The sequence below is a fragment of the Hornefia butyriciproducens genome, from assembly GCF_009695915.1.
GTDB classification, from domain to species: Bacteria; Bacillota; Clostridia; order Peptostreptococcales; family Anaerovoracaceae; genus Aminicella; species Aminicella butyriciproducens.
The window spans coordinates 57,672-115,342 of the sequence record NZ_VUMZ01000008.1 but is presented as its reverse complement, the minus strand read 5'-3'; the positions used below and the strand labels follow the sequence as shown (position 1 = coordinate 115,342).

At 49.3% G+C, this 57,671-nt stretch carries 55 protein-coding genes, 3 pseudogenes and 1 riboswitch (2 of these 59 cut by a window edge); of the genes and pseudogenes, 20 read left to right on the top strand and 38 right to left on the bottom strand.

What is annotated here, in order from left to right; all coding sequences use genetic code 11:
- From gcvPB to FYJ64_RS09035, 9 genes are all read right to left on the bottom strand, one after another.
- Positions 1 to 514, bottom strand: partial view of an aminomethyl-transferring glycine dehydrogenase subunit GcvPB gene (gcvPB, locus tag FYJ64_RS09075; protein ID WP_154574832.1) — the 5' portion only. 926 nt of this gene lie to the left of the window's left edge; only the first 514 of its 1,440 coding nucleotides appear in the window; the start codon lies at positions 512 to 514; the stop codon falls past the left edge of the window.
- Positions 511 to 1,851, bottom strand: coding sequence for an aminomethyl-transferring glycine dehydrogenase subunit GcvPA (gcvPA, locus tag FYJ64_RS09070; protein WP_154574831.1), 1,341 nt, complete (start codon positions 1,849 to 1,851; stop codon positions 511 to 513). Before gcvPA ends, gcvPB begins: the two co-directional genes overlap by 4 nt.
- A gap of 14 nt (positions 1,852 to 1,865) precedes the next feature.
- A complete protein-coding gene (gcvH, locus tag FYJ64_RS09065; RefSeq protein ID WP_154574830.1) occupies positions 1,866 to 2,240 on the bottom strand; it encodes a glycine cleavage system protein GcvH in 375 nt (124 codons plus the stop codon).
- Between the two features lie 94 nt (positions 2,241 to 2,334).
- Positions 2,335 to 3,435 (bottom strand): glycine cleavage system aminomethyltransferase GcvT, encoded by a 1,101-nt coding sequence (gcvT, locus tag FYJ64_RS09060; RefSeq protein WP_154574829.1) that lies wholly within the window; start codon positions 3,433 to 3,435, stop codon positions 2,335 to 2,337.
- A 145-nt stretch (positions 3,436 to 3,580) separates the two neighbouring features.
- Positions 3,581 to 3,668: riboswitch (glycine riboswitch) on the bottom strand.
- Between the two features lie 221 nt (positions 3,669 to 3,889).
- Complete coding sequence (locus FYJ64_RS09055) at positions 3,890 to 5,890, bottom strand: sigma 54-interacting transcriptional regulator (RefSeq protein ID WP_154574828.1); 2,001 nt, start codon at positions 5,888 to 5,890, stop codon at positions 3,890 to 3,892.
- A gap of 101 nt (positions 5,891 to 5,991) precedes the next feature.
- Entirely contained in the window at positions 5,992 to 6,972 is a 981-nt protein-coding gene (locus tag FYJ64_RS09050) for a serine hydrolase domain-containing protein (protein WP_154574827.1), read from the bottom strand.
- A gap of 3 nt (positions 6,973 to 6,975) precedes the next feature.
- Complete coding sequence (locus FYJ64_RS09045) at positions 6,976 to 8,562, bottom strand: N-acyl-D-amino-acid deacylase family protein (protein ID WP_154574826.1); 1,587 nt, start codon at positions 8,560 to 8,562, stop codon at positions 6,976 to 6,978.
- Between the two features lie 122 nt (positions 8,563 to 8,684).
- Positions 8,685 to 10,043, bottom strand: coding sequence for an APC family permease (locus tag FYJ64_RS09040; RefSeq protein WP_154574825.1), 1,359 nt, complete (start codon positions 10,041 to 10,043; stop codon positions 8,685 to 8,687).
- Positions 10,044 to 10,391: 348 nt separating this feature from the next.
- Positions 10,392 to 11,522, bottom strand: a complete 1,131-nt coding sequence (locus FYJ64_RS09035; RefSeq protein ID WP_154574824.1) for a DmpA family aminopeptidase — start codon at positions 11,520 to 11,522, stop codon at positions 10,392 to 10,394.
- 271 nt (positions 11,523 to 11,793) lie between these two features.
- Between FYJ64_RS09035 and FYJ64_RS09030 the strand changes: the two genes are divergently transcribed.
- The 6 genes from FYJ64_RS09030 (at position 11,794) to FYJ64_RS09005 (ending at position 17,641) form a co-directional block, all read left to right on the top strand.
- Entirely contained in the window at positions 11,794 to 12,543 is a 750-nt protein-coding gene (locus tag FYJ64_RS09030) for an exodeoxyribonuclease III (RefSeq protein WP_154574823.1), read from the top strand.
- Between the two features lie 13 nt (positions 12,544 to 12,556).
- Positions 12,557 to 13,456, top strand: a complete 900-nt coding sequence (locus tag FYJ64_RS09025; protein WP_154574822.1) for a metallophosphoesterase — start codon at positions 12,557 to 12,559, stop codon at positions 13,454 to 13,456.
- Positions 13,457 to 13,809: 353 nt separating this feature from the next.
- Positions 13,810 to 14,370 carry a YdbC family protein gene (locus tag FYJ64_RS09020; protein ID WP_154574821.1) on the top strand — a complete coding sequence of 187 codons (561 nt, stop codon included), beginning with the start codon at positions 13,810 to 13,812 and terminating at the stop codon, positions 14,368 to 14,370.
- 22 nt (positions 14,371 to 14,392) lie between these two features.
- Positions 14,393 to 15,466: a hypothetical protein gene (locus FYJ64_RS09015; protein WP_154574820.1), complete on the top strand. Its 1,074-nt coding sequence runs from the start codon at positions 14,393 to 14,395 to the stop codon at positions 15,464 to 15,466.
- Positions 15,467 to 15,529: 63 nt separating this feature from the next.
- Positions 15,530 to 15,715, top strand: coding sequence for a FeoB-associated Cys-rich membrane protein (locus FYJ64_RS09010; protein ID WP_154574819.1), 186 nt, complete (start codon positions 15,530 to 15,532; stop codon positions 15,713 to 15,715).
- Between the two features lie 267 nt (positions 15,716 to 15,982).
- Positions 15,983 to 17,641 carry a nucleoside kinase gene (locus tag FYJ64_RS09005; protein WP_154574818.1) on the top strand — a complete coding sequence of 553 codons (1,659 nt, stop codon included), beginning with the start codon at positions 15,983 to 15,985 and terminating at the stop codon, positions 17,639 to 17,641.
- A gap of 268 nt (positions 17,642 to 17,909) precedes the next feature.
- On the opposite strand, the gene FYJ64_RS09000 is transcribed toward FYJ64_RS09005, so the two are convergent.
- Entirely contained in the window at positions 17,910 to 18,287 is a 378-nt protein-coding gene (locus FYJ64_RS09000) for a desulfoferrodoxin family protein (protein WP_154574817.1), read from the bottom strand.
- 316 nt (positions 18,288 to 18,603) lie between these two features.
- Between FYJ64_RS09000 and FYJ64_RS08995 the strand changes: the two genes are divergently transcribed.
- On the top strand, positions 18,604 to 19,104 hold the full coding sequence (locus FYJ64_RS08995) for a PH domain-containing protein (RefSeq protein WP_206045621.1): 501 nt from the start codon (positions 18,604 to 18,606) through the stop codon (positions 19,102 to 19,104).
- Positions 19,101 to 20,594, top strand: coding sequence for a PH domain-containing protein (locus tag FYJ64_RS08990; protein WP_154574815.1), 1,494 nt, complete (start codon positions 19,101 to 19,103; stop codon positions 20,592 to 20,594). The genes FYJ64_RS08995 and FYJ64_RS08990 overlap by 4 nt, the downstream gene beginning before the upstream one ends.
- 103 nt (positions 20,595 to 20,697) lie before the next feature.
- Here FYJ64_RS08990 and FYJ64_RS08985 read toward each other — a convergent pair.
- Together FYJ64_RS08985 and FYJ64_RS08980 are read right to left on the bottom strand one after the other, a co-directional pair.
- Positions 20,698 to 20,955 (bottom strand): annotated as a pseudogene (locus tag FYJ64_RS08985) (type II toxin-antitoxin system RelE/ParE family toxin); the annotation flags it as partial.
- Positions 20,956 to 21,019: 64 nt separating this feature from the next.
- Positions 21,020 to 21,325, bottom strand: a complete 306-nt coding sequence (locus FYJ64_RS08980; RefSeq protein ID WP_154574813.1) for a type II toxin-antitoxin system RelB/DinJ family antitoxin — start codon at positions 21,323 to 21,325, stop codon at positions 21,020 to 21,022.
- A gap of 160 nt (positions 21,326 to 21,485) precedes the next feature.
- Between FYJ64_RS08980 and FYJ64_RS08975 the strand changes: the two genes are divergently transcribed.
- Positions 21,486 to 21,743, top strand: coding sequence for a hypothetical protein (locus FYJ64_RS08975; protein WP_154574812.1), 258 nt, complete (start codon positions 21,486 to 21,488; stop codon positions 21,741 to 21,743).
- Between the two features lie 440 nt (positions 21,744 to 22,183).
- On the opposite strand, the gene FYJ64_RS11825 is transcribed toward FYJ64_RS08975, so the two are convergent.
- Positions 22,184 to 22,402 (bottom strand): sigma-70 family RNA polymerase sigma factor, encoded by a 219-nt coding sequence (locus FYJ64_RS11825; RefSeq protein ID WP_206045620.1) that lies wholly within the window; start codon positions 22,400 to 22,402, stop codon positions 22,184 to 22,186.
- Between the two features lie 101 nt (positions 22,403 to 22,503).
- Between FYJ64_RS11825 and FYJ64_RS08965 the strand changes: the two genes are divergently transcribed.
- Positions 22,504 to 23,097: a type IV toxin-antitoxin system AbiEi family antitoxin domain-containing protein gene (locus FYJ64_RS08965; RefSeq protein WP_154574810.1), complete on the top strand. Its 594-nt coding sequence runs from the start codon at positions 22,504 to 22,506 to the stop codon at positions 23,095 to 23,097.
- A pseudogene (locus tag FYJ64_RS11820) lies at positions 23,094 to 23,940 on the top strand (nucleotidyl transferase AbiEii/AbiGii toxin family protein). Before FYJ64_RS08965 ends, FYJ64_RS11820 begins: the two are co-directional and overlap by 4 nt.
- A gap of 700 nt (positions 23,941 to 24,640) precedes the next feature.
- Here FYJ64_RS11820 and FYJ64_RS08955 read toward each other — a convergent pair.
- The 6 genes from FYJ64_RS08955 to FYJ64_RS11815 form a co-directional block, all read right to left on the bottom strand.
- The gene (locus FYJ64_RS08955) at positions 24,641 to 25,837 is read right to left on the bottom strand and encodes a tyrosine-type recombinase/integrase (protein WP_154574809.1); all 1,197 of its coding nucleotides are present in this window, start codon (positions 25,835 to 25,837) and stop codon (positions 24,641 to 24,643) included.
- Positions 25,819 to 27,021 (bottom strand): tyrosine-type recombinase/integrase, encoded by a 1,203-nt coding sequence (locus FYJ64_RS08950; RefSeq protein WP_206045619.1) that lies wholly within the window; start codon positions 27,019 to 27,021, stop codon positions 25,819 to 25,821. Before FYJ64_RS08950 ends, FYJ64_RS08955 begins: the two co-directional genes overlap by 19 nt.
- Positions 27,005 to 27,268, bottom strand: a complete 264-nt coding sequence (locus FYJ64_RS11410) for a MerR family transcriptional regulator (protein WP_206045618.1) — start codon at positions 27,266 to 27,268, stop codon at positions 27,005 to 27,007. Before FYJ64_RS11410 ends, FYJ64_RS08950 begins: the two co-directional genes overlap by 17 nt.
- Before the next feature lie 73 nt (positions 27,269 to 27,341).
- The gene (locus FYJ64_RS08945; protein ID WP_154574807.1) at positions 27,342 to 27,743 is read right to left on the bottom strand and encodes a type II toxin-antitoxin system PemK/MazF family toxin; all 402 of its coding nucleotides are present in this window, start codon (positions 27,741 to 27,743) and stop codon (positions 27,342 to 27,344) included.
- Between the two features lie 9 nt (positions 27,744 to 27,752).
- A complete protein-coding gene (locus FYJ64_RS08940; RefSeq protein ID WP_206045617.1) occupies positions 27,753 to 28,064 on the bottom strand; it encodes a hypothetical protein in 312 nt (103 codons plus the stop codon).
- A 542-nt stretch (positions 28,065 to 28,606) separates the two neighbouring features.
- Positions 28,607 to 28,831 (bottom strand): sigma-70 family RNA polymerase sigma factor, encoded by a 225-nt coding sequence (locus FYJ64_RS11815; RefSeq protein ID WP_154574805.1) that lies wholly within the window; start codon positions 28,829 to 28,831, stop codon positions 28,607 to 28,609.
- A gap of 101 nt (positions 28,832 to 28,932) precedes the next feature.
- On the opposite strand from FYJ64_RS11815, the gene FYJ64_RS08930 reads away from it, so the two are divergent.
- Positions 28,933 to 29,526: a type IV toxin-antitoxin system AbiEi family antitoxin domain-containing protein gene (locus FYJ64_RS08930; RefSeq protein ID WP_154574804.1), complete on the top strand. Its 594-nt coding sequence runs from the start codon at positions 28,933 to 28,935 to the stop codon at positions 29,524 to 29,526.
- Positions 29,523 to 30,368, top strand: a complete 846-nt coding sequence (locus tag FYJ64_RS08925) for a nucleotidyl transferase AbiEii/AbiGii toxin family protein (RefSeq protein WP_154574803.1) — start codon at positions 29,523 to 29,525, stop codon at positions 30,366 to 30,368. Before FYJ64_RS08930 ends, FYJ64_RS08925 begins: the two co-directional genes overlap by 4 nt.
- A 282-nt stretch (positions 30,369 to 30,650) precedes the next feature.
- On the opposite strand, the gene FYJ64_RS08920 is transcribed toward FYJ64_RS08925, so the two are convergent.
- Positions 30,651 to 31,070, bottom strand: coding sequence for an RNA polymerase sigma factor (locus FYJ64_RS08920; RefSeq protein ID WP_206045616.1), 420 nt, complete (start codon positions 31,068 to 31,070; stop codon positions 30,651 to 30,653).
- A gap of 485 nt (positions 31,071 to 31,555) precedes the next feature.
- Positions 31,556 to 32,098 carry a hypothetical protein gene (locus tag FYJ64_RS08915; RefSeq protein WP_154574801.1) on the bottom strand — a complete coding sequence of 181 codons (543 nt, stop codon included), beginning with the start codon at positions 32,096 to 32,098 and terminating at the stop codon, positions 31,556 to 31,558.
- A 792-nt stretch (positions 32,099 to 32,890) separates the two neighbouring features.
- Here FYJ64_RS08915 and FYJ64_RS11810 point away from each other — a divergent pair.
- Both FYJ64_RS11810 and FYJ64_RS08905 read left to right on the top strand, forming a co-directional pair.
- A pseudogene (locus FYJ64_RS11810) lies at positions 32,891 to 34,038 on the top strand (IS256 family transposase).
- Between the two features lie 250 nt (positions 34,039 to 34,288).
- Entirely contained in the window at positions 34,289 to 34,981 is a 693-nt protein-coding gene (locus FYJ64_RS08905) for a hypothetical protein (protein ID WP_154574800.1), read from the top strand.
- Between the two features lie 157 nt (positions 34,982 to 35,138).
- Here the strand turns inward: FYJ64_RS08905 and FYJ64_RS11900 are convergent, their stop codons facing one another.
- Complete coding sequence (locus FYJ64_RS11900) at positions 35,139 to 35,795, bottom strand: transposase (protein ID WP_465250639.1); 657 nt, start codon at positions 35,793 to 35,795, stop codon at positions 35,139 to 35,141.
- 26 nt (positions 35,796 to 35,821) lie between these two features.
- Positions 35,822 to 36,313: an IS110 family transposase gene (locus FYJ64_RS11895; RefSeq protein ID WP_465250638.1), complete on the bottom strand. Its 492-nt coding sequence runs from the start codon at positions 36,311 to 36,313 to the stop codon at positions 35,822 to 35,824.
- A 255-nt stretch (positions 36,314 to 36,568) separates the two neighbouring features.
- Here FYJ64_RS11895 and FYJ64_RS08895 point away from each other — a divergent pair, with 255 nt between their 5' ends.
- Positions 36,569 to 36,850, top strand: a complete 282-nt coding sequence (locus FYJ64_RS08895) for a hypothetical protein (RefSeq protein ID WP_154574799.1) — start codon at positions 36,569 to 36,571, stop codon at positions 36,848 to 36,850.
- Here the strand turns inward: FYJ64_RS08895 and FYJ64_RS11390 are convergent.
- On the bottom strand, positions 36,840 to 37,043 hold the full coding sequence (locus FYJ64_RS11390) for a hypothetical protein (protein WP_206045613.1): 204 nt from the start codon (positions 37,041 to 37,043) through the stop codon (positions 36,840 to 36,842). The genes FYJ64_RS08895 and FYJ64_RS11390 overlap by 11 nt on opposite strands.
- A gap of 602 nt (positions 37,044 to 37,645) precedes the next feature.
- Between FYJ64_RS11390 and istA the strand changes: the two genes are divergently transcribed.
- The 4 genes from istA to FYJ64_RS11385 all read left to right on the top strand — a co-directional run bounded on the left by istA (position 37,646) and on the right by FYJ64_RS11385 (position 41,758).
- Positions 37,646 to 39,010: an IS21 family transposase gene (istA, locus tag FYJ64_RS08885; RefSeq protein WP_465250637.1), complete on the top strand. Its 1,365-nt coding sequence runs from the start codon at positions 37,646 to 37,648 to the stop codon at positions 39,008 to 39,010.
- Positions 39,011 to 39,016: 6 nt separating this feature from the next.
- Positions 39,017 to 39,793 (top strand): ATP-binding protein, encoded by a 777-nt coding sequence (locus FYJ64_RS08880; protein WP_154574797.1) that lies wholly within the window; start codon positions 39,017 to 39,019, stop codon positions 39,791 to 39,793.
- A 205-nt stretch (positions 39,794 to 39,998) separates the two neighbouring features.
- Entirely contained in the window at positions 39,999 to 41,486 is a 1,488-nt protein-coding gene (locus FYJ64_RS08875) for a transposase (protein ID WP_154574796.1), read from the top strand.
- Between the two features lie 131 nt (positions 41,487 to 41,617).
- Positions 41,618 to 41,758 carry a hypothetical protein gene (locus tag FYJ64_RS11385; RefSeq protein WP_206045612.1) on the top strand — a complete coding sequence of 47 codons (141 nt, stop codon included), beginning with the start codon at positions 41,618 to 41,620 and terminating at the stop codon, positions 41,756 to 41,758.
- A 178-nt stretch (positions 41,759 to 41,936) separates the two neighbouring features.
- On the opposite strand, the gene FYJ64_RS08870 is transcribed toward FYJ64_RS11385, so the two are convergent.
- The 14 genes from FYJ64_RS08870 to FYJ64_RS08805 form a co-directional block, all read right to left on the bottom strand.
- Positions 41,937 to 43,526, bottom strand: coding sequence for a putative polysaccharide biosynthesis protein (locus tag FYJ64_RS08870; protein ID WP_154574795.1), 1,590 nt, complete (start codon positions 43,524 to 43,526; stop codon positions 41,937 to 41,939).
- Positions 43,527 to 43,570: 44 nt separating this feature from the next.
- A complete protein-coding gene (locus FYJ64_RS08865) occupies positions 43,571 to 45,766 on the bottom strand; it encodes a peptidase domain-containing ABC transporter (protein ID WP_154574794.1) in 2,196 nt (731 codons plus the stop codon).
- A 212-nt stretch (positions 45,767 to 45,978) separates the two neighbouring features.
- Positions 45,979 to 46,104: an MJ0042-type zinc finger domain-containing protein gene (locus tag FYJ64_RS11805; RefSeq protein WP_407928790.1), complete on the bottom strand. Its 126-nt coding sequence runs from the start codon at positions 46,102 to 46,104 to the stop codon at positions 45,979 to 45,981.
- Positions 46,105 to 46,263: 159 nt separating this feature from the next.
- The gene (locus FYJ64_RS08855) at positions 46,264 to 47,898 is read right to left on the bottom strand and encodes a lysozyme family protein (RefSeq protein ID WP_154574792.1); all 1,635 of its coding nucleotides are present in this window, start codon (positions 47,896 to 47,898) and stop codon (positions 46,264 to 46,266) included.
- A 77-nt stretch (positions 47,899 to 47,975) separates the two neighbouring features.
- Positions 47,976 to 50,483 carry a VirB4-like conjugal transfer ATPase, CD1110 family gene (locus tag FYJ64_RS08850; protein WP_154574791.1) on the bottom strand — a complete coding sequence of 836 codons (2,508 nt, stop codon included), beginning with the start codon at positions 50,481 to 50,483 and terminating at the stop codon, positions 47,976 to 47,978.
- Between the two features lie 22 nt (positions 50,484 to 50,505).
- Positions 50,506 to 50,940: a PrgI family protein gene (locus FYJ64_RS08845; RefSeq protein ID WP_154574790.1), complete on the bottom strand. Its 435-nt coding sequence runs from the start codon at positions 50,938 to 50,940 to the stop codon at positions 50,506 to 50,508.
- Positions 50,941 to 51,897, bottom strand: a complete 957-nt coding sequence (locus FYJ64_RS08840) for a DUF5688 family protein (protein WP_154574789.1) — start codon at positions 51,895 to 51,897, stop codon at positions 50,941 to 50,943. It lies immediately after the preceding gene.
- Between the two features lie 63 nt (positions 51,898 to 51,960).
- Positions 51,961 to 52,797 (bottom strand): VirB6/TrbL-like conjugal transfer protein, CD1112 family, encoded by an 837-nt coding sequence (locus tag FYJ64_RS08835; RefSeq protein ID WP_328597002.1) that lies wholly within the window; start codon positions 52,795 to 52,797, stop codon positions 51,961 to 51,963.
- A gap of 56 nt (positions 52,798 to 52,853) precedes the next feature.
- Positions 52,854 to 53,180, bottom strand: a complete 327-nt coding sequence (locus FYJ64_RS08830) for a glutamyl-tRNA amidotransferase (protein ID WP_154574788.1) — start codon at positions 53,178 to 53,180, stop codon at positions 52,854 to 52,856.
- The gene (locus tag FYJ64_RS08825; RefSeq protein ID WP_154574787.1) at positions 53,173 to 54,981 is read right to left on the bottom strand and encodes a VirD4-like conjugal transfer protein, CD1115 family; all 1,809 of its coding nucleotides are present in this window, start codon (positions 54,979 to 54,981) and stop codon (positions 53,173 to 53,175) included. Before FYJ64_RS08825 ends, FYJ64_RS08830 begins: the two co-directional genes overlap by 8 nt.
- Positions 54,965 to 55,159, bottom strand: coding sequence for a hypothetical protein (locus FYJ64_RS08820; RefSeq protein WP_090164476.1), 195 nt, complete (start codon positions 55,157 to 55,159; stop codon positions 54,965 to 54,967). The genes FYJ64_RS08825 and FYJ64_RS08820 overlap by 17 nt, the downstream gene beginning before the upstream one ends.
- Before the next feature lie 2 nt (positions 55,160 to 55,161).
- A complete protein-coding gene (locus FYJ64_RS08815) occupies positions 55,162 to 55,881 on the bottom strand; it encodes an ArdC-like ssDNA-binding domain-containing protein (protein ID WP_154574786.1) in 720 nt (239 codons plus the stop codon).
- Between the two features lie 5 nt (positions 55,882 to 55,886).
- Entirely contained in the window at positions 55,887 to 56,639 is a 753-nt protein-coding gene (locus FYJ64_RS08810; RefSeq protein ID WP_154574785.1) for a PcfB family protein, read from the bottom strand.
- On the bottom strand, positions 56,636 to 57,671 hold the 3' portion of the coding sequence (locus FYJ64_RS08805; RefSeq protein WP_206045611.1) for a relaxase/mobilization nuclease domain-containing protein. Its footprint extends 317 nt past the window's final position; 1,036 of the gene's 1,353 nt are visible here — the last part of the coding sequence; its start codon lies beyond the right edge, outside the window; its stop codon occupies positions 56,636 to 56,638. Before FYJ64_RS08805 ends, FYJ64_RS08810 begins: the two co-directional genes overlap by 4 nt.

The following is a 57,671-nucleotide window of genomic DNA, read 5'->3' as shown; positions in this document are numbered from 1 at the left end:
CCGCACTAGCGGGGTTGGTGCCGTGAGCGGAGTCCGGAACGATGATCTTGGTGCGCCTGCTGTCATTGTGGTCCGTATGGTATGCTTTGATCAGCAGCAATCCTGTGAACTCACCGTGAGCGCCGGCTGCCGGCTGCATCGTGAAGGCGTCCATTCCGGCAATTTCGCACAGGGAATCGGAAATGGTCTTGATGACTTCCAGGCTGCCCTGTACCGTGTCCTCCCTCTGCAGAGGATGAACCCGGGTGAAGCCCTTCAGTGCGGCGGTTTCCTCGTTGACCTTGGGGTTGTACTTCATCGTACAGGAACCCAGTGGATAGAATCCGTCGTTCACACCGTGTGTACGCTTAGCAAGTTTTGTATAGTGACGGCTGATCTCATTCTCCGAAAGGTGAGGGAGATGAAGCTCGCTTCTGCGTTTCAGTTTCTCCGGAACAGCCGTCTCCGGAACGTCGCATTCCGGAAGAAGGGACAGCTTTCTGCCTTCCGAACCGATTTCGAATATCAGTTTCATGCGTGCGCCTCCTTTCCTTCCATGACGGCCTTCGCGATGGTGACGACGTCGTCCATATCCTTCTTTGTATTCATCTCTGTCGCGCACCAGAGGATCGCGTTCTCCGTGATGGGAAGACCACCCAGAATCCCGTGGTTCTCCAGTGCCTTCATGAGTTTCTGTGATCCGCAGGGGCAGTCCGTGATGAACTCGTTGAAAAAGTCCTGACGGTACAGAGGCCGGAAACCGGCACCTTCCAGCTGTTCTGCCAGATAGTGCGCCTTCGACATACTCTGTGTGGCGACCGCCCGCATGCCGTCCTTACCCATCGCAGCCATATAGACAGAGGCGATGAGCGTGCAGAGATCCTGGTTGGAGCAGATGTTGGAGCTCGCCTTTTCCCGGCGGATGTGCTGCTCTCTGGCCTGTAACGTGAGTACAAAGGCGCGCTCGCCCTTGTCATCAGTCGTCTCACCGACGATACGTCCCGGCAGCTTTCTCATCATCTTCGAATTGGTGGCCATGAATCCCACATATGGTCCGCCGTATGCGATCGGCATACCCAGCGGCTGTCCGTCGCCGACGGCGATGTCTGCACCCGCTTCCGCCGGAGACTGAATGATGGCCAGAGAAATAGGGTTCACTCCCATGACCAGCTTGGCACCGGCCGTGTGAGTGATTTCCGCAATTTTCTCCGCATCCTCAAAATTTCCGTAGAAGTTCGGTTGCTGAATGTAGACGCACGCCGCCGCGGGATCCTCCTTCAGCAGAGTTTCCAGTTCTTCCATGTCCGTCAGGCCGTCCCGCGCCGGAACCTCTACCAGTCTGGTGCCGCTGCCGAAGCAGTAGGTCTTCATCACCTGGATGACTCCGGGGTGTGCGGCCTCGGAGACATAGGCGGTCTTGCGCTTTCTGTCCTGGCACATCGGGATGGATTCCGCAGCAGCCGTCGCACCGTCGTAGTGGGACGCATTGGCCACGTCCATTCCTGTCAGCTCGCAGATCATGGTCTGGAACTCGAAAATCGACTGCAGAATTCCCTGACTGATTTCCGCCTGATACGGCGTGTATGTTGTGACAAATTCTTCTTTTGTGGATACGCTCTTCACGATGGCAGGGATGTAATGATTGTATGCGCCCGCGCCGCGGAAGATGCTCTTGAACACTGTGTTCTTGTCTGCGATTTCCTCCATCTTCCGGAGGACTTCCATTTCGCTGAGTCCGGAGGGGATGTTCAGCGGCCGTTTCAGCCGGTTTTCCTCCGGGATACAGGAGAACATGTCCTCGAAGCCGGAATACCCGGCCTCCTTCAGCATGGCCTCCTGTTCGGCCTTCGTATTCGGTACATATGAACCCATAGTTCTCTCCTTTGTTACTCTTCGCTGAGGGTGCTCACGTATTCTTTGTAAGCGGCCTCATCCATGAGTTCTTCTTTGTCGCTGATGTTCTCCACGCGGATCATCCACGCTTCATAAGGCTCTTCATTGATGTTTCCCGGAGCATCCAGCAGTTCCTCGTTGATTTCCGCCACGGTGCCTGTGACCGGAGAATAGACATCGGAAACCGCCTTGACGGATTCTACGTCTGCAAAGGGTGTGCCCGCCTCGACGTCATCGCCTTCTTCCGGAAGGTTGACAAAGACCAGTTCCCCCAGCTCGCTCTGCGCGTAGTCCGTCAGTCCGACCGTCGCGGTCGTGTCGTCGATCATGTTTACCCATTCGTGTGATTTAGAATAAAGAAGTGCCATTTTAAATACCTCCGATTTTACTTATTAATTCCTGAAATTTCCTGTAACTGATTCGTCTGCGGCTTTACGGGACGGCGAACCGTCCGGCCGTATTTTACTGTTCTCTTTTGTAAAACTGTGATTTCACCATCTTCGCCTTCACCATACGGCCTCTCACATCGACCTCGACCTCTTCGCCGAGCTCCCGTGCGTCCGCATCGATCAGAGCGCAGGCGACAGCCTTTTTAATGTAGGGACACATGGTGCCGGAGGTGGTGACTCCGATTTTCTTTCCGTTGCGGTATACATCCATATGCTCGCGGATAATGCCGCGGCCGACAACCTCCAAACCGACCTTCTTGCGGGTGGGGGGCGTCTTGGCTTCGATGGCGGCCTTGCCGATGAAGTCGGGCTTATCCATCTTTACAAAGATGCTAAGCAGCGCCTCCTTCGGCGTAATCGTATCGTCCATCTCATGACCGTACAAAGGCATACCCGCCTCAAGCCTCAGGGTGTCTCTGGCGCCCAGACCGCAGGGGATGAGTCCTTCGTCTTTTCCGGCTTCCATCAGTGCTTCCCAGATTTCCGGCGCCTTTTCCATCGGCATGTAGATTTCCACTCCGTCCTCACCGGTGTAGCCGGTGGTGGAGATCATCACTTTGGTTCCGCACATGTCCTGATCAAAGGTGCAGGCATAGTATTCCTGCGGAACCGCGTCCCCGGAGACCAGCTTTAGCAGAATTTTTTTTGCGAGGGGGCCCTGCAATGCGATCTGGCCGATCGTGTCGGAAATGTCTTCGAATGTGACATCGCCGGTCTGATGGGCTTTCATCCAGTTGAAGTCTTTGTCCTTATTGGCCGCATTAACGACCATCAGATACTCTTCGTCGTTTTTTTTGTACACGATGAGGTCATCGACAACGCCGCCTTCCTCATTGCACATCGGGCTGTAACGTGCCTGTCCGTCCGCCATTCCGGCATAGTCGTTAGTAAGCAGCATGTTCAGGTTCGCCAGGGCATCCGGACCCTTGCACACGATCTCTCCCATATGAGATACATCGAACATTCCCGCCTTCGTTCTGACCGCCATGTGCTCGCTGATCACACCGGCCTTGTACTGAACCGGCATTTCCCATCCGGCGAACGGCACCATCTTCCCTCCGTATTTGACGTGCGTGTCGTACAGAGAGGTTCTTTTGAGTTTTTCTTCTGACATGTAATACCTCCTATGCTGTCAGCAGTGTCCGTTGGCGTCGCAGTGTGCAGTTATTAAAAAAGACACGCGAACTCACCTGTTCGTGTGCCCTGTCCGTTTACCTGAAAGATTGTCCCTCTTCGGTGCGCTACGCTCTCCAGGGGTCCGTCCGGATACAGTCCTTTTGCCTGAGAGTTTGCCCACGACGCCCCTTCGGCTCTGCCAACTGGTGCAGCATCTCCCGCATCCATCATTCGGAATAATAATCACCTATATTTTAGCATAGACAAAAAACGCGGTCAACAAATCAGCGATAAATAATTATATTTTTCTGATAAGCAAAGAGATGCCTGGTCGGCGTGTCGGCCGTACCGGAAAAGGCTCTGCCGACTCTGTTTCGACGGGCATGCAGGAGGTGTGATCGGCTGGCCTCTGGGTTTCGGCTGCCGCCGACCTCTGGACATCGCGCCGGCACTTACAGGGTCGCGTTCTCTGCAAGGTACTGCAGTCCGGCAGGAGTGATGGTCGCGCCGCGCCGACCCTTGTGGATTTCGATAAAACCGCGCTGTTTCAGGTGCGCCAGCCGCTTGCGCAGTTGGATGTCGCTGACCGTGATGTGGACGGATTCCAGCAGGTACTGAATCCGCGTTCGTCCGATTCCGCGTCCCGCAGCGTTGGAATCGCTGATGATCCGCAGAATGGCGACATCGATCCGAGTCTGGGAGGGGAGTCCCTGAGGAGTTTCCCGGATGCCGGCATCTTCTGAAATTGTTTCCGGAAGAGTGTGGAAGGTTTTGAAATACAGCGCACAGTTTTCCAGCTCCCGGACATTGCCTGGCCAGCTGTGGTGCTGCATTTTTTCATACATTGCCGGAGTAGGCAGTGGATGGCTGTTTTCCAGGAAATAGTCAAACAGCGGGCGAATGTCGGCCTTTCGCTTCCGCAGCGGCGGAATTGTGATCTGCATGACGTTCAGCCGGTAATAAAGGTCGTCACGGAATTCGCCGCTCTGCACCTTCTCCGGAAGGTTGCGGTTAGTCGCGGCCACGACACGGACGTCGATGTCGATTACCTGACTCCCGCCGACTCGCATGATCTGTTTCTCCTGAAGAACCCGCAGCAGAGAGGCCTGCATCTGGGGCCGGATATCGCCGATCTCATCCAGAAAGATGGTTCCGCCCCTGGCCCGCTCAAAAAAACCGGCCCGTCCGTGCTTCCGTGCACCGGTGAACGCCCCCTCCTCATATCCGAAAAGCTCGGATTCCAGCAGGCTCTCCGGAATGGAGGCACAGTTCACGCCCAGAAATGGCCGGTCCTTCCGGCTGGAGGCGTTGTGGATCGCCTGAGCGAAAATTTCTTTGCCCACGCCGCTCTCGCCGAGAATCAGTACGGTGTGGTCTGTGCCTGCGACAATCTGCGCCCGCCGGACGGTACGCTTCATTATTTCGGAGGTGTACATGATATCGCTGAAACGGTACCGCGCCACGAGTCCGCTCTTCTTCAGCGCGTTGGAAAGCACTGTTTCGCTGTTTACAATCGACATTTCGTCCCGCATGTTGACAGTGAATCCGATGCTGCTCTCCGCACTGAGAAAGCTCTTCTTGTCCAGCGTATAATGGGTCTCGTTCAGTGTACATGCGGCCTTCAGGATATTGTCCGTCGAGTACAGCAGTGTCAGCAGATCTTCCGGAATATGCTCCCGGAGCAGAATGCGGCGATCGTGGCTAAAACCGAAAAGGGCTGCGGCCTTCTGGTTGAAGAAGACCACCTCGCCGGAATTGTTGACAGCGAATGTCACATCTTCCGAATAATACAGGTATTCGTCCAGAAGTTTCTCGCGGAGAAACCGGTTCAGATAGTTTGCCGCAGAGGTCCTGGCCGGTTCGATGATTTTCATGCCGTAGTCGACCAGCCTGGAGGTAATCTCCGGATCATCGGCGCCGAGAAGCCGCTCAATCTCCATCATGGTTTCAAAACTGATTTCCCGGTATCCGCAGTCGATGACATGGGGGATATGGGGCGGCACAAGAGCCGGCTCTGCGGGAGTGATGGCGTATCTGACGTCCTCGTGCCCGCCCGGATTTTCCGGGTCGAAGAGAGTGAAGCGCACATGGTCGACGCCCAGTCCGTACAACATGACTGCGGTCTCCTCTGCGGTGTCACGCGTGTCGTTGACAATGAGGACTTCGCTCCCCGGTGGAATCGCCCGTATTTCGCCCAGGCTGCTCCGGAGGATGCTCCGGTCCATGAACACAACGTTGTGCATGGAGACGGCGTGTTCCCTCAGATCGAAAATCAGCCGTCTGTCAGAGAGAAGATAGATGTCCGCATCGACCGGTTCTCTGGGCCTCAGCCGGCTGATATAGATTCCCCGAAGCTCCGCGGAATCGCGGAATACACTGTGGATCACGGCTTCCAGGTGCTGCATCACAAGGCTGTTTTCTTCGTTTCGGTATACAATGCTGATTCGTTTCATGACTGAGTTCTCCTGACAAAAGAAAATACCGGGGTTTTGTTCCCCGGGTATTATTTTATCCTGTTTATATCCTGATTTCAATTACATTTCGCACCGCGGCTTTATTCCGCGGCGGCGACCATTTCGCGAATGCTCCGCATATCAAAGCCGGCGAGCTCCTCTATAAATTCATAGCAGACTTCCAGTCCGTTAAAACTGTTGGTATGAATCACAACGCCGTCTTTTGTCGCCGGATCCAGAATCACAAAGGCTTTGAATCCGTCGTTGTCGCCCCAGTGCCAGAGCGTCTCGCGGCACAGTCCCCAGCCCAGGCCCCAGGAGACGCCCTCCGTAACCGGGTTCCGAAAGGAACGGATGCGCTCGATGGTTTCAGGCTCGCTGAGGAGCTGCAGAGCGAATTTCGTGTAATCGGATATCGTCACGCAGAGGCTGAAGGCCGCGTTGGGCTCGACGGCCACGGTTCTGCGGCAGGAGCTGCGGAGGGGCTCGATGACTCCGTCAGCGTCGAAGGTTCTGGACAGCGTCCGGTTGAGCGGTCCGGTCCAGATCATGGCGGCGTTCTTCATTCCCAGGGGATTGAAAATTTCATCCTGAAGGAGCACATCAATCCGTGAGCCGGTAATCTTCTCGACGACGTTCTGAAGAAATGTATAGGCCTTGCCGGAGTATCCGAAACCCGTTCCCGGTACGAAGCGCAGGGGGAGAGGCGCGTCTCCCCAGTTCGGCAGACCGGTGGCGTGAGTCAGCACATCCCGCGCGGTGACGTCGCGGAATGCGGGATCGTCTGTCGGCAGAGGTTCATCCGAATATTCCCGGAGAGGTCTGTCGAGACGCAGGAGCCCGCGATCCTCCAGCTGCAGAATACAACGGGCGAATACGGTCTTGGTCAGAGAAGCAATTTCAAAATGAGTGGACGCATCCACAGGACGATTCTCCTCCGGATCTGCGACACCGCAGAATCCGGTGTGCGCAAGTTCTCCGCTGCGTATGAGGGCGAACGCCGCACCTGCAACCCGATGCTTTTTCATCGATTCCGCGAGGAACATTTCCGGCGGATTGCCTTTGTCAGATAGTATGTTCAACAGTTATCTCCTCCTTATGATGCGCCCGGCTCTGGCTCCGGTATGAACTCCGTCTGAGGCGCTGAGAACGCCGTTGACAAAGACTGCGCGAATGCCTTCGCAGGGCTGTCCGGGATTGAAGTAGTCCGGCGTGTCCTCGATTTTGTCGTAATCGAAGAGAACCAGATCCGCATGCATCCCTTCTGAGATTTTTCCGCGGTCGGTGAGACCTATTCTTTCGGCGGGCGCTCCTGTCATCTTCCGGACGGCCTGCTCCAGGGAAATCACGCCGCGCTCCCGCACATAACGGGAGATGATCCGCGGGAAGGTACCGTAGATTCTGGGGTGGGGGACGCCGGGAAAATCGAGGGGCTCCGCCTCGCCGTCAGAACCCGTCATTCCGAAATCCTGTGACAGGATGTATTCGATGTCCTCCTCACACATTCCGAAATTCACTTCGTTTGCCTGGAAATCTGAGGAAAGAACGATGTCGAAGCACGCGTCCGCAGGGTCTTTTCCGGTCATCGCCGCGATCTCTGCGATGGAGTGGCCGACAAAGTCTTTGTTCGAGGCACCTTCCGCACGGGAGACAAAGATTTTGTCCCATCTGCCGATGTGGCTTTCGTTGGCCTCATCACGAAGGGCAGCTCTCTCCCGCGGGTCGAGCAGCCGTTCCCGTAGCTTTTCTTTTCCGCCTTCAAAGGCGTGTTCGGGAATATTGGTTTCCAGGCCGGAGGCGGAAGCGGTATAGGGGTACTGATCGAAGGTGATATCTAGTCCGCGGTCTCTCGCATCCGCGATGAGTTTCACCGCTTCCCGTACCGCAGTATGCCAGCACTCCTGCCGGATCTCTTTCAGGTGAGAAATTTCGACCTTCACACCGGTCTTCTCGGCCAGACGGATGACCTCCCGGACAGAATCTGTCAGCTGAAGCCCCTCGTTCCGCATATGTGTCGTGTAGATTCCTCCGTACGACCGGAGGACAGTGCACAGCTCTTCCAGCTCCTCGCTCCGGGCATAGGAACCCGGCGGATAGATGAGACCGGAGGACATTCCGAAGGAGCCGTCCTGAAGGGTCTCCTCCAGCAGGCGTTTCATTACGCTCATTTCCTCCTGCTCCGGTTTTCCTCTGCGAAAGCTCATGGCAGAGAGCCGAAGGTTGCCGTGACCGGTGAGGAAGGCCATGTTTGTACTGTGCTTTTCCTCATCGAGCAGCGACACGAATCCGTTCATATCAGAATACGGCAGCGGATCGTTTTTGTCAACATATTCGCTGAGATAATAACGAAAGTCGTCCTTCCTGTCCCCGCAGATGGGGAAGGCGGACATTCCGCAGTTGCCGCACAGCTCCGTCGTAATTCCCTGGAGGATCCGGCTGTCTGCAGTCGGAACGCGGAGCGCTGTGAGATCGCTGTGGGTGTGGATATCAACAAAACCGGGCGCCAGATAAAGCCCGGTTCCGTCTATGATCCTGCCGGCCCGGAGCTCCCGGCTGCCGCCGGGAACCACGGCCGTGATCAAATCGCCGCTGACGGCCGTGTCGCCGGCAAACGCCGGCGCTCCGGTGCCGTCGATAATAGATGCGTTTTTAATCAGAATATCATATTCCATATAAAACTCCTGTAGATTGCCCGATCCGGGCAGTCCGTCGCGGACTGTCCGCCGTGAATCGTCTGGTCCGGGCGGTCCGACGCGAATCACTTCAACACGGACTGTCCGCCGTGTAAACCCTGCTACGAACGTTTTTCGTCGCGGACTAATTTTTTGTCGAAAATAAACCAGGTGATGACGCCGAGAACGGGAACGATCAGTCCGATCGCTGCGGTTTTCGGGTCTGACATCAGTGTGTTGATCATCAGCGCGAAGAAAATCACCACCGCGAGAATGACGGTAACCGGGTAGCCCCATGCTTTGTACGGGCGCTTCATGTCCGGGAATTTCTTCCGATAGATGATGACCGCGATGATACAGAGCGTGTTGTATACCATGCCGGCGAATACCACAAGCGAAGTGAGCTGGTCGAGGTTCCGCAGCATCACGAGGATGATGGAAATCACGGCCTGCGAAATCAGCGCAACCTGCGGGACGCCTGCTTTGTTCAGTCTGGCGTGGTTCCGGAAGAAGTGCCCGTCTTCCGCCATTTCATAATAGTAGCGGGAGAAGGCGATGATCATTCCGTTCAGTGCGCCGAAGATGGCGATGAGCTGAGTCGCGAGGATCATACCGCCGCCTGCGCCGCCGAAGATGGTTTTCGCGACGGTGGTGCCGAGGTACAGATCGTCATTGTTAATCAGTGAAACGATTTGCTCATGCGGAAGTACCCGGTAAATTGAGAAGTTGAAGAGTGTATACAGGACGGTGATGCTGCCGATGCCGATGATCAGGGCACGGGGCAGATCTCTGCCGGGATTCTTCATTTCCTCAGCCACGGGGTTCAGGTTCGTCCAGCCCTCATAGGCCCACAGTGTTGCGACGGTCGCAAAAGCAATCATTCCGAACATTCCGCCGAAGGATAAGTCCGACCCTGCCGGTACAACGGAGAGATCAGGATGCTGTTTCCCGAGAACCAAACCGGCGAACAGAATTACGACAATCGGGATAAGCTTGGCGATCATGGAAATGTTCTGCAGGATGGAACCGTATTTGATTCCCAGGCAGTTGTATGCGGTGAGGACGATGATGATCACTATGGCGATCAGCTTGATTGTCATCTCCGACATGTGCATAAAGTTATTCAGCGCGGTTACCAGAGCAATGGCCAGCGCCGCGATGGAACCGGAACCGCTTACCAGCCAGCTCGTAAAGCCGAAGGAATAGCCGACGGACGGGTGGTAGGCTTTGTTCAGATAGACAACCATGCCGCCTGATTTGGGATCGCTGGCGCCCAGCTCCGCGAAACACAGTCCGCCGAGAATGGAAACAACGCCGCCGATGATCCAGCACAGCAGAGCCATTCCCATGCTCATGTTCGTCCGCTGCAGGACATAAGAGCCGAGGTAGAAGATGCCGGAACCGATCATGATACCTCCGATGATGCTGATGCCGCCGAAGGTTCCGATCTCTTTCCGGAAACCGTTATTCTGTGTAGTCATAGTGATGACCTCCTTGGATGGTGAAAATTTTTTGACCGCAGTGAAAATTGCGACATTTGCATAAGGAGCAATGATCGTGCCAAACAGAGGTCGCTCTTCATGATGAACAATAGTCCTTTTTCTGCCGCCGTGCATGCTGCAAAGAAATATTCGGACCGGTCATAACCGATTTTTATCCTATTTTTAACCTGATAAAGGATCCGGCTGCCTGACCGGCCCGCGAGGACCGCCGCACCATTCGAGACTGCCCGACCGGCCCACGAGGCTCCCCGTCTCGTCCGAGGCTGCCCGACCGGCCCGCGAGGACCGTCGCACCGTTCGAATTCTGTCCGAATCTGCCCAGGACCGTCAGTCCATATTGAGGAAATCCTTCAGCCCCATATAGCGGCTTCCCCGGACGCCTTCTGTCGTCTTCGCGTGATATAGAGAACTGATCAGAGCTTCTTCAACAGCCTCCACAGATGCCTCGAATACACGGTCAATGTTTTCGTCAAAAAACATTCCGTATTTCAGAATATCCTTCTCGCTGTAATGGGCACATCGGTTAGCCGTCGTGAAGGTGATCGCGATGTCTCCGCTTCCGTTTCCACAGTAAGAGCCTGTTCTGGCGAGGGCGATCATAGCCCGCTTGGAAACCCGGGTGAGCTGCCGCTCTGAAAGAGGAAGATCAGTGGCGATGAGGATGATGACGGAACCCCGGTCCTTGTCTTCACCGCCTGTGCTGACCGCGCCGGTCGTACCGGCGGCGCATCCTGAGCTCTCGCCGGCGCATCCGGAAGTCTCGCCGGCGCATCCGGAAGTCTCGTCGGTGCGTGCGGCGGCCTTTGTTGTGTCATAATGGATTCCGTCGATGACGAGATTACCGGCGGACCCGTAATTGGTCATGACGAGCGCCCCAATCACGTATTCGCCGCCGTCTGCTGTGATTTTCCGGGAAGCGGATCCGATTCCGCCCTTCAGCCCGAGGCAGACCATTCCTGTTCCCGCTCCGACGGCGCCCTCCTCAAAATCATCGGAAGCGCTGTCCAGTGCCTGCCGGACATGCTCCTCCCGGACATGAAGTCCCCGGATATCGTTGAGCCGCCCGTCGTTACATTCTGTAACAAGGCAGTTTACGGTTCCGGTGGATACGCCGATATCTTCATTTTGTTCCAACATATATTTCGTGAGAGCGGTAAACGCAGTTCCGATGCTGAGAGTGTTGGTCATCACGATGGGAGTTTCAATCGTTCCCAGTTCCTGAATCTGCACCAGCCCGATGCTTTTGCCGAACCCGTTGAGGACGGAGCAGCCGGCCATGACTTTGTCCCTGAAAATGTTGCCGCAGTGAGGAAGAACGGCGGTTACGCCGGTGTTGATCTCCCCGTCCTGCAGAGTCACCTGACCGACCCTGACGCCCTGCACGTCTGTGATTTTGTTTCTGTCTCCCCGCTCGAACTTCCTGTGAAGCCGGATGGGGGCGTCCGATGGAATGCCCATAAAAAATCCTCCTTGCTCATAATAATTTTCTGTCTGCAGGTTGTCTGCCAGTGTTTTGTTACCATTTTATCACAGCAAGATGTGTGCCACAAATCTGACTCCTGAATCTACAAATATAAGGTGTTTCAGGATAAAATATTAATTGAACCACAAACGCATCAAACTATGGTATAATGGCAGTAACCAAAGAGACGCCGCTGATGCATCGCCTCATCGCTGAGGATCGGCGGAAGCGGGGTAAATCAGAACGAAAGCGAGAAAAGACATACATATGAAACTGATATCATGGAACGTGAACGGGCTCAGAGCCTGTCTGAAAAAAGGATTTGAGGATGTGGTCCGGGAGCTGGACGCGGATTTTTTCTGTATTCAGGAGACTAAGATGCAGGAGGGGCAGGCGACGCTTGACCTTCCGGAGTATGAGGAGTTTTTCTGCAGTGCGGAGCGCAAGGGCTATTCGGGAACGGCGGTGCTTACAAAGAAAAAGCCGCTGCGTGTGCAGTATAATTTCGGGGAGCACACGGACGAGGGCCGCGGGATCATTCTCGAGTATGAGGATTTTTATCTGGTCAACGTCTATGTGCCTAACAGTCAGAATGAACTCCGGAGGTTGGATTACCGGATGAAATGGGAGGATGATATCCGGAACCTGCTGGTGGAGCTGGACCGGGAAAAGCCCGTGATTCTCTGTGGGGACATGAATGTCGCGCATGAGGAAATCGACCTGAAGAACCCGAAGACAAACCGTGGAAATGCCGGATTTTCTGACGAAGAGCGAGCTAAGATGACGCAGCTTCTGGAGGCCGGGTTCACTGATACCTATCGGTATCTCTATCCGGACACTGAAGGGGTGTACAGCTGGTGGAGCTACCGGTTCAATGCCCGGAAGAACAACGCGGGATGGCGCATTGACTATTTTATCGTCAGCGACCGTCTGCGGGATAAGATTGTGGACGCGAAGATCCACACGGATATCATGGGGAGTGACCATTGTCCGGTGGAACTGGAAATTAGACTTTGAAACGGGGGAGATTATGAAAAAAAGAATGACAGCGCGGCGCACACTGACGGCCGCGGCAGCCGGAACTGTGGCCGGGGTCACTGCGTACGGTCTGTACAGGGGATTGAAATACTGCAACAGGGCGCTGGTCGCAACGGAGTATCGTCTTCGCTCGGAACGTGTGCCTGAAGCTTTCGGCGGATTTCGCATTGCACATATTTCCGACTTGCAGAGTGAGTATTTCGGGGAGGAACAAAGGGAACTGCTGGAGATGGTCCGGAACGGAAATCCTGATATTATTGCGATCACCGGGGATCTTGTGGACCGAAATCACACAGATTTCATGGCGGCACTGAAGGCGGTTTCCGGTCTTCTGAAAATTGCGCCGGTTTATTATGTGAACGGAAATCACGAGCTGCAGATTCGTCAGACCCGGATCCATCCCTTTTATGAGGAACTTAAACTGCTGGGCGTGCATGTCATGTTCGATCGATGCGAGAAGTTTGAAAAGGACGGTTCCCATATCAATATCATGGGTGTCGCAGAAACCAGCGTATACGCCGCTAAGGAGATCGGATGGGAACTGGGGACCGGCTTTGAGTCCGCCGTACTTCTGGAGAAGCTCCGGGATATCTGTGAAGAAAAAGATAGCGCCTTCACAATCATGCTGACTCACGAACCGCAGTATCTGACTGATTACGCGGCAACTAACGCCGACGTCATCCTGTCGGGTCATGCGCACGGCGGCCAGTTCCGTCTTCCGAACGGACAGGGTCTGTATGCTCCGGGCCAGGGCGTGCTCCCGAAAATGACCAGCGGCTTCCATATCGAAGGCCGCTCTGCCATGCTGGTGAGCCGCGGATTGGGAAACAGCGTCTTTCCGTTCCGCCTGAACAACCGTCCCGAAGTGGGTTTCCTTACACTGAAGAGGTAACCGCCGTGTTCGGCGAGTCTGCAGCTGACCTGTGACGATCTGTCGACGACCGCGGCCGGCCTGCAGAGCTTGCAAACTGTCGACGACCGCGGCCGACCTGCGCAGGATTGGCTGCATTGATGACTGCCGCTTCGCGTTGGAACTGACTGCATCGACGATCTGTCAGTAACCGCGGCCGGTCTTTGACTGCCGTGCTCCGCGCCTCTGAAAACATTGGAATCAAGCGGGTAAGAGAAAAGACTTTCTTTTTTCTCCCGCTGTTTTTTGCGTCGATTTAATTGACATATTATACCAATAATGGTAATATCGACCTTACAAAAGGGTTGCTTAGAAGAAGGAAAGGAGAACCTATTATGCCGAATGAATTTACGTTTGAAATCAGAAAACATCTCGGGACTCTGGCGGTCCGGAACAACGGCTGGAGCAAGGAACTGAACATCGTCTGCTGGAATGATCAATCGGTGCCGAAGTTCGACATCCGGGCCTGGGACAGGAATCATACTCATATGTCTCGCGGAATCACACTGTACGCGGATGAAATGCGCCAGCTTGTATCCCTGTACCTGGCATATCAGAACCAGAAGACGGTGGATGAGGCGAAAGCAGATCAGGAGGCTGACCGGATGGAATACCTTGAGTATCGTAAGAAGACGGAGCAGTATCGCACCGTTTCTGCCGCAGCGGAAACAGCTGCGGATGCTCCCAATGGCCGGATCTCACCGGATATCGGTGCTCCCGACCGGAACGCCATGGCAGACGAGCCGCCTGCTTCCATGCCGGAGGACCCGGCGGAGGTTTCGGAGGAATCTGTGCCCGGATCGGAAACGGATGAATATGCTCAGGATGTCTCTTCGGATGTGCCCCTGCAGGTAAATCAGGACTCCGGTGCAGATGCGGCCTGCGCGGCGTTTTAATGAAATTTCGGAGGTGTGAAAAATGCTGAAAGGAAGGATAATGATTGAACGGATTGTGATCTGTCTCATCGGTTTGAGTGTGACACTGACGCAGATCATGCCGGCCTGTGCGGCGGAGTCCTCCGGCGGAGCCGCATCGGCGCGTACAAAGGAAAGCCGGCCCGGGCTGTTTCTTCCGGACGGCGGACGGGAGCAGGCAGAGACGATCGTTCGGATTTCTTACAACAAAAAAGAAATGAAGGAAATCAAAAAGGATCAGAAGGCCGTCGTGAAGGAACTGAAGCAGGAAGATTTTTCAGGGCTGGAGCCGGGTGAGATAGACGATGTAATGGAAAATGTTATGGAAGACTGCTACGATGACGCGTCGCAGATCATGGAGGAGAAGACATCAGAGCAGACCGCCGAGTTTGCAGCGAAACCCGTCAAAGCAGCAACGAGGTTGACAAACCAGTCAACGGGAACTGCCGCAACAGTGGCGAGATCTGTCAGATCAACAACGGAAACTGCCAAAGAAACATCGGAAGCCGCAGGGGCGGGGAACATCGTATCAGTCGATTCCAATATGAAACCGGTGACCTATGTTATCGATAGCAACGTGACGGTGACATTTGATGAAGAGAAAATTGTTCTTGACATTCTGGACACCGGAAGGGAAAAGAGCGCTAGTGCTCCGCGCGGATTTTTTTCCCGACTGACGGCTGCTTTCGCGGAACCGTGTTTTGCCGCCGGAGGAGATAAAACCAGGACGGCTTCGCACCGAACCAGAATTTATGACAGCTGGACAAAGAAAAAGTGCTTTGAGTGTTTTGTGGAAGCGCGTTTCACCTACAACAAAAAAAGTAAGAGATGCACCGTGGAGACTCTGAGCCACTACGCAAAGAAGTTCTCGATCTTTACTTTGTTCTCTACCGTTCACGGCAGAAAATATACAGTAGATGATGACAGCCGTAAATCCCGGACCTGCTGTCAGGAGGGCTACATCCGAACCGGAATCAAGGTGGGGGGACAGCTGGTGGAACTGTCAGATTACTACGCCTGCGCGGCTCTTTCCTGCAACTACAAAGGCAAGATCACCAGAAAGAGCAGAACAGCATGAAACGAACGGCGGGTCAGAGCCGCGACCCGGAGACAAAGCACATGATACACGGAGGTGAGAAAATTGAATGGAACTTTTATGCAGCAGACGCTGCTTCTGGTACTTCTGATTGCTGCAGCGGCGGCCGCAGTTATTTATTTCCTCGTGCGGCTGATCCGGGCACTGGAATCCCGGAGAAATGCGAAATGCGGGAAATGCAGCGAAGACTGCTCCGGATCAAATGATTTAACAGACCAGTCGGTTAAATGACGAATACAGTGTCTGCCCGTTAAATCCCCGTCGGACCTAATGGGGCGCTGCGTAAGCTCTCCGGCAGCGAAGCAGTGCGAACGGAATGAGTCTGCCGGCGGTGTCGCAAAGCATCATCCGATGCCAAGTCCCCGCCGGCGATTGTTGAACTTTCACAATTATATATATTCTCCGTCCCGGTATTTATGGTATAATGTTTGTTCAGAGGAGATTAGACTGCAGTGCATAGCATCAGGTCAAACATGGAACGGCATGGAGGTATGTATCTTGAAAATCAGACTGAAGACGGAACCCCGCGGCGAATTTCGGGATTTTGAGGTGAAAAAGGGAACCCGGATTGAGGAGATTTACAGGCAGATGAGGGATGAACTCCCTTATACTGTCCTGCTGGCGAAGGTGGGCAATGAGTATCAGGACCTTAATTTTGTGATAGAGGAAGAATGCAGTGTGGAACTGCTGGACATGCGGACGCAAGCCGCGAATCTGGTGTATCAGTATGGACTTGTGCTGATCTATCTGACCGCGGTCAAGCACGTGTTGGGCGATACGGAGATGATAATCGACAATTCTCTGAACCAGGGACTGTATGTCTATGCGCTGGAGGGCGCCTCCGGACGGGAAATTCGTCAGATCGAAGATGAGATGCGGCGCCTGGTGGAGGAGGATGTTCCCATCGAACATCATCGCTATTCCGCGGAGGAGGGAATTAAACTCCTGATTGAGATGAAGCGCTATGCCAATTTGCGGGAACTGCAGTTTCTGCCGGAGAAAGAGCATCTGGATTTCTACCAGTTGGAGGATTATCAGGATTATTTTTACGGTAAAATGGTTCCTTCAACCGGCTACATCCGGCACTTTGAATTGCGGTCGTACCGCGGCGGCGTGCTGATCCGTTTCCCGCTCCCGGCGAACCCGGAGGTGATCCCGGAGTACAAAGATCAGGTCAGGCTGGCGGAGGCCTTTGACGAGCAGGGACGCTGGGATCGTCTTCTGGGTGTGGATTATGTCGGTGATCTGAACAAAAAAATCGTCCGTGGTGAGGCGAAGGAGCTGATGATGCTTTCGGAGGCACTGCACGAAAAGAAGATTGCGGAAATCGCGGACATGATAATGAAGCGGAAGAAAAGGATCATTCTGATTGCGGGTCCCTCATCCTCCGGGAAAACCACATTCGCGCGCAGGCTTTGTATTCAGCTGAAGGTCAACGGTATGGACGCACTGTACATGGGAACCGATGATTATTTTGTGGAACGCAGCCAGACGCCCCTGGACGAGCACGGCGAGCCGAATTATGAAGATCTGGACGCCATCGATATCGGGTTGTTCAACCAGAACATGAACGATCTGCTGGCAGGCCGGGAAGTAGATCTGCCGACGTTTAATTTCATTGAAGGCAAGAAAGAATACGGCAAGCGCATCACCAGGCTCAGGCACGGCCAGCCCATTGTAATTGAAGGAATTCACGGTCTGAACGGGAAACTGACGGAGCAGATCCCGGCCGAGGAGAAATTCAAAATCTACATCAGTCCGCTGACCCAGCTGAATATCGACGAGCACGTGCGGATTCCGACGACGGACGAGCGGATGCTCCGGCGTATGGTACGTGACTATCAGTTCCGCGCTCACGATGCCCGGAGCACCATTGCAGACTGGCCCAAGGTTCGCGCCGGCGAGGACAAAAATATTTTCCCCTACAGTGACGAAGCGGATGTGCTGTTCAATTCCTATCACGTCTATGAAATCTCTGTCCTGAAAAAATACGCACAGCCACTGCTGGAGAAGATTCGTCCGGATGAGCCGGAATACGCAGAAGCTCAGCGTATTCTGAAGTTCTTAAACTTCTTCCTGCCCATTGAGGACGATTCCGTGATTGTCAACAATTCGATTCTCAGGGAATTCATCGGCGGCAGTGTTTTCGTCGAATAAACGCCGGGTTCGCTGTTCCCTGCGGGAGCGACTGGAATGTTTTGCCAGGGTAGCACCGCCTAGGGAGAACGTGTATCTTGCACCGTCCACTTCACGCCGCGGGAGCACCGAAGTATTTCACCGCGTGAATACCGGGAGCATTTCACCGCGTGAATACCGGGAGATTCGTTGTAAACAGGAAGCAAGACAGTAAAATACCGTCCGTATGCCCGGACGGTATTTCTGGCATTTTCAATAAACTGTCTGGTGCATCTGCAAATCCTTGAATTTACAGGTCTGCCTTCCACAGGCCGTGGAGTGTGCAGTATTCGTAGACGGCAACCGGTTTCTCTCCGGGAGCGACGGCGAAGACTGCCTCCGGTTTGTCCGTGGGTTTCAGCCATCTGACCTGAAGGCTGTGTTCGGTTTCCAGCAGAATGCTGGCGATATAGTGCTCGTCGGTCATCGGATGCTCCACGCTGCCGACCTTGACACTGACTTTGTCGCCTTCAACGGTCGCGACCGGTACGTGCTTCTCCTGCGCTGCATCGGTGGTGTTTGCCTTCAGGAGCTCCATGGGCTCTCCGCAACATACGATGGGAACTCCCGATTTATGAGCCATGATAACGATATTTCCGCAATGTGCGCATCTGTACATTTCTAACATAATGTTTCCTCCTTGTTAAGAACTTTAAGTTGTATGACCATTATATACCCCGTAGAGTGTAAAGTAAACAACAACAATTGCGGAAAATTCAGACGAGAGGACGGATTATGCGGCAACCGGGGCATGAAGATTTATTGGGAATCCGAACTGAAACGTCGGCTGGAAGCGGCGGGATTTGAATCCGTTGACGATGAACGCTGTTCAGATTCGAAAAAACCCGGATCTGCTTTATTGCCCGGCGGCGGTGAGGATGATTGACGCATCGGTTAGAGAATGGCATAATGGAGGAAAGTCAGAGCAGGGGAGGGAATGCGAGATGAAAGAATACAAAAAGTTAGAGAAGAACGCGTTGAAATACATGTACGTGGTTAACGGGATTGCCATTGCGGTTTATGCGGTGATATTTCTTGGTGTTGCGTCCGATCTCTGGTTCGGATGGATTTTTCCGGGAATTCCGCATCGGCGGATTGCGGCGGTCGTCGTGCTGGCGCTTTATGCGGCGCTTGCTGTGACGAAACTTTTGTCGCCGAAAATACTTTATCACTGGTACAGGTATGCCATTGATGAGGAGGAAATTAATATCCGTTCCGGAGTTTTTGTGAAAAAGACTGAGATCGTTCCTATCGAGCGGGTGCAGAAAATCGAGATGAGCCGGGGCCCTGTCGAGCGGAGGTACGGTCTGGCTTCGGTTTCGGTTGTGACCGCGGGCGGTGACGTGGATGTGCGGTATCTGCCGGCAGCGGAGGCGGAGGAAATATCGGAGTCGCTTAAGCGCAAGGTGGGCAGGATCGCTCGGGGAGGAGATATTCGAGCATGAATGAGAATGAGCGGATTGTTTATCGCAGTCATTTCAGTGTTCTGATTACCAAAGCGACCGGTGTGCTGGCCGCACTGGCTGTAATCATTGTAACAAATCTGCGGGATGCGGAGAGCCTTTTTCGGGAATTGCGAACGACCGGCGGCGTCCCGCCCCGGTACTGCCCGATTCTGCTGGGGCTCCTCGTGATGGTTTTGTTCCTCGCGGCCCTTGCGGTGAGGCGCTGGTGGCGGACGTACATTATCCTTGACGGAACGAATCTGATTGTGCATCGGGCGACCATGGTTGACAAACAAAATATTATTGACCTGGCGACGGTGTCCAGTGTCAACCTTGAACAAAACCTTTTGCAGATGATGCTCGGCGTCTACCGTATCCGCATCGATACTAATTCCGCCTCGACTGCAGAAGATACGGATGTAGACCTGGTTCTGGCCCGGGACAGGGCGGAGGAATTCAAAAGGCTGGTGATGGGTCGGATGGGTGCGGAGAGTCCGGTGCCGGTCAATCCGCAGGAACTGTATCACAACGGAATTTCCTTTGGCACGGGAGCAGTGCTCCGTCATGCGATGTTCTCCAGCAGTATTGCCGGGCTCCTGATCGGCGTCGGCGGACTGGCGCTGGGAAGCGGCATGCTGGCGGATGATATTCACGGTATCGATACTTCGAGCCTCGGTGAATTTCTGACCAGTCTGGTGGTGTTGCTTGTGGCGGTCTGGTCGCTGGTCGGCACGCCCGTCAAAAGCTTTCTGCGTCTCTACGATTTCCGTTGTATGCGGCACGGGGATTCACTGCGCCTTGCATACGGTCTGACCAAGAGGCGGGATTTCTCGGTTCCGGTCAGTAAGATTCATGCCGTGACGGTGAATCAGGGATTTCTGGCGAGAATTTTCGGCTATGAGGAACTGAAAATTTCCGTGATCGGGATGGGGGATGATGACGATGAGGTATGTAATCTTTCCCTTTATCTGAGGAGGGACAAAATCACTTCGCTTGTGAGCCGGCTGCTGCCGGAGTATGAACAGCTTTATCAGATGAAATGGGAACGGAAGCGAGCGATACTGATGGCGATAGACGCAGTGCGTTATGTGCTGATCTCATCGGCGGTGATGGCGGTCGCCTGGCTTGTGATTCCATTGTCGCTCAACTGGAAACTGATGATTGCAGCAGGCGTTCCTGTCGCGGCAGCGGTATTTTCTGTGTCTGCAGGTGTGACGGCGGGGCTTGCGCTGGCAGAAAACGGCGTTGTAATCCGGGGAGGCATATTCGATGCGACGAGAACGCTGGTCTTTTACAAAAAGCTGCAGACGATGCGCTATGATGGAGGGCCGATCTGGCGTCATTTCGGCGTCAGTGAAGGCGTGTTCACGATGTTTGGCGGAATATTCGGATCGAGGATATCGGTGGGCGCTTTCCCGACCGTGAGATTTGAAGAGATAGCGCGCCGCATGTGCGCGGCAAGATGCTATTCTCCGCGTTCTTCCGCTTGAAACCACTGGGTCGGGAACAAGCAAAAGGTTCAGAGTTTTGCCTCTGAACCTCAAAAATGGTGGAGAATCAGAAGCGGTTCAGAATACAAAGGACACAAAATGACTATCGATTGCCTCTGAGTCTGTTTTCTATATCGGATGCCCCATACAGGACGTTTGTCACGATCACAACATCATCCGCAATAATGAAAAAGACGGCATAGTTATCAACGATGAGTCTGCGAAGTCCTCTCGTTCTTTCTGGTTCGCTCTCCATCAATTTGATGCGCTCCGGCATTTGATCCAGTGTCTCTATGGCGTCAGCGATACGATTATATTGTCCCATTGCTGTGTCCGGAGCAAGAAGTTCCTCGGCTATATATTCTCGTAGATCGACTCCATATCATTAAGAGCTTCATCCGTGATGTGAGTCTTGTAATGTGTCATTACTTCTTCTCCGCTCTGAACGCAGCAAAGGCTTCCTTGGCATCACGAGTTCTGCCTGCCGTTGCGTCCTGATATCCCCTGTCGAGTTTCTCGTGGATCTCATCTGCTGTCATCCGGGTTGCATCTACGCTTGCAGGTGCTTTTGGCAATGTAACAGCAAACGGGATACCACCTGTCAAGCTGATTTGATTGAGATAAATATCAATGGCCGTTGACATAGGCATTCCGAGGCTCTTCAGTACTTCTTCTGCTCTTTGCTTCACTTCCGGATTAACTCTCAGATTAAGGGTGGCTGTTTTTTCCATGACTTTCACCTCCACCATCATTGTAACGCAAACGCCGTTACAACACAAGATGAAAGGAATATTAATCATAATCAAAAATATATGAAAAATGACTTGCTATTCTCGACGTTTAGAGCGTATATGTACATACCAAAAATCACAACGGATGCAGGAGCACGAAATGAAAGTGAATTACAACGCAACCGGAAAAGAAAGAAAAAGGCTGGCACAGGCAATCGGCAAATCCATCGGAGTGGATGCCATCTACACGGGCGTTCCTACATGCGCCTACGAGATCGGTTATTTCACGGTCGACCGGGAAGGAACCCTGATCTTCGATGATGCAGCGGACATCCACGAAATCGAACAGGTCTTCGATGCCATTGCCGCTGCAGGATTTTTGTCCTCGAACACGATGAACTCTGCAATGCGAATCTGAATATCCGAAAATGAATTTACGGCAATCTACGGGCCATCATCCCGGATTACGGGAAACAATCAGGCGACAGCCAGCGAATCTGTCGCACGAGTTTCCAACTCCCCCGAGGATCTCTCCGGGCTGCCCCCATTGCGTGACTGGATTAGTATCCGGGGCTGTGGCTGGACAGGAGTATCATTGTCTTCTCCGGCGGTCACCGCAAAATGACAGGTGCTGCCTGTCTTTTGAAGCGAGACATTATCGCTCTCCCTTGCGGGGTCATGGCGCATCGCTTCGCATGCTCGCACCGGAGCTAAAGTTCCTGATGAATGTGTATTCACTTTTCAAAGTGCAGTTTGTTATCTTGAGAGGTCACCGGCTGTCATGATTTCTTTACGAAAGTCCTGCCCGATTTTGCCTCTCACCCTATAGACAAAAAAGCGAAAAACTTGAGGTTCATCTCAAAACTTTTTTAATTTTTTTCTGATGGTTTCAAGCCGGTGTGATATTGCTGAAGGAGACACGCCGATTGCATCTGCATATTCCTGTTTTGACATTCCATCCTCATAGAGAGCCTTCAACAGGTCCCGCTGGCTTACGCTGAGTTCGGAAAATGCTTTTGCAATTCGTCTTTCGTGATTCGCTTTGTAATCCCTAAAAGCCTTGCGACAATCACACATTCTTTTTAATTTATTTAATGTGTGATTGTCGTCCTGCTGTTGACAACTGCACATTATTTACATATAATTTAATGTGTGTATGTCAAAGTGAGGTGAGAAACATGGAAATCAATGAAACAATCAGTGAACTGCTGCAAGCGTCAACGGACGGAACAATCACCACAGCGCAGGTCACAAAAGCGGGCTTGCACCGCAGCGTGCTGCAAAAACTCGTGGACTGCGGAGAACTTTATCGTTACGGACGCGGGCTGTATGTAAAAAGCAGCGCATGGGAGGATGATTTCTATCTGTTACAGCGAAAATATGAGCGTGGAATCTATTCTCACGATACCGCCCTGTACCTTCTGGGGTATTCTGACCGTACTCCTGCCAAATATACGATGACCTTTCCCAAGGGCTACAACACACCGTCCCTGAAGCAGGAAAATATAACCGTTAAGCGAGTTGTGCCGAAGAACTACGAATTTGGCATTATTGAAATTCAGTCCCCGTCCGGCAATCCGATCCGTGTCTATGATTTGGAACGGACACTTTGCGATATTCTGCGTGGCAGTGGAAGCGATATTCAGATTGTTGGAGAAGCAATGAAACGCTATGCAGCGTCGAAAACAAAAGACATTCACAAACTGATGCAATACGCTGAGCAGCTTCGGGTAAAGCCAAAAGTGCTGCATTACATGGAGGTATTGTTATGATTACAAATAATCCAATGCAACTGAAAGCCGTTATCAAAAAGAAATCAGCAGAGAAACATATTTCCGCGCAGCTCGTCATGCAGAACTATATGCTGGAGCGGCTGCTGGAACGAATTTCTCTGTCAAAGTATAAGAACAATTTTATTCTCAAAGGCGGTTTTCTGATTTCTGCTATTGTCGGACTGGACACGCGGACAACAATGGATCTTGATACTACAATTAAAGGCTTTACATTGACGCATGAAGCAATCCACTCTATCTTTCAAGAGATTTGTGCCATTGAGATTGAGGACGACGTGCAGTTTGAGATTGCTGGAGTTTCCGATATCCGCGAGGGTGACGATTATCCTGGCATTCGCGTTGCGCTGAAAGCTAATTACCCGCCGATCAGCGTACCGCTTACGGTGGATGTTACCACGGGCGATATGATAACCCCCCCGTGAAGTAGAATACACATTCTCCCTGCTGTTCGATAACCGCAGTATCAGTATTCTTGCCTACAACCTTGAAACGGTGCTTGCAGAGAAAATTGAAACGGTGCTGTCCCGCAACATTGCCAATACCCGCCCAAGAGATTATTACGATGTACATATTTTGTATGCGCTGCGGGGCGCAGAATGTGACAAAACCACGTTGCGCCATGCGCTGGAACGGACAACGCAGAAACGGGGCAGTGGTAGGATCATGGAGCAGTACCCGGAGATTATGAAAGAGATCCGCGGGGGCGACCAACTCCGCAAGCTGTGGAACAAATACACCCGGGAATATGAATATGCCAAGGACATTTCCTTTGACGATACCTGTAATACCATAGAAACCATTATGGACGCAATCATGCAGTAATTGAGGGGCGCTTATCAATGGGCCATTTAACGGCGTAGAGCGCGATTTTGTCAATCGGGATCATCAGGTCATCGGGCTTGCCCGCTTACCCTTGTCTATGCCTGAGTTTTCGGTTTTTTGGTATACCTTTTATGGAAAACCTGCACCCGTGGTCCCAGGCGTTGCCGGGTAGCTGAAGAAGCAGGCAAGACGAAAGCAATACGAACAACCAAGACTAAGCCGATCCCGCACCGCAATGGTACGGGATCTTTTATCAAGACACGGTATGTTATAGACAAAAAAGCGAAAAACCTGAGGCTCATCTCAAAAACTTTTTTCCCAGATCATATGGCTTCAGGTGGGTCTGAGAGGGTTTGTATGCGTCTGAAAAAAGCCACAAAAAAATCCGCTGGCCATTGAAATCAGCGGAATTCGTTGCAATGCGCAGTCGATTTCAACCGAATCAGAGATTCGGGAAACCGTTGCAGCTGACCTACCTCAGTGTTTTCGGCGCTTTCGCTTGAAATCACTGGGTTAGGGGCAAGCAAAGGGTTCAGAGTTTTGCCTCTGAACCTCAAAAAATGGTGGAGATGTAAATTATTGAACATTCACAGATCATGAAATTTCAACGTTTATCCGGTTATTTTGCTGCAACAGAGCATATCTTTTTTTGAAGAGATCTTTCTCAAATAAAGAGCCGGATCTTTCGATCCAGCCCTTTCTATTCTCCGTCATGTGCCGGAAGCTGCTTTGTTGCTTCACCCTCTAATCGGTTCAGATATCCGCTGAACAGATTGATAGCATCGTTATTCAACCTTTCAAACACGTCTGCGTAGGTATCCAGCGTTACATGAATGTTCTTGTGCCCCAGCCATGTCTTCAAAACGATGGGCGGTACACCCGCCTCAATACATCTTGTGGCAAATGTATGCCTCAGCGCATGCTGTCCGTTATATTCAATCCTGATATTCTCGCAGCAGCGTTTGTAAAATCCGGTGACATCGCCGGTCCGTATAATTGGATCTCCGAACTTTTTGCTGAAGATCAGATCCAGAGGGTTCTCCCTCATATTCCGGAGCGCCTCCTTGATAACCGGGTAAGCATAATCCGAAATCGGCACTTCACGAATGCCCGTTTCCGTTTTCGGTGTTTCCTTGATAAATACACGTCCCTTCAGTCCTGTGGATACCGTGCGATGTACGGATATAACATTACGTTTAAAATCGATATCTTCCGGCGTCAGTGCATTGATCTCTCCCATACGCATTCCGGTGTAAAGTTCCAGCAAAAGCTGAGGGCAGTGATTGTTCCGACCATATGGCGGCTCGTAATTCTGCAGATATTGTACCAGCTTCTGCTGTTCATCTTCTCTAAGTCCCCGGATCTTCCGGTCTCTCTTCTCAGATCTCGGGCAGCGCAGGTCCCAGTTCGTCATGATATTTTTCTTAATGATATGTCTTTCTTTTGCAATTTCGAATGCCATCCGGAGCATCTGGTAAATGCGCTGAATCATATGATTGGAATAGGATGTCAAACTCTGGAGATAGAGATCCATTTGTTCTTCATCGATCTCCCGGATAGGGATCATACCCAGCATCCCGGTTTCAATTGACCTTATCGTTCCAAGACTGGCCGCATACCCGGGCTCATTGATATAGTTTTTCCTGAAATCTCTACTCAGTTTATCCCTCAGGATCTCCGGTATCGTCGAATCCGGTGTGATATTTCCGATGATCCTGCGGATCTTCTCAACATATACGGCTGCTTTCTCCAAACACTCAGCCTCGTCTTTTCCGGAAAAGTATTTCTTATGGCGCTCATCATTCTCATCGTAAATATTGACCAGATAAGTCATCTTTTTTCCGACCTGCTTAAAATTACCTCCCTGGAGAGGATCCTTCAATCTGCGTCTACCCATAAAACATCCCTTTCTTTTTCGACTGTGTTCTGTTCCTGATCCAGATAGTCCAGATAATCATCCAGTTTCCGAACCGATTTGAAGTTCATTCGATGGAACACATCTGCATAGGTGTCCAATGTAATGTGAATGTCTGTATGCCCCATCCAGTTTTTCAACACCACAGCCGGCACACCGGCCTCGATGCATCTTGTTGCAAAAGTATGACGCAGGGCATGCTGTCCCCCGTATACGATGCCATTCTTCTCACAAAGTCTTTTATAAAAGGAATTGACCTGGTAAGTTGCAATAACACTCTTCTTGTTGTAGTCGTAGAACAAAAGCCCAAAGGGGTTGTTCTTTCGCTGCTGCAGTGCGGCCTTCAGCACCGGTTCCAGTTTCCGGCTGATGGGAACATCCCTGTGTCCTGCATCTGTCTTCGGGCATTCCTTGATGAATTCCTTGTATTCCATGCTCCGGGCAATGGTCCGGGATACATGGATATAGCCTTTATCCAGATGGATGTCCTCCGGCTTTAATGCATTGATCTCGCCCATGCGAAGTCCACCGTAAAGCTCGATGAGAAGCTGCAGCCTGTAATCTCCCCGTCCTTTCTGAGGTTTATACTCATTCATCGCTTCGATCAACAATATCTGCTCTTCTTCCGTGAGGCCTCTTACTTTCTTGTCCGGTTTATCAGACCGGGGACAGCGAAGATCCCGCATCTCCATGTAGTTGGTTTTGATGATCCCCTCCATCATGGCCATACGATATGCGGCTCGAAGCATCGTATAGAACTTGTTGATCATTGAATTGGAGTAGTGGGTGATCGAGCAGAGAAAAGCCTCCAGATGTGCTCCCGTCACCTGCGCAATCGGCATGGTTCCTATTCCTGACTTTTCGATTATTCGAATGGTTCCGAGGGTTCTTCCATATCCCTGTTCCCTGACGTAGTTCTTTTCATAATCCGATTTCGCTTTTCGGTAGAGGATCTCAGGAATCGTAATGTCGGGATCCATCCCAGCCTGTTTAATTTCCTGCTGCTCCAGAAAATCCCCAGCTCTCTGCAGACAGATTTCTCTGGTATCAGCAGAGAACGACTTTAACCTGGTTCTTCCATATTCATCAATGTAAGAGATCCTGTACTCGATCTTGTCTCCCTTTTTCCGGAAGGAGCCCTGTCCGTTGCTATTTCTCCCTTGCATTTGCCTTTCCTTTCTTCCAATACACATTGCGGTTCTTGCAGTTTTTTCTGGAAAAGTAGTCGATGAGGGCATGGGCCTCCACGACCTTATTCTTTCCATAATCCGTCGAAGGAAATTTCGGATCATTAAACATCTTCTGAACCGTGTTTTCACTCCAGCCCAGCATTCTGGTCAGATCTTCGATTGTATAAAACCGCACCTCGCTTGATATGTATCTGCGCTCCATGCTGCTTGATGCATTGTCCATTTTCTTGTCTCCTATAGTAGTTGCTGTCTTTGTTTCCTGCTATTCTTCCAATTTTTCGCTGACACCCTTGACATCAGCTTTTCCCACGCTGTCTCTTCCGCCTGAACTTTCTGCAGTGTTCCGGGCTGTTCAAGCAGGATCTGATCGCACGGTCCACTTGTTTCATGGTCTTTTCATCAAGCTTTCCGCGATACTCACCAAGATAACTTTTGTCTACGGTAAAAAGCTGTTCCGCTTCCACTACAGATTGTTTCGGCAGTCCCTTAACCTTAGGCAGCAGCACATGGCTCTTCAGATCAAGCCGCTTGATCTGGCTGGTTATAATCACGACCCAGACAACAGGGGAGTATTCATTCCTGTGATCTGAGGATACGACCAGTACCGGGCGAATGCCGGCCTGACGACTTCCCAGCCGGACCTGACCCAGATCCATGTAGTAGATCTCGCCGTAGTGTACGATTCTCTTCTGATCCATGAGCACCTCCTAGACAAATCTGCAGATGAGATCATGCATTATGAAAAGTTCCGTGTTGAGCCTTTTCATGTCAATGTTGACCGTGCGGAGAATATCCGGAACGCTTTTATCCTCAAACACGATGAGCTCTGCAATGCGGATCTGAATATCCGAAAATGAATTTATGGCAATCTGCAAACCATCATCCTGGATCTTTCCTATCCACGCATGATCTTTTCCATTCTCATAAGCTTCCTTCAGACCAACGAGAAACAGCATTGGCTCTGCGATCCCACCGATCTGGTCGTCCCAGAAAACACTTCCGTTATCCCTGACTTCCATTTCTACCTCGCTTTTCTTTTCGGCGGATACACATTCACCGTCCGGGTCAATGTCCGGGTCAACGGATGATCGAGAATGTAGCACCGGCACAGCAAGCTGTGCCGGTGAAAAAAGCATTTATGTCTCGATCCCATTTGCCCCTGGCATCCCGGATCACGGGAAACGATCAGGCGACAGACAGCGAATCTGTCTCACGAGTTTCCAACTCCCCCGAGGATCTCTCCGGGCTGCCCCCATTGCGTGACCGGATCAGTATCCGGAGCTGTGGCTGGACAGGAGTATCATTGTCTTCTCCGGCGTTCATCGCACAATGACAGGTGCTGCCTGTCTTTTGAAGCGAGACATTATCGCTCTCCCTTACGGGGTCATGGCGCATCGCTTCGCATGCTCGCGCCGGAGCTAAAGTTCCTGATGAATGTGTATTCACTTTTCAAGGTTCAGTTTGTTATCTTGAGAGGTCACCGGCTGTCATGATTTCTTTACGGAAGTCTTTCCCGATTTTGCCTCTCACCCTATAGACAAAAAATCGAAAAACTTGAGGCTCATCTCAAAACTTTTTTCAATTTTTTTCTAATGGTTTCAAGCCGGTGTGAAATGGCTGACGGAGACACGCCGATTGCATCTGCATATTCCTGCTTCGACATTCCATTCTCGTAGAGAGCTTTCAACAGCTCACGCTGACTTTCGCTGAGTTCGGAAAATGCTTTTGTGATTCGTCTTTCATGGTTCGCTTTGTAATCCCTAAAAGCCTTGCGACAGTCACACATTCTTTTTAAACAGTTTAACGTGTAACTGTCGTTTTGCTATTGACATACACACATTATTTGCATATAATTTAATGTGTGTATGTCAAAGCGAGGTGAGCAACATGGAAATCAATGAAACAATCAATGAACTGCTGCAAGCGTCAACGGACGGAACGATTACCACAGCCCAGGTCACAAAAGCGGGCTTGCACCGCAGCGTGCTGCAAAAACTCGTGGACTGCGGAGAGCTTTACCGTTACGGACGCGGGCTGTATGTAAAAAGCAGCGCATGGGAGGATGACTTCTATCTGCTGCAGCGAAAATATAAGCGTGGAATCTATTCTCACGATACCGCCCTGTACCTTCTGGGGTATTCTGACCGTACTCCTGCCAAATATACGATGACCTTTCCAAAGGGATATAACACACCGTCCCTGAAGCAGGAAAATATAACCGTTAAGCGAGTTGTGCCGAAGAACTACGAATTTGGCATTATTGAAATTCAGTCCCCGTCCGGCAATCCGATCCGTGTCTATGATTTGGAACGGACACTTTGCGATATTCTGCGCGGCAGTGGAAGCGATATTCAGATTGTTGGAGAAGCAATGAAACGCTATGCAGCGTCGAAATCAAAAGACATTCACAAACTGATGCAGTACGCTGAGCAGCTTCGGGTAAAGCCAAAAGTGCTGCATTACATGGAGGTATTGTTATGATTACAAATAATCCAATGCAACTGAAAGCCTTTATCAAAAAGAAAGCAGCAGAGAAACATATTTCCGCACAGCTCGTCATGCAGAACTATATGCTGGAGCGGCTGCTGGAACGAATTTCTCTGTCAAAGTATAAGAACAATTTTATTCTCAAAGGCGGTTTTCTGATTTCTGCTATTGCCGGACTGGACACGCGGACAACAATGGATCTTGACACTACAATTAAGGGATTTACATTGACGCATGAAGCAATCCACTCTATCTTTCAGGAGATTTGTGCCATTGAGATCGAGGACGACGTGCAGTTTGAGATCGCCGGAATTTTCGACATCCGCGAGGGTGACGACTATCCTGGCATTCGCATTGCGCTGAAAGCTAATTACCCGCCGATCAGTGTACCGCTTACGGTGGATGTTACCACGGGCGATATGATAACCCCCCGTGAAGTAGAATACACATTCTCCCTGCTGTTCGATAACCGCAGTATCAGTATTCTTGCCTACAACCTTGAAACGGTGCTTGCAGAGAAAATTGAAACGGTGCTATCCCGCAACATTGCCAATACCCGCCCAAGAGATTATTACGATGTACATATTTTGTATGCGCTGTGGGGCGCGGAATGTGACAAAACTACGTTGCGCCATGCGCTGGAACGGACAACGCAGAAACGGGGCAGCGGTAGGATCATGGAGCAGTACCCGGAGATTATGAAAGAAATCCGCGGGAGCGATCAACTCCGCAAGCTATGGAACAAATACACCCGGGAATATGAATATGCCAAGGACATTTCCTTTGACGATACCTGTAATACCATAGAACCCATTATGGACGCAATCATGCAGTAATTGAGGGGCGCTTATCAATGGGTCATTTAACGGCGAAGAACGCGATTTTGTCCATCGGGTTCATCGGGCTTGCCTGCTTACCCTTGTCTATGCCTGCGTTTTTGGTTCATCTTTTATGGAAAACCTGCACCCGTGGTCCGAGGCGTTGCTGGGTAGCTGAAGAAGCAGGCAAGACGAAAGCAATACGAACACCCAAGACTAAGCCGATCCCGCACCGCAATGGTACGGGATCTTTTAACAAAACACGGTATGTTATAGACAAAAAAGCGAAGAACTTGAGGTTCATCTCAAAACTTTTTTTAATTTTTTTCTGATGGTTTCAAGCCGGTGTGAAATGGCTGATGAAGACACACCGATTGCATCTGCATATTCCTGCTTTGACATTCCATCCTCATAGAGGGCCTTCAACAGGTCCCGTTGACTTACGCTGAGTTCGGAAAATGCTTTTGCGATTCGTCTTTCATGGTCCACTTTGTAATCCCTGTACTTTTCTTCTTCAATCATTGCAAAGGGATCATCATCCGAATCTGCGAAGTATTCTTCCTTGCCGTCCAGATCGGCAAAATTGACACTGTGACGTTCCTCCCGTTTGTCCAGTTTCCACTGCTCCCGTTTTACTGATTTCAGCTTCTCTCCCCATTCATCGCTGATCTCGATCTCGACAATTTCTTCCGTGATGAACTCATACCTGATTTTTTTCATTTCTTCCTCCTGAATTTCGAAAAGATGTAAATTTGCCATTTTCGAAATCAGAAGGTTACGGACCTCTGATAGGGCACAGAACCGATTCCTGTATCCGCACTGTCTTTCTCCTTTCGGGCATATGCGGTGAACTGCTTCCTTGCTACGCTTCGGGCAGTTCCCGCAGCTGACCTACATCGGTGCAGGGCACCGTGTCAGGGCATGAAAAAAGGCCGGGAGAATTTCTCCCGGCCGAAGCCAATTACCTGAAAGACAGGCATAAAAAAAGCCTCATATCCATTTTGATATGAGGCATTCCCCTTATATATTCAGTTTTCTTTTATGCTATAATCTCTCAGCATATACATTTTAACCTCTAGAAAGTCTCGCGTCAGTGCCACTATAATCTCTATATTGTCTCATTTTAGTCTCTCTATAGTCTCTCACAAGTGATTGTGCGTTCCACCAATATTTCCTTACCTAAAAGTGGATTGTGTATTTTTTTCTCATAAGCAGAATTCTTCCGCTTCCGGATTCGTTAGCCTAGAATTTAAATCCCTGAATGAGCTCTGGCGCTCGGAAGCATCTTCTTTCATCTTCATCCATAATTTTTTTTCGTTATCATCCGTACCCCAAAGTATGACCCCAAAGACTGTTACCGCTTCCTTCTGTTTTCTATAAAATGTGCTCCTCTCCACACCCAACATATCCAACATGTCATCTAGGACATACTCGAATTTACTGAGATACTTCAGTGAAATCAAGTCACCATAGAATTTGCCATCCTTTGGCCACTTCCTAAGATGATACATCGCCATATCAACCAGCCGGATCCTCCAGCCGATATCAAAGAGCTTACAGAATCGTTCTTCAAAACGTTCCCGCTGCCCATCGGGTGCGAAATTATCCAAATACAGTAACGCTTTATCCATATCTCTTCCGCAGAATTCCGGGAACTCATCAGCCAGATCATCTACATAACCTACCGTATCCCAGCAAACATCTCTATAGCATTCTAATAACGCTTTCCCTCTATAGTAATAATCCATTGGGGTACCGTTATGTCTGGCACATGTCATACGAATTCGTTGTTGTACATTAAATCCTTTACGACTCATATTACCTCTCATCCCCTTTCAGAAATGCATCCTCAGTTATTGGGTATAACATCCCACATTCCCAAGGATAGAAAACAAGCCCTGGATACGTACATCGATATGCCTGTGATATGTTTTGTTGTTACTTGCTCTGTTATCCGAAACGTCCTCCTTGTAGATAGAAGGTCTTTTCAACGGGGCTTGCTTCACTCCATTTTAATCATAAAAACTAACTTTTTAACCAGTTCCAATCATCTGATCTTCAATACACTATTCGGCTCATCACTTGATATATATATTATAATGCGTAATATCAAAAATGTAAACATATGTTCTTTTGTACAAAAAGGGCTGCTAAAATAGTCATTAGCTGAACAGTAATATTAAAAGACTTGATAATATTGGTTTATTAACGATATCTTGATAATATTACGAAAAAAACTATAATTATTATAGGAGTACAATTTCTCTTATGGGGGGTGTAGACATCAAATTATCAAAATTAAGGATGAACAAGACAGACCATGTGGAAGGGCTATTCTTCCATATCGGATTTACACGAGAGTGGTAGATAATAATACGCCAATAAACAGTAATGCGGACATTAATGATATTGAATATCTGATAGTGTAAAATAGTTTGTGTAAACGTAGTGGTTCTAAAACAGCTATAGAAAAAGGGACCGATTTCCTGTAAAGTGTTAATAACATCCAAACACAGAACTGATGACAGCGCTACTAAAAAATGAATCCCTCGATGAATTTTCGGTCACATCTGGAAAAAGCAATCAACGATCTTTTAAGGATCGAACTGACCGAGTTCCTCGGATACAGCAAGCACAGCGTAGCTGGCTACAATTCTGGGAGCAGCCGCAATGGCTGCTATTCCCGCGAACTTGATACAAAGTAAGGTAAGCCTCATATTTCCGTTCCTCGCGACCGAAAAGGCGAGTTCGACCAGAAACTGATCCCGGAATGTTCCAGAAGGACGGATGACCTGGAAACGACCATCATTATGTTCTACCGGAAAGGAATCACCACAAGAGAAATCGCCGATCTGATCGAGAAGATTTATGGTCATTGCTATTCACCGGCTACGGTGTCTAATATCTCCATGTCTGTGGCTGATCAGGTGGAGACGTTTCATAAAAGATCATTGTCAGAAAAATATGTTGTGATTTTTATGGATGCCATCTATCTGAATGTCCGCCGCGACAGTGTTGCGAAAGAGCCGTTGCACGTTCTGCTTGGCATCACACCGGATGGACACGGGAAGTCCCGGATTACGCGTTGTACCCTACGGAATCAGCTACGAATTACGAGGAGATGATGGTCTCGCTCAAGAACCGTGGCGTAAAACAGGTTCTCCTGTTTGCATCGGACGGGCTAGAGGACATGCGGGATGCCGTAAAGCACCAGTTTCCGCAATCCGAGCACCAGCAGTGCTGGGTCCACCTGAGCCGCACCGTTGCCCGCTACATCCGTCAGAAGGACCGGAAAAAGGTCCTCGGAGATCTGAAATCGGTGTACCGTGCCGATAATGCGGAGAATTCCGAAAAGGAGCTCACAAGCTTTTTGGGCAAGTACAAGAAGACTTATCCACGGTTCGCTGGTATTTTCAAGCGGGCAGAACAGAGTCAGTCTCAGTTCTTCAAATTTCTGGAAGCAATCCGGAAAAGCATCTATACGACAAACCTGATTGAACGGAGCAACAAAGGCCTGAAGCATAAATCAAAGTCAAGGTGCAGTTCCCGAATGAAGACGCTCTTGAGCGGTTTGTCTGCAGCTACTACAGCGAGCTCAATCGTAGTTAAGCAGAGCGCGCCCATCGGGGCTTCCAACTGGCCTCTGCTGAGATCCTACAGTTGTTTGAAAATCAGATTAAACCTGTAAATAGCGTTCAGGATGCATCCGCAGCTTAGCCAGTCGATCTACACGGAGCAGGAAATTTGAATATGTTTACACAAACATATTGACACGATCAATCTGCAATAACTTGACGTAAAACTGGTATTAAGATATAATTTATTTAGCAAATTTTCTTCAAAGTTAGCGATACAGCAGTAATTTTAGGAGAAGAAACCAATGGGTTACAAGATGATTTAATCGAAATCAATAACAAGTAGTCAAGGGGGTGCATATTATGTATATAAGAAGTAAATTAAGAACAGTCATTGCAATTACATTAGCGACGATATTGATTATTATGTTGCTACCATTACAGCAGACATATGCGGCAGAACTTGTTAAAATTCCAGATAGTAATGCTTATCTAAAGGTCATAAATGAAAATAAAATTCAAGTAATTGAAGGCAATAAAGTCAGTGATATAACCGTTATGGCTGTAAGCGAGGATATTACTGAAGTCAAAGTATCTGAGCCAGGCAGGACAGAAAGAGTTTTTACCGCTAATTCTGCAGAAGGAACAGTAACGACAGATACTGGACTCAAGATAAATATTGCAGAAGATGAATTACAGGATGAAAAAGAGATTACAACAAACAGTGCAAAAACGGAAGCATATAAAAGTAAGACTGTGACAAAAAAGTATTCCTACGCTAAGATAAAGAGTGCTTTAGAAGATACAGCTACAATTGCAACAATAGCCAGTGTCCTTCTGGTTTTTATAGCGGCAGCTGGATACTCCGTTCCTGCAACACTGTCAATCTTAGTGACTCTATTGTCTGCACTACCGAATTTAATTCCAAATGTAAAAAAGGGATCGTCGAAGCACGGAGTAAAGATCAAATTGAAGAGTTATATGAGAACATCGACTAAGAATGGCAAGGAGTACAAATACGAAGCATGGAAGCCTGTTAGCGTGAGTAAATATTAAAGACTAACTATTAAAAGTCAAGGGTAAAATGCAGAAGCCCTCCGCTGCTGAAAGGTTAGTTGAATAAGCGGTAGATGTCAGCAATGAACATTGAAAACTGCATGACAAAACAGGCGTCCTTGGGGATGCCAGGCAGAAGATATTGAAAAGTCACAAGTCAAAGCATAGAACAATAAGCTTCACCAGTAGTTTGCAGATGGTAGATTAGACGCACTAACTTCTTGGCTGCATGCGAGATGGCGACAAAGTAATGTTTGCCCTCAGAGCGCTTTTTCTCAAGGTAAGCCTTAAATGTGGGATCCCACATACAGACATACTGAGTGGCATTGAACAGAGCATATCGAAGGCAGCGTGAACCTCGTTTTTCCATGTGAGCATAAGATGAGGTTAATTGTCCGGATTGGTAAGTGGATGGGGACATTCCTGCGTAAGCAAGGACCTTATCCGGGGAAGAAAACCGGCTTAAATCACCAAGCTCTGCAAGAATCATTGCGCCCATACGGTAGTTAATACCGGGAATCCCAAGAATCGGAGCATCCAAGGTGTCCATGATCTTTTGGATGGAAGATTCGATCTCATCGATTTCTTCCGTAAGGATCTGGATTAAAGAGATCATATGCTTCGGCTCAAGAGATTTCGCAGGCATATCAGAACCGATGGAACATCTTGCAGCATTACGAATAGTCTCAGCGGTGTCTTTGCCATAACGGCCTCTGGAACTGTCGCTGAGAAGATGTTTCAGACGAGTCATATGAGCTTTTGAAATCTGTTTTGCTCCCGGAAACTCAGCCAGCAGTGCATAGACAGACTTCATATGGAGTGTTGGACCAGCGTCTCAAGTTACGGGAAGAGAATCGTGACCAGTCTGGAAAGAGACTGTTTCAGTTTTGCCCGTTCACGGACTTTATCAAAACGGTATCTTGTAAGTGATTTCAGTTCCTCCATATGATATGATGTTTTAGAGTAGGACGTAAGATTCATACCGGAAGAAAGCATCATACAGATGGTACGGGCATCAACCTTATCCGTTTTGGTCTGTCTAAGGCTTTGACTTTTACGAAACAGATTCGTATGTAACGGATTGATCAGGGAAATGGGAGACCCTTGGGCGATCAGGTATCCAAGTATGTTGTACGAGTAATGACCGGTAGCTTCCAGTCCTACTTTTACTTTGGAAAGATCATCGGATACAGATCGGATATGATCCATGAGTTTCTCAAAGCCCTCCCGATTGTTGGTGATAATGAATGGCGGGTAAAGCTCTACACCGTCTGAATCACAGATGTAACAGTCGTGTTTGTCTTTTGCGACATCGATTCCTACGTAAATCATGTTTCCTCCTTTGGCACAGTCAATAACTTCGGATACTGTTCGGACCATGGTCTCGCTGCTGGCGTAACCTTGTTCGATATAAACCGTCATGCGGTATCTAACTGATCAACAATGATGCAGAGAGCTGTGGTTGGAGCCTTTCGTTAACCATCAAGTGGTAGGAGAAATGAACCAATCCACAGTATCTCAAACAGTATAGCATCAAGTACAAATGAATACGTTATAGCTACAAGATAATAATACAAGGAGAATTGTATGAGTCGTTTGAAAATCAATCAGAACGGGAGCATTGGGTATACGGACTTATATGTACTGCTTCTGGTCATTGCGAAAATCTTTGTACCGGATGATTTCAGCGAAGCCGCAAGCATTCCGATCAAAATAATTATTTCAATTATACTGATACTCGGCTTATGCTTCGTAATCTGGTTCGACAAAAGACAATTAGGAAAGCTTTCTGTTTGGAAAAAGGTTCGGGATTGCATATACATCATTCTTCTTGTATTGGAAATCAAAGTGTTGATTTTTAATTATTAATTGTTTTCATCGCTGGAGTCGCGATCTTCGGGGTAATGATCTTCATCGCAATAGCGCTAGCAATTTGTATTGTATTAGCATTCAGGCTGTAATCCCGACGATCAGCATCAGCGCCGCGCCGGTTAACTTTTTTCGCATGATTTCCGTCAGACTGAGCAGCTTTTCGGAGTTGCTCTTTTTTATGTAATTCCAACGGATCCGGAGATTTCGAGGGTTTGCGGGTTTTGTAAACCCTGACTTTGAGCCGCATATAACCGCATACAGCAGCATACAACGGCACGTTTTGATGGGATTTTGTTGGGAATCCGTTATAAAACACTGAAACCTCAAATTTAACGTATATATGAATCCTGCTAAATTACGTACATAATAAGGCTTCCAGATCAATGCATAGCCCTATAGTGCCTGAAATACTGGCTTTGCGCAATATTTTCTATTCGAAACCCTTGATTTAGCACTACTGAGTATTCTGGGGTGAGATCCATCACCTGTCCGGCTTTCAGAAATCATCATTCCGCCAAACCGGAAATCAGCATTCCGGAGATGGAAATCACCGGCACACTTCCTTAGAATGAAGATATGCGCCACGGCGTAAATCTATTCTAAGGAGGTCAACAATATGACCCGGTATCGTGAGATCCTTCGGCTTACGGCCTTAGGACTTTCTCAGCGGAACATCATGCAAAGCATCAATGTTTCGCAGAAAACTGTCGTCAAGGTTCAACGACGTGCAAGGGAATTAAAACTCTCCTGGCCGTTAGATGAATCCATGACAGACATTGAGCTGGAAAGCTGATGTTTCCCAAGGAACCGAAGCAGACTCTTAAAAAGATGCCTGACTTCGATTACATCCGCAAGGAGCTGCTCCGTAATGGAGTCAACAAGAAGCTCCTGTGGACGGAATACCTGGAGGAATGCCGCCAGTCAGGCGAAAAGCCTCTCATGTATTCACAGTTCTGCTATCACATCCAGCAGGAGGAGCAGAAACGGCGTGCTACCATGCATGTGCCCCGAAAGCCCGGTGAACAGATCGAAGTGGACTGGGCAGGAGATCCTGCCTACCTCACCGATCCTGATACAGGTGAATCGACACCGGCCTGGATATTCGTTGGGGTCATGACGTACAGCATGTATCCGTATGTCGAAACCTTTATCAATGAAAAACAGCGTGCCTGGATCACGGCCCATGTACACATGTATGAGTACTTTGGCGGTGTGACCCGTATCCTCGTTCCGGACAACCTGAAAACGGCTGTCGTCCACAACAACGACTGGTACACACAGGAACTCAATACCGTTTATCATGAAATGGCTGAGCACTACAACACAGCGATCCTTCCTGCCCGTGTGCGGGCTCCGAAGGACAAGCCGAATGCAGAGGGATCCGTTGGGGTCATCTCCACATGGATCACTGCCGCACTCCGTAATGAACAGTTCTTCACGCTGGCCGAACTGAATCGGTCCATTCGTGAAAAGCTTGAAGAATTCGTCCGTCGCCCCTTTCAGAAGAAAGAGGGCAGCAGGTACGAGATCTTCGTGAAAGAAGATCTGCCATTACTGAGCAAATTACCGGCTACCCGTTATGAACTGACCGAATGGAAGTCAGCCACTGTTCAGTTCAATTATCACATATCTGTCGACGGAATGCTATACTCCGTTCCTTACGAATTCATAAAACGTAAAGTCGACGTACGGATAACTGACCAGGTAGTCGAGATTTACTTTAACCATAACCGGATCGCCTCTCACCGCCGCAGGTACGGCCGTAAGGGGCAGTACAGCACAGTAACGGAACATATGCCGGAAGACCACCAGAAATATCTTGAGTGGAACGGCGATCGTTTCCGCAAATGGGCTGAACGCATCGGTAGCAATACATACAAGGTCGTTGACGCGATCCTTACCTCACAGAGGATCGAACAGCAGTCCTATCGCAGTTGTATGGGGCTTCTGAAGCTGGCGGACAAGTATTCTCCCCAGCGCCTGGAAGCCGCCTGCACGAAGGCTCTGTCATACACTGCGAGCCCCAGCTACAAGTCTGTGAAGAACATTCTTGCCGCCGGGAAGGACAAACCGGATAAGGACGAGTCCGAATCCAATGCTGTTAAATCCCATAACCCCCACGCGATCACCCGCGGCGGGGACTACTACAGGAGGTAAATGATCATGACGAACCAAAGCACGATTGACAAACTGATTGAAATGCGCCTGACATCCATGTCTGATGCATTCATCACACAGATGAACGATCCCCGGATGAAGGACGTTGCCTTCGAAGACCGCTTCGGGATGCTGGTCGACGTCGAATACAGCAACCGAAAGGCCAACAGCCTCAAACGCCTCATTCGCAATGCCGGCTTTGATCAGCCTGAGGCTTTCATCGCTGACATCAATTATACATCCGGGAGGAAGCTCAATCGAGAGCTGATCGAGCGACTCTCCACCTGTGAGTATATTGCAGAGCACCGGAATCTGTTTATCACCGGAGCGACCGGCAGCGGCAAGACATACCTGGCATGCGCCTTTGGTATGGAAGCCTGCAAGCAACGTTACAGGACAAAGTATGTCCGACTTCCGGATCTGCTCCTTGAACTTGAACTTGCACGCTCCGATGGGACGTACAAGAAAGTTCTGGCCAAGTATGCCAATCCGATTGTTCTGATCCTGGATGAATGGCTGCTTCTGAAGCCGACTGAGGCTGAGCAGCATGACATCCTGGAACTATTGCACAGAAGGAGGAAGAAATCTTCCACGATCTTCTGCTCACAGTATGAACCGGATGGCTGGTACGATCAGCTGGGAGGCGATGACAGTCCCTTGGCCGAAGCGATACTGGACCGCATCAAGCATGATGCCTACAAGATCAATATCGTACCGGTAGATCCGGCCAACTATCGCTCAATGAGAGAGGTATACGGCCTGGACCCGGCAATGAGTGAGTGAACAGATGGCATGGCCCCGTTCCGGAGGATGTCTTCTATCCCTGGAACGGCGGCTTCGCCGCATTGGAAATCAGTAGTACTGATTTCCATATGCCGGACTGGTGCTTTCCGGTTTGCCGGATTGGCGCTTTCAGCGCACCAGAATATCCACACTACATATCTGGTACACTTATTACGTAATTAACGTATATATGCGAGGTGCCAAAATGAGCATTCCGCAATCGATCAAGGAGAAAAAGCCTGCACAATTCGGAGCGGTGGAGATCCGCCGATTCGGTGACGACAAATATTATGTCTACCAGATCTCATCCAAATGGGATCCCGAAAAGAACCGTCCGAAGAAGGTAACTGGCAAAAGCATTGGCAAGATCACCGAGGCTGACGGGTTCATCCCTAATGCCAACGGACTGAGGCTGATGGCAAAAATGCACATCGCCCCTGATGTGGCACCAGTAGTAAAGAACTATGGCGCATATGAGTTGATGCAGCAGCTCTCTTCTGATCTCAGTGATCAGATCAAGACATTCTTCCCGAACATGTTCCGGGAGATAAGAACGATCTCACTGATCAGACTCGTGGACAGGGTCTCGTCTGCAAAGATGATCCAGCCGGTTTTCCTTGACTCATATATGAGTGACATTTGCGGGGACATCGCAGCATCTGAGACATCCGTGCGCAGATTCGTTTCTAAGCTCGGCACCATGCAGGATACCATCGATGCATTCATGAGGTTCCGTGTCATGCCGAGCACGACTCTGCTGTTTGACGGCACTTCGATCTTCTCAAGGTCGCAGGACTCGCTGGCGGTCAAAGGATACAATCCTGATCACAGCCGGAACACTCAGGCTCGCATGCTGTATGTCTTTGAGAAGGATACTCACATGCCGGTCTTCTATCGCATTCTTCAGGGATCGATAGTTGACAAGACGGCATTCATCGATACGGTAAAGGCGTCCGGGTGCAGGGACTGCATCATCATTGCAGATAAGGGTTTCTACTCAAAGAGGAACCTTTCTGTGCTGATGGAGACCGGGATGAAATATATCCTGCCTCTGCAGGACAACACCGTGAATGTTGAAAAGTCCTTCTATGAAGACAAAGACGACAACAAATTCGATGATGTGTTTTCCTACAACCACAGGCCTGTCTGGTACCGAAAGAAATCCAGCGGTAACAAGGGCAACTTCATATACACGTTCCGTGACGACATACGCAAGGCAGAGCTTGTCGAACGCTATGTGGTCAAGGCTGAGAATGACTACGGCGAAGAAGACCGTAAGCCAAAAGATGTCCTCAAGCAGATCCGTATGGGATACTTCTCATTCTGCAGCAATCTCGACGTGGAGCCGCAGGAGATATATCTTGCGTACAAGCAGCGCTGGGATATTGAGCAGTGCTTCGATTACCTGAAGAACAGCGTCATCAGTTCTGCATCTCATGCACGCACAGATGATTACTTCCGTGGCTGGGCGTTCCTGAACCACATAAGCCTGTTGTATTATTATGGCTTGCTCAATGCACTCAGAAGCACCGGGCTTGACGAACGCTATTCAGCCGAGGATGTCCTGAAGCTGGTAAAGAACATCTACAAAGTCGATGCCGGCGATGCCGAAGGGTACCGCGTTTCAGCTATCCAGAAGAAGACTCGTCGTGTGCTGAACACACTCGGAGTCGACCTATTACGTGAAAACTAATGTTTCAGTGTTTTGAAATCGATTTTTCAAAGTGCATGGGGAGGATATCTGGGTATGCTCATCCCCCCTAAAAAAATCGGCACTCAACCGTTATTGTCGTTTAAACTCAGTTGTTGAGCAGACACTATTTAATGACAACTATGGAACGAGCGAAGAAAAAACTTTTTGTAAAGTATTTCAAAACACACATAGAGCCAAAACTGAAGGAAAAGAAGCTGGAATACTATGTTGTTAGGAATGAAAGAATTCCTGAATTGGCTATATTCTTTTGAAACTAGTGCAAGCTTTTCAAGCTCTGCTTTATGGTTATCATCGAGTGAGAATTTCATACAGACGGCCCTCCCTTGTGCCTCACCTATATGATATCACACCTCGATGCAAATGTACAACTAATTAAAAAAGCTTACACTAGTGTAGATATTCGGGAATTCAGGTTGCAAGGGGAAAAGGTTAACCAAGATTCACTATCCTTAACAGGAACTTACCACCTGGTATCAGTTCTAAGTCTCCTCTTGTTAAAGTATTACTTTTTATTGCTACAAATATGTACACTAAGATGCCTGCTAAAATTGAAATAGTCGTAGACAAGCTATTTCCCACGAATACATTCAATGTTAAATGAATGATATACGTGCAGATACCCATAGTAATAGAAACCGCAAATGGTTTAATAAATGTATCAACAAGATCAAATGAAATGTCTGTATATTTTTTTATCGCCATTAAGTCCAAGACAAGAGCTATCAAATAGGCAACGAGTGTACCGATAGCCGCACCTTTTACATTTATGGAAGTGACACCAACAAACGAATATGTGGCAAATAATTTAACAATTGCCCCAATCGCCAAGTTTTTTACAGGAATCATTTGCTTACCTATTGACTGAAGAATCCCCGTTGCAGTTTGTGCAATTGCTAAGAGAACAATACCAATTGTCATTATTCTTAACAAAGGTGCAGCAGATATTGCATCCTCCATCTGATAAGGATACAGCATAAGGAGAATCGCCTTTGATAGTACGAACATCCCTATCATGCATGGGAATGCCATAATCATGGTAATACGCATACCTGTTTTTATGTTCTCGCGCATCTCTTCAAACTTATTTCTTCTATATAGCGCTGCCACTACAGGCACTATGCTGACAGCAACTGCCTGAGTGAAAATTTGCGGGAACGAAATCAGTGTATTACAATACGCTTCATACAAACTATACAGAGATGTAGCTTCATTATGTGTCCAACCTGTTGCTTGCAACCTAGTAACAATGATGGAAGTATCTATAGTAGTCATAATTGGCATAATTTCCGCACCACAAATAATCGGGACTGCAATTATAGCAATTTTTTTCAGTATGGTCTTAACATCTTCAACTTCATTATTCCCGTTTTGGATGTTTAAATTGATTGCACGTTTGTTGAAACAATAAATGGTAAAAATAGATGCTAATCCTGCGATAGATCCTGCTGATGCTCCAAAAGTCGCACCTGCTGCTGAATATCTTGCTCCTTTGGGAAATAAAGCGAACGCCAGCAATAGTCCAGTGGCAACTCGGATTGACTGTTCCATTATTTCAGAAATCGCAGTAGGTTTCATATTTTGCATTCCCTGAAAGTATCCTCTGAAGGCAGAAAAAATCGGAACGATAAAAATCGCCGGAGCAATTGACTTTAAAGACAATGCTGCTTCTGGAATTCCAATAAAGTTCGAAATTTCACCCGCCCCCACATAGCACACAAGAAAAGCGACCAGCCCCATTGATGCAAGCAGCACTAACGCAACCAAAAAAACTCGATGAGCACCTTTGTAGTTATATATTGCAATTCGTTCAGATACCATTTTTGATATTGCTACCGGTATTCCAGCTGTAGATAACACAAGAAAAACTGAATAGATAGTATAGGCCGCATTGTAATATGCCATTCCATCCCCTATCTTATTAGTCAAAGGAATACGAAAAATCGCTCCCAAGACCTTAACAATAATACCTGCAAATGCCAGTATCATTGCTCCTTTCATGAACTTATTAGTACTCATCATTATGTATGTCTTTTACCTCTCATATACCTAATATTTCTTCATTTCTAACATAATTCCTTAACTATCACGCCTTCACGAAGTAAATACTTGTCATCGCAATGATCGGCTATATAAGAATCATGTGTAATGAAAATAAATCCTGTAGTTTTATAACTCTCGCACTTACAAAGTTTGCCCAAAATGTTGACCATCATATTTTTATCCAAATTGCTTAAAGCCTCATCAAGTATAATGATTTTTGCATTCCTCAGAAGAGCCCTCGCTAGTGCTATTCGTTGTTTTTGCCCAGCAGATAAATTGCATCCATTCTCCTCTATTAGTGTGTCATATTTATCTGCCGAAGTGCCGATCAATTCATCTAATAAACATATATTGCATACTTGATCAATTTCGTCTTGAGAGATGCTACGCTTATTTCCATACAACAAATTATTTCTTATTGTATCGTAAAAGAAATAATCCTCCTGGGGCACATAAGCAATATTGCTACGCAATGTGTCTCTACAAATATCATCAATATTTATTGAGTCAATTTTTATTGTCCCGCTTTGGATAGAATAGAAATTTAGCATTAATTTTGCAACTGTAGTTTTTCCAGAACCGCTCTCCCCGACTATCGCTATCTTTCGATCGCGTCTAAATGAAATAGATACATCTCTAAGAACTTCCTTTTCACCATATGAAAAATTAACTTTATCAAATACAATGTCAGCATATTCATGTGGCGTTTCTTCATTAGTGCCTGTTTCCTCCAATTCTTCTAAGAATATATCATCTAACCGTTCCGAAGAAACTATTGCCGTTTGCAAGATTGGTTGTAATGCCATCAAATTCTTTAATGGCTGTAAAAAGTATCCAATTAGAGTACCAAAAGTAATCAGGCTTCCAAAAGATAGTTGGCCCTTCAATACGTTATAAGCACCAACCCATAGTACACCAATCACACCCAAAGAAGAAACAATATTTATTGTCACTTGTTGACACACATTCAATACTTCACCTTTAAATACTCCGTCTACAAAATTCTTGATATAAAATTGATTTCTTTCATTAATCTCTTCTTCAGCATTTAAAGCTTTAACTGTATGAACACCATCATACGACTCTTTCAAAGATGAAATCATCCTTGCCTCTCTTTCCATAATATACTTATTTACGGCCTTGATTTTATGGAAAAAAGATCTTACAACTATAATAAAAGTTACAACAACCATAGCTGTTTCAAGCAAAAGTAATGGTGATATGGTGTATAGTACAATCCCACCAAAAAGAATCATCATTGTATCTAACATCAATGTCACTGTCGAATTTGCAAATGCATCACGAATACTGTTAATATCCTCAAACCTTGACAACAATGCGCCCGTATGATTATTTTGAAAAAAAGCTACCGGGAGTCTAACTGAATGTGTACAATATTTTACCATTAATGATTCTTCTACCCGTTTTGATAAAAAAGCTAGTAGTTTTCCTCTTAGAAGTTGTAATATTCCGCTCAAGATAAATAAAGTAGCAATGGACATACAGACAATATCTACCGAATTAAAGTATTTATTAGTTGCCTTATTTATATATGTCATTATCTTGTTGATACATTTTTCAAATTGATCTCCGCTATAACTGTTTCTATCCATTTGCTCTGCCGTATGATCAATACTACTCACGCTTACCATTATAATCTGAAATGTAGAACTTCCTGCAATGCCGACAACCGCAATTAAAAATGACAATACAGATACTATCAGTATATTCTTTATGTTATTTTCTAAGCAGTAAATTGAAAGTTTCTTTAGGCTGTTTTCACATTTTCGTTTGCTAAAAAAAGCCGTTTTACGGAAATTAATAATTACGCCAGACCAAATATTTATAAAATCTTCGGTCGAATATATTATCTTCCCTATACTCGGATCAACTACTTGTACCTTTTTTTTTGAAGCCCTACTTATAACTACGAAATGCTTTACGCCCTCTTCTGAAGTCGTATGTGCAACACAAGGCAACGTAATTTCACTCGCTTTTAAGCACGATACAAATTCATCATACGTTCCTTCCAACGCATCAACATCTAAATCTAACTGTTTTCCAGCCTCTACTATGTCATATACGCTGGAATAATTACCATTAAAATGAACCTTTTTTCTGAATTCCTGCAATGATGCTTTATATCCATAATGGCCACATATCATTGCTAAACAAGCTGCCCCACAATCTTTCTCATCATGCTGCTCTACATAATACATACTTGCCTCTTTATTTTTATAAATCGTGAAAAAATAATACACCTATTACTTCTTAGGCCAAAACTAATACGGTTGAGTGCATAGCAAAATTCTACAGATTTTTTTTGATACACCTCAAGAATTATCATTAGCTCCTGGCTTTTTACAAGGATTGGGATAGTATTAATTATTTTACAATTTTAACTTATTTAATGGAACCGCTTAAATTCTCATTACGCATCTATGCCATAACAAAACGAAATATGTATAGGGAAGAACCAACTGGCAAATTTGTGATGGCACTTACTACACCTGACTTTTTTACCAGCTACAACATTTTTCTGTTCTTCTACATTCATTTTTTTCATCACAAAATCCCCCTTAGATTTCTTTTATTATTAATAACTATCCCAAACCTAAAGCGAAGTTTACCATAGTTTGTTCAATTATGCAAGTTATTTCTGATATATTTATTTCTTTATATTAATTAGATGTAAATTAGGCGTTTTACCGCCCAATCAATATTTCGGCACTCCGTACCCGTAGATCTGTCTTCCGCCCACCGGGTAGCTGCGTCTTCTGCAGGTGTCGGAGCTATTTCCCTCTATGGTGTAAACGGTTCTGCCGTCGCATTTTTCCACCAGTCCCACGTGGTCCGGGCTGCCGTCGCTGCCCCAGTCAAAGAAGATCACATCACCGGCACTCGGCTTGTAGCTTCTGGTCTGCCACTGATGTTTGTTTTTGTAGAAACTGATCATTCCGCCAACTCCGGCAGACTTCGGCATGATCCCGGCCTTGATATATCCGCACTGGTCGGAGCACCAGGAAACGAAGCAGGCACACCACTCAACGCGGCTGTGGAAACCGTACCAGCTCCAGAATTTTTGTCCGCCTTTGTTTCCGATCTGCCGGGCAGCAACACTGACGATTTTTCCGTTGCCGATACCGTAGTTGTAATTGCCGTACGGATAGTAACGAAGAACATGGGCAGGGTACTGCTTATCGCCATAGGATTTCCAGCCGTGCTTTTTCGCCTGCATGTCCGAAAAGTCCGAAGCGTTCTCCACTGTGTAGCCGCCGTCCCGGGCTATGGCCCAGGAAATATATCCGTTGCCGTAGTTGTACCCTTGCAGTGCGAGACGGATCCGGTCCATGTCCATTGGGTTCTTGCACTTTGCTTCTTTCAAAGATGCAGCCAGCGCCTGAACACCGCACTTGATGGAGTATTCCGGGTCCTTGATGCTGTTCGGAGAGTGGGGATACTTCTTGTTGTACCCGCTTTCCGAGGCCTGCATGGGATCAGTGCCTTTACCGCCGGACTCCTGCATCATCACTGCCTTAATCAGCTCCGTATACTCACCGATCCCGTATTGGCCGGCATATTTGAAAATCACAGCAGAATAGGCTTCTACCTCCGGGCTCACCGGCGTGTAGTTTGCCGAACTGTCATCGCCGAAGAAGTAAAACGCAGCCCCAAACAGGATGCAGACCAGCACGGTCACAAGGCAGACGATTCCTCCGGCAGATATGGCTTCGATCATTGCTTTTGCACTTCGGATCAGGTCCCGAAGTCTCCTTGCCGTTCTTTGCACCATTCTTCCGGTCCGCCGGGCAGCTCTCTTCGTGATACGGACACTCTGCAGGGACTTCTTCCGGGAATCCACAACGGTCCGCTGCCTGGCGAACTCACGGATCGCTTTCTCTTTTCCTTTTGTCCTCGCCAGCTGGCGGCTGTTGGCAAAGTTCCGGATGCTTTTCTCACGGCTGCCATAATTCCGGAGGCTTCTCTGCCTGCCGGCGATCTGCTGTTTTTCTGCAAGCTGTCTTTTGCGGAAACGTATGAAGCCTTGGGTTCTGACTGGGGATGCAGGAACGCCATCCTGAGCATGACTCACCGCATAGCGGATCTTTCCCTCCGCCCATGCGGCTGTTCTTTCCGCCATATACACCGCATCTGTTCCGGCATCCTGTGCCATTCCCGTGATCCGGTTCGATGCATACTCATCCGGAGATCCGCTGCTTCGGGTGCGGGGATCATCGATCAGGTCCTTTGTTCTGGTCTGTACGTCTTTCAACCGGCAGGTCATGGCCGCTGCCCGGTCCAGCGATTTGATGGTTCCTTTCCGAACCTGCCGGGTCTTTATCTCAGGCATACTTCACCCCTCCTTCCAAAAATATGAGGACCGAAGGCATCGGTCCCCATGTACGGGAGGGAGTCCCTCCCGGCCGCTTACTGCGATTTCTCACGCAGAGGCTTCAGGTATTTTTCCACCAGAGCATCGAACTCTTCCTGGGATTTTGCCACCTCGCGGATCTTCTCCAGAATGCGGAGTTCCTGATCGGATAGTATGTCAGGCCCAGTAAATGAAGACTCAGGAGGTTTCACAGATGCAGGTTTCCGCAGTTCCTCCAGTCCTTCTCCCGGCTTGGTGGTCATCAGCTTATACAGCTTCGTGTTTTTCGGGAATTTATTCTCAAAAGGCACCAGAGAAGACCCCACCTTGATCAGGCCGTGTCCGGCATCCACATTGGTGATATATGAAAGCTGCAGATCCGAGATGTTCAGCAGACGGGCCAGCTCGATCCGGTCTGTGGCCGCCTGATTCAGCATGACGATGAACTCGGAGTTTGAAAGCATGGTTCTGGCGGTGTGGGACTGCAGCAGGTCCAGCACGTTCTGTGTGATCCCGGTGCAGTAGGCACCGTATTTCCGGACACGCTTCCACAGCTTGTACAGAAACTGGGCGGAATACTCGTGCATGAAGAGAATATAGATCTCATCGATGAACACGAAGGTCTGCTTTCCTTTCTGCCGGTTTTCCGTAATGCGGTTAAGGATGGAATCCAGAATCACTAGCATGCCGATGGCACGAAGCTGTTCTCCCAGTTCCAGAATGTCGTAGCAGATCAGGCGGTTTGAGGTATCCACATTGGTCTGCCTTGCGAAGGTGTTGAGGGATCCTCTTGTAAAAAGTTCCAGTTCCAGTGCAAGCGATTGCGCCTCGGGCTCCTTCTGCTTCAGCAGCTCATCCCGGAAATCCGCAAGGGTAGGGGGCGTTCCCATATAATTTCCCTGTTTGTAGTAGCGGTAGACGTTTTCCGTGCAGCGGTCGATGATGGACTGCTGCCCTTTGGCAAACCTGTGTCCGGCGATGATCTGCTCGCAGAGAGACTGGAGGAACTGGGATTTCTCGATGATCGGGTCCGTTTCCCCGTAATTGCTGCTCATGTCCATGGCGTTGATGTGGTTCGGGGAAGTAGCGGAGATCTCAATGACGGAACCGCCCAGCGCCTTGATGAGAGGCGCGTATTCACGCTCCGGATCCACAACGATAATGTCAGCGTCGGTGGACAAAATGAGATTGGTAATCTCGTTCTTCGCAGTGAAGGATTTTCCGGACCCGGAGACTCCCAGAATAAATGAATTGCCGTTCAGCAGCTTTCTCCTGTCTGCGATCATCATGTTTTTGCTGATGACGTTCTGACCATAGTAGATGCCGTTTTTGTCATAGACCTCCTGAACCCTGAATGGCATAAATACCGCAAGGGACTCTGTTGTCAGAGTGCGGAAAGCGTCGATCTTCCGGACCCCGAAGGGCAGAGCAGTCTGAAGTCCCGGAAGCTGCTGGAACTTCAGAACAGCCATCTGGCAGAGGTGCTTTCTGGCGATGGTCATGATCTCCTCCGAATCATTGTCCAGCTGCTTTTTGCTGTCCGCTGTATGCACCACCGTGATCACCGCAAACATCATGCGTTGGTCTCTGGTGGTCAGGTCATCCAGAAATTCCTTGGATTCCTTTCTCTGCTGCTCCATGTCATAGGGGACAACTGCGGAGAAGTTATTGTTCATGTTCTGCTTTCTCTGCCAGTTGGTGATATTCGTCTCTACCCCAAGGAGCCTTTGTTCCACTTCCTTTACCGCTTCGTCCGTCGGCACCGGGATCACGTCGATGCTCAGCATCATGCTGCGATTGATGTCCGTGATCTCCGCCACCATGCTGTCCTTGATATATGAAGCGTAGTCCCGGAGGAGAATCACACGGCCGTAGCGGTCACCGACCTTGAAATAGTCGGAGTGGTTCTCGTAATCGTCCGGACAGATATAGTCCTTGAAGCTGTGACCTTTTCTCATATGGTCCTTAATGTCGAACTGAAAGCTCGTCTCTTCGCCGGTTCGCATGAAGTCGTGAATGATACGGAGACGTTCTACCGCATCCATCTCCGTGCAGACGGATCCCAGGCGGCTGAAGTGGGCGATAAGATCTGCTCCTACCCTGGCAAAATATACCCGGGCGTCCTCAATGCATTTTTTGTTCACGGAAATCGTGACGTACTTGTCCTGAACGATGGCATTGGAGCCGGTGGCCTTCTCCATGAGCATCTCGTTGTATTCCTCACGGTATTCGTTGAGTCCGTCATCTTTCATGTCGATCAGGATCTGCTTTTCGAAATCCGTCCGGTTCAGCCTGCGGTTGTTGATGGTGATTTTGGTGGTGCTTCCGCTGTCCAGTGCATTCAGAAGCTCCGAGTATTCCAGAAACATGGCTTCTTTGTCCTCCCGTGAAGCCACCGCATAGTTGATGTCCTCGAACTTGTAGGTCATGGAATACTTGTTTTTTCCGGAAAGAAAAATCCCGTCAGGCCATATGGTGCTGACGGGGATGATGTCCTGGACCTTTTTCGGGACCTGAAAGCGTTCTTTGTCCTGTTTCAGGATGTTGGTCAGTGTTTTGATCATATTCGTTTCTCCTTGTCATTATTCAGCGGCCGGATTTTGTCTTCCGTCCGCGTTTTCTGCTGTCCCGTCCTTCTCTTGCGTCTCTTCCGCCGCGCCGTCTGAGAGGGAACTTCTTTTTCCGGCTTTCCTCCGCAGACTCACGGAACATATTGTAATAAAGATTGGTGTTGCCAAAGCAGAGATGCTCCGGCAGAAGAATTTCCGACCGGATCCACGCTACAATGAATTTCTCTGCGGTCATCCCGTTGTACCTCAAAAATCCGATGGCAGCGAATGGTGCTGCTGCGACGATGCAGATCCAGCTTACCGTTTCAAGGCCCAGAACCGGCTTGAAGGTGAAATAGATCAGAACAGCGATGGCGCAGGCCAGTATAGAGAAGATAAACTGCCGCAGCGTGAGCCCGAAAAACATGGACTCTGTGTATTCGCGGATCTCCCGGTTGATGCGTACTTCCATTTAGCGCGCCTCCTTTCCACGTTCAAGCTGGATGGTGGACAGCTTTCCCTGAAAGTTGTCAAAGTGGTAGATGTTGTCGGATAGAATGTCCTTAGGTTCTACCTGACTCCGGTTGGTTTCCTTCACCATATTCTGAAGGTCTCTTACCGGGATCTGGCTGGAATCCGGTACCAGCAGGACTTCGTGCAGACTGCTTGGAAGAACGGTGTATCCTTCGCCCAGAATGTCTGCTGCCTGTTCCTTTACGCCAGGGTAGAAAAATGCCGCAGCGCCGAACTGTCTGCTCCTGCTGCTGATGAGGTAGATCGGCTCAAGGCTTCCGGCATTATCCTTAAGCGGGGCATCGGTACCGGACAGAAGATTTCTTCCGTCTTTATCACCAAAGACAATGTCCTGAAGATCCTTCATCTCGGGAGGATCTATCTTTACGGCGCTGCGGATGGCTTCCTGAAAAAGTTCATTTTTATTGTAGCCGTTTGCTTCGGCAATCCCGTTATTCACAACGGTGCGCCAGCATTCGCTCATGTTTCTGCTGAGCTGAAGATCGCAGATCAGCGCAAGACCGTTTCCCACATCCAGATAAGGCTTGTCCAGCAGATACTCTCGGTTTCTCTTTGTCTCCACCAGACGAAGAGAAAGCTTGTTCCGGATGTTGTCAAAGGAAAGATCCGGCTCTGCCGGGTCCAGCCCTCTGCCAATGCTTTCGAGATAAGCCCGGGTCACATCTCCCATGAGGCGCTCCAGAGATGCGCCATGACGGAAAAGATCATATGCCTGATCCAGATACAAGGTTGGGGACGCCTTGCTTCCATCCTTCTGAAAGCAGAACCCGTGGTTCTTCTGATCGTTGATCTTTACTACTTCCACTTCCTTCAGACTGAGCCCGGCTCTGACATCTTCCGGCAGCTGCCGCAGGATCTCCTGCTTCGCCATTTCCATAAATTCTTTTTCTCTCATACGAATTCCTCCTTGATTTTGGCAAAACAAAACGACAGCCGGAATTAGCTGCCGTAAATCGGATTAAAGTCCCATCATTTCCCGGACGATGGCATCGCTCATCTTGACTGATCCCACCAGAACGAGCATGTTGAACACCAGCTCGCCCACGTACTTCCATACCATGGCTGCCGGCGCCGCATCTGCGTCAACCACCGGCGGTGTGGATGCAAACTTGGTGAAGATGATACAGGTCAGAACGATGATCGCTCCTTCCAGACACACCGCCGCATATCCCTTCAGGAAGCTGATCCCCACATTCTGGGTGGGCTGCCCGGCAAATGTGGAGAGCGGGATCGGCGCGATGGCCGTGTACATATACAGCTTGAAGAACCTGCCATAGACGGTGAGAATGATGATGAAAGACAATACCGTTATGACCAGACTGCCGATCAGCGTCACCGCCCAAAGCGGAATGCTTTCAAAGAACCCACAGTCTTCAATGGCTTTCACCATCTCTTTCGGCAGCGTTGTCTTTCCGGCAGCTGCAATCCCGGAGGACCGCATAATGGTACTGACGACTCCCTGAATAATGGTGAAGATCGCCATCATCAGCTCCAACCCGTAGGTGACAACGCCTTTTGCAATAGCAAAACGGATAAAAAGTTTCAGCGCATGCTCCGGCCGTTTCACTTCATCCAGACTGGCGCTGGTCCTTGCCATTCCCACCAGAAAAAACAAAACGAGCAGGGCAAGCCCTATGGCCTGTACTGCTCCGTTGATGTTCAGGATCACCTTCCAGATACCGCCGCCCTTGAACGATTCCGGCGACACGGTGAGAAGCTGCCAGACTTCCGCCAGCTTTTCATTCCATGTGTTCAGTGCATTCTGGAGGTTCTGTACTACCCAGTTATCACTCACCGGCCATCACCTCCGGAATCATTGTATTTCTCTGAATTTTTCATTGATGTCTCCCACTATATGATCATGTTCAGAATTTCTTTTGTAAACGTGATGATGATCCCGCCGGCCAGCGTCAGAAATCCGTTGGCGCGGGCACTGGGGTCGTGAGACTTCATCGACAATCCCACTTGCATGATGCCTAACCCCAGCAGGATCAGCCCGATGGCTCGAATCAGGCTGAAGATAAACGTGGACAGATTGTTCACCGTGGAAATCGGATCGCCTGCCGCAAAGCAGGTGGCTGCACCCACCGTGCAGGTTAGCACCATCGTCGCATATCCGGTGATGATGCTCCGTCTCCTTATCTCATCAGTTTTGAGTTCATTCTTTTTCCTAGTCATTAAACGATTCTCCTTCCTCGAATTCACGCTGCAGATCTTCTTCTGACAAAAGCTCATATCCCGTGGGCTCTGCCGGCTGATTGTCCTCATTGTCCAGAAACGCCGATGTCAGCTGGATGCTGAAGTCCGCCTTATCCGCTATGCCGTGCAGGAACGGTGCAGCTCCGCCGTCCTCTGTCAGTGCAATATTGGGATGCTTCAGAATGTCATATTTGATATCCTTCACCGGCCGTTCACCCCGGACAAAAAGAAGGGAATACCGGTTATCCAGCATCCGCACTTCATCCGGCGTCATCAGTTCTCTTCCTGTATTCTGGTAATTTGTTGAATAGTTGCCGCTCCTTCCGGTGGACCTGCCGTAGGTGTTGGTATCGATGGTCTCCTTACCCAGAAGCTCACTGACGTACTTATGGGTCTGCTGCTCGTTGCCGCCCAGATAGACGAACTCGTCGCAGTTTCCCATGATGGATTCCCAGTCTTTCTCATACAGCGCCTTGAGCTGCGCCAGATTCTGCAAAATGATACTGACCGATACGTTCCGGGAGCGCATGACAGACAGGATCTTCTGAAAGTCCGAAGGCATGGACAGGTTGGCAAACTCGTCCAGCACGAAATGCACGTGAACCGGAAGACTGCCGCCGTGTTTCTTGTCTGCGCAATGGAAAAGCTGCTGAAAGAGCTGGGTGTACAAAATGGATACCAGAAAGTTGAAGCTTGTGTCGTTGTCCGGAATGATGGCAAACAGGGCAGTCTTCCTTTCTCCCAGTGACGGCAGGTCCAGCTCATCGGTGATGGTCAGTTTCGCAAGACTCTCCAGGTTGAATTTTTCCAGCCTAGCAGCCAGCGTGATCTGGATGGACTTCAGCGTCTTCGCCGCTCCAGAATGGTAATTTCGGTAATACTTCAGAGCAATGTGATCCGGGTCCGTCTTCTCCAGATCGAAAAAAAGATTGTCCAGAGGACTGGGTGAATTGTCCTCTTCATCCACATCTCCGGCCCGGAGCATCTCCATGACCATGGCAAAATTCTGTTCTTCCTCCGGTGCTTCGTATTTCAGATAAAAGATCAGCGCCAGAAGCAGCATCTGCGCTGCCGTATCCCAGAAGGGGTCATTGGACTGGGCACCTTTCGGCGTGGTGGACTTGAACAGATTCGTTACAAGACGCTGCACGTCGTTATCGTCTCTCAAATAGACAAAAGGATTGTAGCAGTGGGACCGGTCCATTTCCTGAAGATCCAGTGCCTTAACGGCGTATCCCTTTTCCTCCAGAAGATGACCGGTTGCCCGGATGGTTTCGCCCTTCGGATCCAGAATCACAAGAGAGCTTTCTCCGCACTGCATGACATTGGGTTTGCAGTAAAATCGGGTCTTGCCTGCACCGGATCCTCCGATGACCATGACATTCAGATTTCTTCTGTGCTTTCTGCCGTTCAGACCGATCCGCACATTCTGAGTAAGCAGTTTGTTGTTTTCCGGGATCCTGTCGGCATATCTTTTGTTCAGCGTTTTAGGGTCTCCCCATTTCGCAGAGCCATGCTCCTCGCCTCGGCGGTAATTCCGCCGGGTGGAGAGCCAGACGCCGATACTGACAGCGTAAATTACAAGGAAAAGCAGAATCGTTTGCAGTGTGTTTTCTGTTATCCGGATCTGAAAAGGCTGCCGGAAAGCACCGGATAGTTCGTCCACGTGCTCCAGCAGCCCGTTCGTCATATATGGTGCGGCGATCAACGCAGCCCAGATCACGGGAATCACTCCGATGGCTGAGCCGAGCAGGATATTCTTCTTATCGGTAGTGTTCATGACAGGCCTCCGATACCAGAAAACGCTTTTGCTTCGCCTCATAGAGTTTTACCATCAGTTCATCCACCGGGTCTGTGGGAAGACCTTCCCGGATCTGCTTCGTGCGCAGATCGTTCAATGCGTTAAGCAGAATGTTCCGGTCATAGGAATCCATTTCTAAAATCAGTTTTCTTTCCATGGCTACCTCTCATTCTCCCGGCCGTCTCTGGCTCGGGCCAGCATCTCTCTGTTCACTTCGTCAGCTGTGGTTTTAACTGCAGTCAGTTCACGGCGTACATCTTTTTCCTTGCGACCTTCGAAAAAACGGGCAATGCGTTCGAAATCCACATCCGGAGGATCCAGCCGGTAGTGCTTCGCCATGAGATACACACTGAGATCAGCCATGTTTACGGCTCTTCCACGGAACGCTTCGTCCCGGACAAAGGTCGTCATCGCCCGCTGACGGACGGCTCCCAGCAGCTCTTCCGGCGACGGCATTTCGCTCATCTCGTGGTATTCCTTCCTGCTGATCGTTTTTCCCATCGCCGTAGTCTGAGTGACATCAAAGTTCTTGCTGACATCCGAAGCAAAGCCCTGGCTTCCGTCCGGCTTCTCATAGGTGACCGGCTTCAGCATCAGGATGGCTTTCTCGCCTTTATTGACAAAGATATTGTCCTGCTTCCAGTCATCGAAGGACCGGATCCATGTTGCCTCCGGTCTCTGCCGCCCGATGAGAAGAGCATTGGAGACGGAACTTCGAAGGAACCTTGCCTGTACATCCGCATAGGTCTTCAGCTTCTCCGGATCCAGAAGCTTCTGCGTTTCCTCGGACAGCATTTCAAAGATGCGGTCTTTTCCTTCCCGTTTCTGTGTTTTGTAGAACTCACGGTCGAAGGTATCGTTACTACTCACTTGATTCATTGTTGTTATCGCTCCTTTCCCGTCCGCTTGGGAAGCGGCACTTTCACAATATTTTCTTTGGAAGAAAGCATCTTTCCTTTTTCACGGGATAGCTTCTGCTCCCGGGACTGCCGCCTCCGGTAGTAGTTCAGTTTCTCCCGGACAGATGGCTTATTCATTCCAGTCGACCCATTTGAGCGGCTTGTTTGCCTCAAGCTTGGCTTGGACGGAGGGTCGTTTGCCGTCTTCGCCAAATCGGGGTTTGTCTTCGGTTTCTGTCTCCCGGGACCTGCCCCCATAGTCCTTTCGCTTCTTGCCTCCGGCTCCTTCTTCTCCCGTGCATCCTTTTCCGGAAAATATTTTTCCTGTTCTTTGACGCTGCCAGTTACGGATGCCGTTGGCACCGTTCCCAGCCGGAAGCGTTCGGTGATCCGCTGGATCTTGGATGCGTCCTCGGCTCTTGCGATCACATCCACCACAGCGTTCTCGTCTTTATTGTTCTTGTCCCGCAGCACGCAATAGAGCACCCCGTAGCGTTTGGCTTCCTGTGTGAATTTCTTCAGGTCCTTCTGCTGCACCGTGTAGACCTTCAGTTCCTTTCCGGTTCTCAGCATGTTGGTGAGCCGGGTCTTTCCCTTTGTCTTTTGTTCTTCCTTCAGCACGGCATGAAGGAGAATGGCGATGTTCTTGGCTCCGTTTCCGGTGATCCTCGCCGCCACCTCCACACCTTCCAGCGACAGTCTTACGACCTGTTCTGCTGCATCTCCTCCTGGATTCATAATTGTTTTCTCTCCTTTCCCCGTGATCTGTCCTCGAGCACGGTTTCAAGATTCCGCTCTACCTGACCGGACCGTTCCCGGATGTCCTGGCAGAGCTTCAGTTCCTTCCGGGCCTCCTTCAGTTCTGCGGTCAGTTCCCTGATCTGTTCCCGGCACTTTGCATCTTCCTCTTCCGGCATCTTCCGCCGGAGCTTCTGCCTCAACTCGTTTCGTCGCGCACTGATGGAAGAGTAATCTTCCGTCAGAGACTTCATCCGTTTTGCCAGATCCTCCTCTGTACTGATGCTGTATCTGGCAAGGAGCTTTGCTTCTTCGCTGTACAGATCACACTTCAAAAGCTCCTCTTTCAGGACCGCATGAAGCCTCATGGGATTCTGACGGTACTTCGGCAGGTATCCCAGCTCGTAGCAGTACCGGAGATACAGCTTTTCCAGACCGCTTCGCCCCTTGATTTTGTCGATCCTGCGCTTCAGGTCATAGTGATTGGAGCTGCGGGACTCTTTCTGCAGCCGCTTCATCCTGACACCGATATCATTTGAGAATACTCTCTGCTGGATCATATCTCTGGTGTACTGGTCGCCGAGACGATCGGTCCGGATAGCTTTCGTCCATCCCGGCGGCGTCACCGTCCAGTACTTGCGCCTGGAATTGAACTGATACAGATATCCACGCTTTTTCAGCTCCGACTTGAATTCCTCCATGTTGACGCTGACCGAAATGGCTTCGTCCAGCGCCTGCCTGGCCACATTGCATCTGGTGGGCATGCCTGCTTTCTCCATTTTGTAGAGAGAGTAGGGGATCCGCTTTCCTTCCGGATGTTCGATGACGGACAGATCCCGTTCCCGGCAGATCCGGTCGGACGCCGCACGGATCCGCATGGTCTCTTCCGTGCAGAAGTGAAAACGTTTTCCGTCCACAAAGGATACCGAGTTGAAAACGATGTGGTTATGAACATTGTTTGTATTCAAGTGGGTGGCAACCACGATCTGGAAGCGGTCGCCCCAGAGTTCCCTCGCCAGCTGCACTCCGATC

Coding starts and splice junctions, on each gene's coding strand:
- FYJ64_RS08855 (WP_154574792.1), bottom strand. CDS start 47,898: ATGCCTGAGATAAAGACCCGGCAGGTTCGGAAAGGAACCATCAAATCG.
- FYJ64_RS09030 (WP_154574823.1), top strand. CDS start 11,794: ATGAAACTGATATCATGGAACGTGAACGGGCTCAGAGCCTGTCTGAAA.
- FYJ64_RS09055 (WP_154574828.1), bottom strand. CDS start 5,890: ATGAAACGAATCAGCATTGTATACCGAAACGAAGAAAACAGCCTTGTG.
- FYJ64_RS08895 (WP_154574799.1), top strand. CDS start 36,569: ATGAGTCGTTTGAAAATCAATCAGAACGGGAGCATTGGGTATACGGAC.
- FYJ64_RS08920 (WP_206045616.1), bottom strand. CDS start 31,070: ATGAAAAAAATCAGGTATGAGTTCATCACGGAAGAAATTGTCGAGATC.
- FYJ64_RS09035 (WP_154574824.1), bottom strand. CDS start 11,522: ATGGGCATTCCATCGGACGCCCCCATCCGGCTTCACAGGAAGTTCGAG.
- gcvPA (WP_154574831.1), bottom strand. CDS start 1,851: ATGGGTTCATATGTACCGAATACGAAGGCCGAACAGGAGGCCATGCTG.
- gcvH (WP_154574830.1), bottom strand. CDS start 2,240: ATGGCACTTCTTTATTCTAAATCACACGAATGGGTAAACATGATCGAC.
- FYJ64_RS08875 (WP_154574796.1), top strand. CDS start 39,999: ATGAGCATTCCGCAATCGATCAAGGAGAAAAAGCCTGCACAATTCGGA.
- FYJ64_RS08925 (WP_154574803.1), top strand. CDS start 29,523: ATGATTACAAATAATCCAATGCAACTGAAAGCCTTTATCAAAAAGAAA.
- FYJ64_RS08840 (WP_154574789.1), bottom strand. CDS start 51,897: ATGAGAGAAAAAGAATTTATGGAAATGGCGAAGCAGGAGATCCTGCGG.
- FYJ64_RS09015 (WP_154574820.1), top strand. CDS start 14,393: ATGCTGAAAGGAAGGATAATGATTGAACGGATTGTGATCTGTCTCATC.
- FYJ64_RS08880 (WP_154574797.1), top strand. CDS start 39,017: ATGACGAACCAAAGCACGATTGACAAACTGATTGAAATGCGCCTGACA.
- FYJ64_RS11815 (WP_154574805.1), bottom strand. CDS start 28,831: ATGTGTGACTGTCGCAAGGCTTTTAGGGATTACAAAGCGAACCATGAA.
- FYJ64_RS08940 (WP_206045617.1), bottom strand. CDS start 28,064: ATGGAAGTCAGGGATAACGGAAGTGTTTTCTGGGACGACCAGATCGGT.
- FYJ64_RS08825 (WP_154574787.1), bottom strand. CDS start 54,981: ATGAACACTACCGATAAGAAGAATATCCTGCTCGGCTCAGCCATCGGA.
- FYJ64_RS08995 (WP_206045621.1), top strand. CDS start 18,604: ATGAAAGAATACAAAAAGTTAGAGAAGAACGCGTTGAAATACATGTAC.
- FYJ64_RS08815 (WP_154574786.1), bottom strand. CDS start 55,881: ATGAATCAAGTGAGTAGTAACGATACCTTCGACCGTGAGTTCTACAAA.
- FYJ64_RS08955 (WP_154574809.1), bottom strand. CDS start 25,837: ATGGGTAGACGCAGATTGAAGGATCCTCTCCAGGGAGGTAATTTTAAG.
- FYJ64_RS08950 (WP_206045619.1), bottom strand. CDS start 27,021: ATGCAAGGGAGAAATAGCAACGGACAGGGCTCCTTCCGGAAAAAGGGA.
- FYJ64_RS08945 (WP_154574807.1), bottom strand. CDS start 27,743: ATGGATCAGAAGAGAATCGTACACTACGGCGAGATCTACTACATGGAT.
- FYJ64_RS11895 (WP_465250638.1), bottom strand. CDS start 36,313: ATGATTTACGTAGGAATCGATGTCGCAAAAGACAAACACGACTGTTAC.
- FYJ64_RS11410 (WP_206045618.1), bottom strand. CDS start 27,268: ATGGACAATGCATCAAGCAGCATGGAGCGCAGATACATATCAAGCGAG.
- FYJ64_RS08810 (WP_154574785.1), bottom strand. CDS start 56,639: ATGAATCCAGGAGGAGATGCAGCAGAACAGGTCGTAAGACTGTCGCTG.
- FYJ64_RS08965 (WP_154574810.1), top strand. CDS start 22,504: ATGGAAATCAATGAAACAATCAGTGAACTGCTGCAAGCGTCAACGGAC.
- FYJ64_RS08870 (WP_154574795.1), bottom strand. CDS start 43,526: ATGATGAGTACTAATAAGTTCATGAAAGGAGCAATGATACTGGCATTT.
- FYJ64_RS09040 (WP_154574825.1), bottom strand. CDS start 10,043: ATGACTACACAGAATAACGGTTTCCGGAAAGAGATCGGAACCTTCGGC.
- FYJ64_RS09000 (WP_154574817.1), bottom strand. CDS start 18,287: ATGTTAGAAATGTACAGATGCGCACATTGCGGAAATATCGTTATCATG.
- FYJ64_RS08990 (WP_154574815.1), top strand. CDS start 19,101: ATGAATGAGAATGAGCGGATTGTTTATCGCAGTCATTTCAGTGTTCTG.
- FYJ64_RS09025 (WP_154574822.1), top strand. CDS start 12,557: ATGAAAAAAAGAATGACAGCGCGGCGCACACTGACGGCCGCGGCAGCC.
- FYJ64_RS11900 (WP_465250639.1), bottom strand. CDS start 35,795: ATGAAGTCTGTCTATGCACTGCTGGCTGAGTTTCCGGGAGCAAAACAG.
- FYJ64_RS11805 (WP_407928790.1), bottom strand. CDS start 46,104: ATGAATGTAGAAGAACAGAAAAATGTTGTAGCTGGTAAAAAAGTCAGG.
- FYJ64_RS09020 (WP_154574821.1), top strand. CDS start 13,810: ATGCCGAATGAATTTACGTTTGAAATCAGAAAACATCTCGGGACTCTG.
- FYJ64_RS08980 (WP_154574813.1), bottom strand. CDS start 21,325: ATGGAAAAAACAGCCACCCTTAATCTGAGAGTTAATCCGGAAGTGAAG.
- FYJ64_RS08820 (WP_090164476.1), bottom strand. CDS start 55,159: ATGGAAAGAAAACTGATTTTAGAAATGGATTCCTATGACCGGAACATT.
- FYJ64_RS08905 (WP_154574800.1), top strand. CDS start 34,289: ATGTATATAAGAAGTAAATTAAGAACAGTCATTGCAATTACATTAGCG.
- FYJ64_RS08915 (WP_154574801.1), bottom strand. CDS start 32,098: ATGGATTATTACTATAGAGGGAAAGCGTTATTAGAATGCTATAGAGAT.
- FYJ64_RS09045 (WP_154574826.1), bottom strand. CDS start 8,562: ATGGAATATGATATTCTGATTAAAAACGCATCTATTATCGACGGCACC.
- FYJ64_RS08845 (WP_154574790.1), bottom strand. CDS start 50,940: ATGGAAGTACGCATCAACCGGGAGATCCGCGAATACACAGAGTCCATG.
- FYJ64_RS08975 (WP_154574812.1), top strand. CDS start 21,486: ATGAAAGTGAATTACAACGCAACCGGAAAAGAAAGAAAAAGGCTGGCA.
- istA (WP_465250637.1), top strand. CDS start 37,646: ATGTTTCCCAAGGAACCGAAGCAGACTCTTAAAAAGATGCCTGACTTC.
- FYJ64_RS08830 (WP_154574788.1), bottom strand. CDS start 53,180: ATGACTAGGAAAAAGAATGAACTCAAAACTGATGAGATAAGGAGACGG.
- gcvT (WP_154574829.1), bottom strand. CDS start 3,435: ATGTCAGAAGAAAAACTCAAAAGAACCTCTCTGTACGACACGCACGTC.
- FYJ64_RS11825 (WP_206045620.1), bottom strand. CDS start 22,402: ATGTGTGATTGTCGCAAGGCTTTTAGGGATTACAAAGCGAATCACGAA.
- FYJ64_RS08865 (WP_154574794.1), bottom strand. CDS start 45,766: ATGTATTATGTAGAGCAGCATGATGAGAAAGATTGTGGGGCAGCTTGT.
- FYJ64_RS11385 (WP_206045612.1), top strand. CDS start 41,618: ATGACAACTATGGAACGAGCGAAGAAAAAACTTTTTGTAAAGTATTTC.
- FYJ64_RS08850 (WP_154574791.1), bottom strand. CDS start 50,483: ATGATCAAAACACTGACCAACATCCTGAAACAGGACAAAGAACGCTTT.
- FYJ64_RS08930 (WP_154574804.1), top strand. CDS start 28,933: ATGGAAATCAATGAAACAATCAATGAACTGCTGCAAGCGTCAACGGAC.